The 57,671-nt window shown below is 68.6% G+C and carries 48 protein-coding genes (2 of these 48 cut by a window edge); 18 read left to right on the top strand and 30 right to left on the bottom strand.

Annotation, left to right across the window (positions count from 1 at the left end; translation table 11 throughout):
* Nucleotides 1-2,253, top strand: partial view of an FtsX-like permease family protein gene (locus BJEO58_RS03965; RefSeq protein ID WP_101587942.1) — the 3' portion only. The gene continues 306 nt to the left of window position 1, outside the view; only the last 2,253 of its 2,559 coding nucleotides appear in the window; its start codon lies beyond the left edge, outside the window; its stop codon occupies nt 2,251-2,253.
* A gap of 91 nt (nt 2,254-2,344) precedes the next feature.
* On the opposite strand, the gene BJEO58_RS03960 is transcribed toward BJEO58_RS03965, so the two are convergent.
* The 9 genes from BJEO58_RS03960 to BJEO58_RS03915 form a co-directional block, all read right to left on the bottom strand.
* Nucleotides 2,345-3,073: an enoyl-CoA hydratase/isomerase family protein gene (locus tag BJEO58_RS03960; RefSeq protein WP_101587940.1), complete on the bottom strand. Its 729-nt coding sequence runs from the start codon at nt 3,071-3,073 to the stop codon at nt 2,345-2,347.
* Nucleotides 3,074-3,368: 295 nt separating this feature from the next.
* Nucleotides 3,369-5,267, bottom strand: a complete 1,899-nt coding sequence (locus BJEO58_RS03955; RefSeq protein ID WP_144573812.1) for an HNH endonuclease signature motif containing protein — start codon at nt 5,265-5,267, stop codon at nt 3,369-3,371.
* Nucleotides 5,268-5,499: 232 nt separating this feature from the next.
* On the bottom strand, nt 5,500-7,209 hold the full coding sequence (locus BJEO58_RS03950; protein ID WP_101587936.1) for a sodium:solute symporter family protein: 1,710 nt from the start codon (nt 7,207-7,209) through the stop codon (nt 5,500-5,502).
* Entirely contained in the window at nt 7,206-7,913 is a 708-nt protein-coding gene (locus BJEO58_RS03945; RefSeq protein ID WP_101587934.1) for an OsmC family protein, read from the bottom strand. The genes BJEO58_RS03950 and BJEO58_RS03945 overlap by 4 nt, the downstream gene beginning before the upstream one ends.
* 453 nt (nt 7,914-8,366) lie before the next feature.
* Complete coding sequence (locus BJEO58_RS03935) at nt 8,367-9,671, bottom strand: GNAT family N-acetyltransferase (protein ID WP_101587931.1); 1,305 nt, start codon at nt 9,669-9,671, stop codon at nt 8,367-8,369.
* Between the two features lie 153 nt (nt 9,672-9,824).
* Complete coding sequence (locus BJEO58_RS03930) at nt 9,825-10,175, bottom strand: hypothetical protein (protein ID WP_101587929.1); 351 nt, start codon at nt 10,173-10,175, stop codon at nt 9,825-9,827.
* 242 nt (nt 10,176-10,417) lie between these two features.
* Nucleotides 10,418-11,491, bottom strand: coding sequence for a ketol-acid reductoisomerase (gene ilvC, locus BJEO58_RS03925; protein WP_257904200.1), 1,074 nt, complete (start codon nt 11,489-11,491; stop codon nt 10,418-10,420).
* A gap of 167 nt (nt 11,492-11,658) precedes the next feature.
* Complete coding sequence (ilvN, locus tag BJEO58_RS03920; RefSeq protein WP_101587925.1) at nt 11,659-12,165, bottom strand: acetolactate synthase small subunit; 507 nt, start codon at nt 12,163-12,165, stop codon at nt 11,659-11,661.
* The gene (locus BJEO58_RS03915) at nt 12,162-13,922 is read right to left on the bottom strand and encodes an acetolactate synthase large subunit (RefSeq protein WP_246076084.1); all 1,761 of its coding nucleotides are present in this window, start codon (nt 13,920-13,922) and stop codon (nt 12,162-12,164) included. The genes ilvN and BJEO58_RS03915 overlap by 4 nt, the downstream gene beginning before the upstream one ends.
* Nucleotides 13,923-14,343: 421 nt before the next feature.
* Between BJEO58_RS03915 and BJEO58_RS03910 the strand changes: the two genes are divergently transcribed.
* The 3 genes from BJEO58_RS03910 to BJEO58_RS03900 are packed head-to-tail and all read left to right on the top strand — an operon-like array spanning nt 14,344 to nt 19,621.
* Nucleotides 14,344-15,873, top strand: a complete 1,530-nt coding sequence (locus BJEO58_RS03910; RefSeq protein WP_246075959.1) for a methyltransferase domain-containing protein — start codon at nt 14,344-14,346, stop codon at nt 15,871-15,873.
* A gap of 26 nt (nt 15,874-15,899) precedes the next feature.
* Nucleotides 15,900-17,711: an ABC transporter ATP-binding protein gene (locus BJEO58_RS03905; protein ID WP_180951819.1), complete on the top strand. Its 1,812-nt coding sequence runs from the start codon at nt 15,900-15,902 to the stop codon at nt 17,709-17,711.
* Nucleotides 17,708-19,621 carry an ABC transporter ATP-binding protein gene (locus tag BJEO58_RS03900; protein ID WP_101587924.1) on the top strand — a complete coding sequence of 638 codons (1,914 nt, stop codon included), beginning with the start codon at nt 17,708-17,710 and terminating at the stop codon, nt 19,619-19,621. Before BJEO58_RS03905 ends, BJEO58_RS03900 begins: the two co-directional genes overlap by 4 nt.
* On the opposite strand, the gene BJEO58_RS03895 is transcribed toward BJEO58_RS03900, so the two are convergent.
* Entirely contained in the window at nt 19,618-20,091 is a 474-nt protein-coding gene (locus tag BJEO58_RS03895; protein WP_246075958.1) for a MarR family winged helix-turn-helix transcriptional regulator, read from the bottom strand. The genes BJEO58_RS03900 and BJEO58_RS03895 overlap by 4 nt on opposite strands.
* Nucleotides 20,092-20,303: 212 nt before the next feature.
* Between BJEO58_RS03895 and BJEO58_RS15060 the strand changes: the two genes are divergently transcribed.
* From BJEO58_RS15060 to BJEO58_RS03865, 6 genes are all read left to right on the top strand, one after another.
* Nucleotides 20,304-20,609 (top strand): hypothetical protein, encoded by a 306-nt coding sequence (locus tag BJEO58_RS15060; protein WP_219617063.1) that lies wholly within the window; start codon nt 20,304-20,306, stop codon nt 20,607-20,609.
* Nucleotides 20,610-20,750: 141 nt separating this feature from the next.
* Nucleotides 20,751-21,986 (top strand): NAD(P)/FAD-dependent oxidoreductase, encoded by a 1,236-nt coding sequence (locus BJEO58_RS03885; protein ID WP_101587922.1) that lies wholly within the window; start codon nt 20,751-20,753, stop codon nt 21,984-21,986.
* Between the two features lie 229 nt (nt 21,987-22,215).
* Entirely contained in the window at nt 22,216-23,826 is a 1,611-nt protein-coding gene (locus tag BJEO58_RS03880; protein ID WP_180951818.1) for an AMP-binding protein, read from the top strand.
* 117 nt (nt 23,827-23,943) lie between these two features.
* Entirely contained in the window at nt 23,944-25,221 is a 1,278-nt protein-coding gene (gene dctP, locus BJEO58_RS03875; protein WP_101587919.1) for a TRAP transporter substrate-binding protein DctP, read from the top strand.
* Nucleotides 25,222-25,375: 154 nt separating this feature from the next.
* The gene (locus BJEO58_RS03870) at nt 25,376-25,639 is read left to right on the top strand and encodes a helix-turn-helix transcriptional regulator (protein WP_101587918.1); all 264 of its coding nucleotides are present in this window, start codon (nt 25,376-25,378) and stop codon (nt 25,637-25,639) included.
* Nucleotides 25,636-26,190 carry a hypothetical protein gene (locus BJEO58_RS03865; RefSeq protein WP_101587916.1) on the top strand — a complete coding sequence of 185 codons (555 nt, stop codon included), beginning with the start codon at nt 25,636-25,638 and terminating at the stop codon, nt 26,188-26,190. The genes BJEO58_RS03870 and BJEO58_RS03865 overlap by 4 nt, the downstream gene beginning before the upstream one ends.
* A gap of 68 nt (nt 26,191-26,258) precedes the next feature.
* Here BJEO58_RS03865 and ilvD read toward each other — a convergent pair whose 3' ends face one another.
* The 9 genes from ilvD to BJEO58_RS15125 all read right to left on the bottom strand — a co-directional run bounded on the left by ilvD (nt 26,259) and on the right by BJEO58_RS15125 (nt 34,149).
* On the bottom strand, nt 26,259-28,004 hold the full coding sequence (gene ilvD / locus BJEO58_RS03860; RefSeq protein ID WP_101587914.1) for a dihydroxy-acid dehydratase: 1,746 nt from the start codon (nt 28,002-28,004) through the stop codon (nt 26,259-26,261).
* A gap of 160 nt (nt 28,005-28,164) precedes the next feature.
* On the bottom strand, nt 28,165-28,368 hold the full coding sequence (locus BJEO58_RS15055; protein ID WP_101587912.1) for a hypothetical protein: 204 nt from the start codon (nt 28,366-28,368) through the stop codon (nt 28,165-28,167).
* A gap of 21 nt (nt 28,369-28,389) precedes the next feature.
* Entirely contained in the window at nt 28,390-29,394 is a 1,005-nt protein-coding gene (locus BJEO58_RS03850) for a 2-hydroxyacid dehydrogenase (protein WP_101587911.1), read from the bottom strand.
* A 47-nt stretch (nt 29,395-29,441) separates the two neighbouring features.
* Complete coding sequence (locus BJEO58_RS03845; protein WP_246075957.1) at nt 29,442-30,023, bottom strand: MarR family winged helix-turn-helix transcriptional regulator; 582 nt, start codon at nt 30,021-30,023, stop codon at nt 29,442-29,444.
* Between the two features lie 5 nt (nt 30,024-30,028).
* Complete coding sequence (locus BJEO58_RS03840) at nt 30,029-30,859, bottom strand: CE1759 family FMN reductase (RefSeq protein WP_101587909.1); 831 nt, start codon at nt 30,857-30,859, stop codon at nt 30,029-30,031.
* Nucleotides 30,860-30,924: 65 nt separating this feature from the next.
* Entirely contained in the window at nt 30,925-32,106 is a 1,182-nt protein-coding gene (locus tag BJEO58_RS03835) for an LLM class flavin-dependent oxidoreductase (RefSeq protein ID WP_101587907.1), read from the bottom strand.
* A gap of 200 nt (nt 32,107-32,306) precedes the next feature.
* A complete protein-coding gene (locus BJEO58_RS03830; protein ID WP_101587906.1) occupies nt 32,307-33,725 on the bottom strand; it encodes an MBL fold metallo-hydrolase in 1,419 nt (472 codons plus the stop codon).
* 43 nt (nt 33,726-33,768) lie between these two features.
* On the bottom strand, nt 33,769-33,888 hold the full coding sequence (locus tag BJEO58_RS15430; protein ID WP_505541477.1) for a DUF8730 family Cys-rich protein: 120 nt from the start codon (nt 33,886-33,888) through the stop codon (nt 33,769-33,771).
* Nucleotides 33,889-33,963: 75 nt separating this feature from the next.
* Nucleotides 33,964-34,149, bottom strand: a complete 186-nt coding sequence (locus BJEO58_RS15125; protein ID WP_101587904.1) for a DUF8730 family Cys-rich protein — start codon at nt 34,147-34,149, stop codon at nt 33,964-33,966.
* Nucleotides 34,150-34,269: 120 nt separating this feature from the next.
* On the opposite strand from BJEO58_RS15125, the gene BJEO58_RS03820 reads away from it, so the two are divergent.
* Nucleotides 34,270-34,572 carry a metal-sensitive transcriptional regulator gene (locus BJEO58_RS03820; RefSeq protein ID WP_179207160.1) on the top strand — a complete coding sequence of 101 codons (303 nt, stop codon included), beginning with the start codon at nt 34,270-34,272 and terminating at the stop codon, nt 34,570-34,572.
* A gap of 36 nt (nt 34,573-34,608) precedes the next feature.
* On the opposite strand, the gene BJEO58_RS03815 is transcribed toward BJEO58_RS03820, so the two are convergent.
* The 4 genes from BJEO58_RS03815 to BJEO58_RS03800 all read right to left on the bottom strand — a co-directional run bounded on the left by BJEO58_RS03815 (nt 34,609) and on the right by BJEO58_RS03800 (nt 38,792).
* Entirely contained in the window at nt 34,609-35,430 is an 822-nt protein-coding gene (locus tag BJEO58_RS03815) for an ABC transporter ATP-binding protein (protein WP_101587902.1), read from the bottom strand.
* Nucleotides 35,427-36,509 (bottom strand): FecCD family ABC transporter permease, encoded by a 1,083-nt coding sequence (locus BJEO58_RS03810; protein WP_101588192.1) that lies wholly within the window; start codon nt 36,507-36,509, stop codon nt 35,427-35,429. The genes BJEO58_RS03815 and BJEO58_RS03810 overlap by 4 nt, the downstream gene beginning before the upstream one ends.
* Before the next feature lie 65 nt (nt 36,510-36,574).
* On the bottom strand, nt 36,575-37,645 hold the full coding sequence (locus BJEO58_RS03805) for a FecCD family ABC transporter permease (RefSeq protein WP_101587901.1): 1,071 nt from the start codon (nt 37,643-37,645) through the stop codon (nt 36,575-36,577).
* A 103-nt stretch (nt 37,646-37,748) separates the two neighbouring features.
* Nucleotides 37,749-38,792, bottom strand: coding sequence for an iron-siderophore ABC transporter substrate-binding protein (locus BJEO58_RS03800; RefSeq protein ID WP_101587899.1), 1,044 nt, complete (start codon nt 38,790-38,792; stop codon nt 37,749-37,751).
* A gap of 322 nt (nt 38,793-39,114) precedes the next feature.
* On the opposite strand from BJEO58_RS03800, the gene BJEO58_RS03795 reads away from it, so the two are divergent.
* Complete coding sequence (locus tag BJEO58_RS03795; RefSeq protein ID WP_101587898.1) at nt 39,115-39,948, top strand: SDR family NAD(P)-dependent oxidoreductase; 834 nt, start codon at nt 39,115-39,117, stop codon at nt 39,946-39,948.
* A 72-nt stretch (nt 39,949-40,020) separates the two neighbouring features.
* Here BJEO58_RS03795 and BJEO58_RS03790 read toward each other — a convergent pair whose 3' ends face one another.
* Nucleotides 40,021-40,986, bottom strand: coding sequence for an aldo/keto reductase (locus BJEO58_RS03790; RefSeq protein WP_246075956.1), 966 nt, complete (start codon nt 40,984-40,986; stop codon nt 40,021-40,023).
* A 138-nt stretch (nt 40,987-41,124) separates the two neighbouring features.
* Between BJEO58_RS03790 and BJEO58_RS03785 the strand changes: the two genes are divergently transcribed.
* Together BJEO58_RS03785 and BJEO58_RS03780 are read left to right on the top strand one after the other, a co-directional pair.
* Nucleotides 41,125-41,895, top strand: a complete 771-nt coding sequence (locus BJEO58_RS03785) for a helix-turn-helix domain-containing protein (RefSeq protein WP_101587895.1) — start codon at nt 41,125-41,127, stop codon at nt 41,893-41,895.
* Nucleotides 41,892-42,794, top strand: a complete 903-nt coding sequence (locus tag BJEO58_RS03780; protein ID WP_101587894.1) for a hypothetical protein — start codon at nt 41,892-41,894, stop codon at nt 42,792-42,794. The genes BJEO58_RS03785 and BJEO58_RS03780 overlap by 4 nt, the downstream gene beginning before the upstream one ends.
* 82 nt (nt 42,795-42,876) lie before the next feature.
* Here BJEO58_RS03780 and cysE read toward each other — a convergent pair whose 3' ends face one another.
* From cysE to BJEO58_RS03765, 3 genes are all read right to left on the bottom strand, one after another.
* Complete coding sequence (gene cysE / locus BJEO58_RS03775; RefSeq protein WP_101587891.1) at nt 42,877-43,539, bottom strand: serine O-acetyltransferase; 663 nt, start codon at nt 43,537-43,539, stop codon at nt 42,877-42,879.
* Complete coding sequence (cysK, locus tag BJEO58_RS03770) at nt 43,539-44,468, bottom strand: cysteine synthase A (protein ID WP_101587889.1); 930 nt, start codon at nt 44,466-44,468, stop codon at nt 43,539-43,541. The genes cysE and cysK overlap by 1 nt, the downstream gene beginning before the upstream one ends.
* 438 nt (nt 44,469-44,906) lie before the next feature.
* Entirely contained in the window at nt 44,907-45,839 is a 933-nt protein-coding gene (locus BJEO58_RS03765) for a LysE family translocator (protein WP_101587887.1), read from the bottom strand.
* An 81-nt stretch (nt 45,840-45,920) separates the two neighbouring features.
* Between BJEO58_RS03765 and BJEO58_RS03760 the strand changes: the two genes are divergently transcribed.
* From BJEO58_RS03760 to BJEO58_RS03750, 3 genes are all read left to right on the top strand, one after another.
* Nucleotides 45,921-46,370 carry an Lrp/AsnC family transcriptional regulator gene (locus BJEO58_RS03760; protein WP_101588189.1) on the top strand — a complete coding sequence of 150 codons (450 nt, stop codon included), beginning with the start codon at nt 45,921-45,923 and terminating at the stop codon, nt 46,368-46,370.
* Nucleotides 46,371-46,520: 150 nt separating this feature from the next.
* Complete coding sequence (gene def, locus BJEO58_RS03755; protein WP_101587886.1) at nt 46,521-47,117, top strand: peptide deformylase; 597 nt, start codon at nt 46,521-46,523, stop codon at nt 47,115-47,117.
* A 141-nt stretch (nt 47,118-47,258) separates the two neighbouring features.
* Entirely contained in the window at nt 47,259-49,064 is a 1,806-nt protein-coding gene (locus BJEO58_RS03750) for a BCCT family transporter (protein WP_101587884.1), read from the top strand.
* Between the two features lie 150 nt (nt 49,065-49,214).
* Here the strand turns inward: BJEO58_RS03750 and BJEO58_RS03745 are convergent, their stop codons facing one another.
* The 3 genes from BJEO58_RS03745 to BJEO58_RS15305 all read right to left on the bottom strand — a co-directional run bounded on the left by BJEO58_RS03745 (nt 49,215) and on the right by BJEO58_RS15305 (nt 56,938).
* Nucleotides 49,215-51,164: a BCCT family transporter gene (locus tag BJEO58_RS03745; RefSeq protein WP_101587883.1), complete on the bottom strand. Its 1,950-nt coding sequence runs from the start codon at nt 51,162-51,164 to the stop codon at nt 49,215-49,217.
* Between the two features lie 303 nt (nt 51,165-51,467).
* The gene (locus BJEO58_RS03740; protein ID WP_219617062.1) at nt 51,468-52,820 is read right to left on the bottom strand and encodes an MFS transporter; all 1,353 of its coding nucleotides are present in this window, start codon (nt 52,818-52,820) and stop codon (nt 51,468-51,470) included.
* 170 nt (nt 52,821-52,990) lie between these two features.
* Nucleotides 52,991-56,938 carry a phosphodiester glycosidase family protein gene (locus BJEO58_RS15305; RefSeq protein ID WP_101587881.1) on the bottom strand — a complete coding sequence of 1,316 codons (3,948 nt, stop codon included), beginning with the start codon at nt 56,936-56,938 and terminating at the stop codon, nt 52,991-52,993.
* A 342-nt stretch (nt 56,939-57,280) separates the two neighbouring features.
* Between BJEO58_RS15305 and BJEO58_RS03730 the strand changes: the two genes are divergently transcribed.
* Nucleotides 57,281-57,671: the 5' portion of an isocitrate lyase/PEP mutase family protein gene (locus tag BJEO58_RS03730; protein WP_101587879.1), read on the top strand. It continues 377 nt past the right edge of the window; the window shows 391 of its 768 coding nt (coding positions 1-391); it begins with the start codon at nt 57,281-57,283; its stop codon lies beyond the right edge, outside the window.

The raw sequence follows: 57,671 nt of genomic DNA, 5'->3' as shown, positions 1-57,671 counted from the left end.
ATGGCGAGCGCGGGTGCCTCGAGCGTCTCCGCCTCCGTCACCGGGCTGCCGACGAACAACGACGACCCCGTCGCCGGGGCGCTGCCGGAAGCCGCCGACGAGCTCTCTCTGACCGAAGCAGACGCGGAGGCTCTCGGCGTGGCGGTGGGCGACACCGTGACGCTCGACGGGCATGCAGCCGCTGCGGGGACGGAAGGGCCCGAGTACACGGTCTCCGGTCTGCTGCCGGGATCCGCGTCCCTTCAGCTGACCCTGCACCTCACCGATAACGGCCTCGAGGCCGCTCCGACGGAGGCCGTCCCGACGGCGATCCGCGTGAGCGCCGCCGACGGCGCGGATCCGGCTGCGCTGTCCACAACGATTCACGACGCAACCGGCGCCGCGCCGGTCGCGGTGTCCACCGTCGAGGAGGTCGTCGAGCAGCAGATCCAGGACCTGTCCGGATCGACGAACATGCTCGCGACCATCGGGATCGCCTTCGGGCTGCTGTCCGTCGGCGTTGCGTCGCTCGTCATCTCGAACACCTTCCAGGTGCTCGTCGCCTCCCGCTCCCGCGTGCTCGCCCTCTACCGAGCGGTGGGAGCCACGGCGCGGCAGCTGCGCGGAGCAACCCTGCTCGAGGGGCTCGTCCTGGGCGTCGTGGGTGCTGCGGCCGGCGTGGTGCTGGGACTGCTCATCGGCTGGGGCCTGTCGGGACTGGTCCGCGCGATGTGGATGCCTGATTTCGCCCAGATCGCCCCCACACCCGCAGCACTGCTGGTCGGCCCTCTCGTCGGCATCACTGTCACGGTCCTCGCCGGAATGGTCCCGGCGTTCAAGGCCGGCGGCGTCTCCCCGATCGAAGCGCTGCGGCCCGCCGATGTCAGCCCCGCGCAGGCACGCTTCCCATGGGTCCGCATGCTCGTCGGCGGACTGCTGGGGGCGGGAGGCCTCGCGCTGTGCCTCCTCGCCGTGTCCATCCAGTCCGTCGTGGTCGGCATCGCCGGCTGCTTCACACTCTTCATCGCCGTGCTCGTCGCGGCTCGCGTCTTCGTGCCACCGCTCATCGGTGTCATGGGTCGCGCACTGTCCGCCGTCACCGGTCGGTCGCCGTCCATCCTGCTGGCGGGCCGATCCGCGAGTTCCGCCCCCGGACGCACCTCGTCGACGACTGCGGCCCTCCTGATCGGCATCACACTCGTGTCGGCCGTGCTCGTGGGCGCGGCGAGTCTCCAGCGCACGATCGAGCTGTCGACGGCGGAGGACACTCCGGTCGACCTGGTGGTGGACGGGTCCGGCGATGAGGTCGCAGCAGTGCTCGACGAGTCCACTGTCGTCGACGAACGCTCCGTCATCCCCGCGGCCCACGCGGAGGCGACGATCACGGGTGCGCCGGCCGGATCCTCGGGCGCGGATTCCGACGCCGAGGGGACGGGTGCCTGGACAGGCGACCTGACTGGCGACCTCACCGTCGCGAGTGCGCAGGCCGCAGATGATCCCGTCCTCCGCAGCGACGGCTTCGACATCGGACCGGGGACGATCCGCCTGGCTCCGGGCGAGCTCGGGGCCGAGGGTGCGACGGCCGACTACGAGGGGCTCGAGACCACGGTCGCCGTGGGTGGTGAGACCTTCACGTTCACTGTTGATCCGTCGCGGAACGTCCCCGCCGGCACGGCGCTGGTGAGCGGTGAGGACGCTGCGCGGATCGCGGACGCGGCCGGCGGCGACGCGGCTGAGCAGACGTGGGTGCGGCTCGCGGATGACGCGACGATCACGCAGATCGAATCGCTGACCTCGCAGCTGTCGGCGCTGGACGTCACGGCGGATGCGAACCCGTCGCTCATGCGCGCCCAGTACGCCGACATCTTCCAGGTCGCGATCACCATCGTCCTCGGGCTGCTCGCCGCAGCCGTCGTCATCGCCGTCATCGGTGTGAGCAACACACTCACACTGTCGGTCATCGACCGGAGGAGGGAAGGCGCGCTGCTCCGTGCACTCGGGTTCAGCCGAGGTGCACTGGGTCGGATGATCACGGTCGAGTCGCTGCTCATGACGGTCATAGCGCTGGTCGTGGGCGTGGGACTGGGGACGTTCTTCGGATGGGTGGGCACCGCCTCGCTCACCGGGGAGTCGATCGAGCCCACCCTGAGCGTGCCGCCTCTGCCTCTGGCACTCATCGGGATCGCAGCGGTCGCTGCTGCGGTCCTCGCGTCCGCTCTGCCGGCACGAACCATGTCCCGTGTGGCGCCGGCGGAGGGCATGAGCGAGGAGTGACGCGAGCAGCCTCGCCGGCCCGCATCCCGCGGGCCGGCGAGGCTGCGTCAGCAGTACTGCGTCCATCCGCAGCGGCGCACCAGCGCGCCCGTCAGCTGCGGCGAGTGCGTTCCGCCTTCCGCGCGAAGGCGAGGGCGAACTCCTTCCGGCTGTCGGCGATGGCGACCTGCTCGTGGGTATTGCGCCAGGTGCGGAAGAGGCGCTTCTGCTGGGCGATGACCGCACGGTCGGATTCCATCGTGTCGCGCAGGTAGCTCAGCGCTGTGGCACGGACCTCGGCCGACTCGACCAGCGCATTGAGGAAGCCGCAGCGGTCCATGTCCTGCGCGGTGAATCTGTTGGCGGTCATGATGAGCTCCGTCGCCTTCGTCCATCCCATGATCCTCCAGAGGTTCGCAGCGTCGAGGACGGAGGGGATGCCGATGCGAACCTCCGGCATCGAGTACCACGAGTCCGTGGCCGCGACGCGGTAGTCCGCCGCCGCGGCGATCTCGAGCGCTCCTCCGATGCAGTATCCGTGGATGGCCGCGGCAACGGGGAGGTCGCAGTTCTTCACCGCGTCACACACCTCACCCAGGCGGGTGATCGTCGCGTACGCCCGTTCTGAGTCTTCGTGCTCGAACTGGGCAGTGTCCATTCCGGCGGAGAATCCCCGATCCCCTGCGGAGGTGAGGAGGACTGCTCGCAGCGACTCGTCGACGGACGCGGCATGGAACGCGTCGATCAGCTGCGTGAGCATCTCCGGATTGAGGCTGTTCGCCTTCCGCTCATTGTCGATCGCAATCGTGAGGATGCGGTCTTCGCGGGTCTGGGTGATCACAGAGGGTCCTTCCGGATAGTTCGAGGTCACCATCACGTCGGGTGTGGGCGCACAATCACCCGGTGCGTGGTCACAACCACATTGGCACAGCTTCGTGCGCTTCGCACCGCATCCTGCGGACGCGCTCATGCACGGGGCGCACCGCGGGTGCTGTCTGATCGTGGTCAGATCGCGCAGCACGGCAAGTCGCAGCACGGCAGGTTGCAGCACGGCAGGTCGCAGCATGCCGGGTGAGGGCTCCAGAAGCGTCCTGCCGTCCACGTCGTCTCGGTCAGGATCTCCCTACTTCTCCCCCTCAGAAGGGTGGTGGAACGTCACCAGGCTCATCCACCTCCCCCGCCTCATCCTTCTCGACCGCACTCGTGAGAAGTGTGCTGGGATCAGCAGTTCGGTCACCGATCGCGACCGGGGGCGCGGTCCTCATTGCGCGCACGCCCATGGGCAGGACCCAGCATGCTTCATGCGGACCGAGCTTCTCGAGCCGAATCACGCCCTCCGTCTTGAGGCCGTGATGATGCTTGCACATCGGGTGGAGGTTCTCCATGACCGTGAGTCCACCGGTCGCAGGGTTCAGCTTCGAGAACCGACAGCAGTGCTCCATCTCGCACCACTGCGCCGGCTGACTGCACCCGGGGACAGTACAGGTCCTCCACTTCTGGCGAACTGTGCGCCGCATCGCTGCGGTGGGCTCGTACGTGTGCGCGACGTGATCGGTGACGATGCTGGTCGCCGGGTCCGTCAGAACCCGGAACCAGGAGGTCGCGTGCGCGGCCGCTTCACGGCACTGTTCTGCAGCGAGCGGAGCATCTCCGTTGACCAGGCCCGGGCTGTCGTCCAGCGACAGAACCGTGCTGATCGGGACCGTGATGGTGACAGCCGCCTGCTTGCGCAGCCAGTCCCCGTCCGTCGGGCAGAACACGTCGATGAGCTCCTCCGTCGAGGACGGCCCTGCTCCGCCCGGAGCGGCAGATGCCGCCTCGGCACCTGCCGCCTCGTCATCCGTCGCCTCTGCGGTCGCCCACGCGGCATCTGCCGACTCTGCGGACGCCGACTCGGCAGCCGCGTCCTCGGCGACCGCAGCCTCGGCGGCACCGTCCGGGGCCCTGTTCGATGGCGAACTCTTCACCCGCACCTGCGTGTGCGGGCGCGAGGCAGTCAGCAGATCGAACATCAGCTGCGCGATGGTCCGTTCATCGACCGTGCCCCGTTCGACGTGACGCGAATCGAGAACCCGCCCGAATGCGTCCGACTCCAACGACTCGAGCTGATTGCGACGTATCGACCGAGCCATCGCTCGCACGCGCTGATACAGTCCTTCCACCACGAGGATCGGACCGTGCAGCTCCAGGCGCGCCGTGCCGTCGTCGAATCGCTCGTATCGCACGCAGCGCTGCTTTCGCGGAGCCTCAGGATCAGCCGGTATCGGCGTGAGCGCTCGGATCCGCCGGCGAGCGAGCTTCTCGAACTGGTCCAGGGACAACTGCGGACTCAGGTCCGCAAGGAAGCCGTCCAGCTTCCGCACCTCGACAACCGGGAGCAGAGCGTCATCGATGCGACCGTGCAGCCGTTCAACCCGTTCGAACCGCACTCGGCCGGACGCCGCGGACTCGAGCAGGCCGTGCAGTCCGATGAACGCGACGACAGCGCGTGCTGCCGCACGGCGGGCGAAGTCCAATCGTGTGTTCAGCTTCGCCGCGACGAGGATCGCATCAGCCGGATCGAGCAGCGCCCGCGCCCGAGTCGACAAGCGGTCATCCTCGACCACCTCGACAGCAGACGTGTCCGATGACCCGACCTCTTCATCGGCAGCGCCCCCAGCCGTCGTCGCCAGGAAATCGCTCAGCTCCACGCCCCCATCCGGACGCGCAAGCACACGTGCGAGGACGAAGGCCCCCAGCCGAGCGACTTCAGACGCCCGCATCCGATCCGCGGCGCGAGAATTCGCGGCCCAGTCCTCCAGCAGGTCGAACGATGGAACTGCCTCACCGTCGACCACCGCCGATCGCCGCCCGGAACCGCTCTCATCCGCACACGCGGGACTCCGATCACCAGACGCAGCGACCGCGCCGAACTCACCGCGAGCGACCCGCACGATCGCTGCACGGACGTCTTCTGGAGTCCACTGCGGTGTCGTATGACCCGGCGGATCCGGGGCGGCATCGCCCGTGGACGTCGAATCAGTCCTCTCAGTCACGTTCCACACCTCCTCTCGTGTCGAACATGTGACCTGACGGTCACATCGATCAGGCGCCATTGCCCATCGATGTTCTACACACTATTCGGAGGCACGGACACAACTCCGCGAAGCACACGGTCGACATGCTCCAGGAGCGGCGGCCCGCGCAGACTGAACCGGCCGGCCACCGGGCTGGCTGGGGAGCCTCAACCAGCACCTCGCGGGGAGCACCCGCGACCACAGCAGAGGCTCAGGCCTCAAGCCGTGCAGCCACGGTCCCGCTCTCAGCAGCTCCGGGCTCGGCTCCAGATCCCGCTTCGGCCCCGGACACCGCGACCACTGTCTCCCTCGCGCCCGATCCCTCAGGAGGCACGGCTCCACCCTCACGCGGCACCGTCACCAGCAGCACCACCGCGAACAGCGCCGCGACGACGAGGAACAGGGCCAGCCCGGTGAGCCCGTACTGAGCCGCCCACCCCCAGTTGGCGACCAGCAGCGCTGTGAGGGCGACCGCCGCGCCCGCCGCTGCTGCCCCACGCGCACGTCGCCTCGCATCGCCGGTCACTCGCCACCTGCCCTCGAGCAGGCTCACGGACACCAGCGCGACCATGTTCACGATCATCCCGACCCACACGGGGTGGGTCCCCAGGTAGAACTCCGTGGCGCTGAAGCCGGACAGCGCGTACCACCCGAACCCGGCACCGAACCCGCCCAGCAGCGACGCCATCGCACCGGAGCGCGTGGCCACCGGCCAGAAGAACGCCGCGAGCACCGGGGCGAACGTCGCGCCGTTGCGCAGGGTCCAGGCCATGATGTTCCACCACGCCGATTCCTCAGCCCGGAGGATGCTGAACCCGATCATCACGACGGTGAGGACGACGAGCGCCACCCGCGTGTAGCGGACCAGCTGCTCCTGACTCGCCTGCGGGCGCAGCGCACTGCCCAGATCGCGCCCCAGCGAGGTCGCCCCGGAGAACTGGCACGGTCCCGCCCAGCCCAGCGCGCACGCCCACATGCCCAGGAAGAAGACGGCGGCGGCCCACGGCGGCAATGTCGTGGTGATGTACTCGGAGATCGCGATGAGCGGCAGTCCGTCGCCGGGCTCGACGCTCGCGGCTGCGATGCCGACGACGACGCCCAGGATGATGAGGGGCGCGCCGATCACCGCGGCGAGGAACAGGCCCCGCTGTCCGTCCTCGGGGGTGCGCGCGGACATCGACATCTGGAACGCCGCCTGCGCGAGCGGCACGTTCACGATGAAGGTTCCGAACCAGGCGACGATGAGTGACACTCCGGCGCTCGCCGGCTCGGTCATCTGCGGGTTCGCCTCTGCGAAGTCCCGCAGCCCGTCGATCCCCGGGGACGCCAGCAGCGCCCACACACCCACGATGAACATCGCCCCGATCACGATCACGTTCATCGTCTGGCTGAAGGCGACCGACCGCATCCCGCCGAACACCAGGAACGCGAAGAGCACCACGGCGGTCAGCGTGATCGACTGCCAGAGCGACACATCGGTGATGACGGTCAGTGCGGAGGCGAAGGCGATCGCCGTGGCGAGTGAGTACATGGGGAACGTGAAGCCCGTGATGACAGCGCTGACCCCCTGCGCCGCACGGCCGAACCGGTCACCGATGATTCCCGTGACCGTCACGACCAGCTTCCGGCGCAGCGGCTTCACGAGCAGCAGGGCGATGAGGATGATCTGGACCGTCTCTGCGACGCCGTACCAGATCGCGGAGATTCCCGTCCGATAGCTCAGCTCCACGATCGCGATGTACGACGACCCGGAGAACAGGCCGGTGATGCAGAACGCCACCGTCCACGGACTGAACGTGCGGCCGCTGACGAAGAAGTTCGCACCCTTCTCCTGCCGAGCGACGACCCATCGGCCCCCGACCACCAGCCACACCGTGTAGGCCAGAGCCAGACCCAGCGTCCACAGTCCCGCCGTCGTCATGCGCGGACTCCTGCTCCGTCGGCGTTCACCACGGTGAGGAACGGCCGAGGCTCTGTCACGCCCTGCGTCGGATAGCCCCACGCGGAGTTGCTGAGCGCCTCCGCCGCCCGGTCAGACGCCTCCGCGGTGAAGGACCACACCACCTCGAGCCCGGTGTGCGCGTCGCGCAGCAGGTTGATCGCGGGGCAGATGTGCTCGGCGTTCGCAGCGAAGCCGATGAGCTCCACCTCGTCCCGCTGCTCCGTCGTCACGACGATCTGGAGCCGGGAGGAGTAGAAGTACGGCTGGACGTCGGCGGACCCTCCGAGGCCCCGCGTATCCTGTTTGGCGAGCGTGTAGGTCTGCACATCGAACACGGGGAGTGCCCGCCGCTCAGCGAGCTGATCGATGACGACCGTGATGCAGCTATTGACCGCCCCGGCGAGGTACTCCATCGGCGTGGGGCCCTGGTCACGGCCGCCGATCGACTCCGGCTCGTCGGACACGAACGTGAAGTCCCGGACACGCACCTCCGTCTGCTGCGAACCGGTGCCGATCCCTGCGGCACGCAGGGTCTTCGCCTGCGCGGGCGAGGGCGCCTCCCGGAACCGCCGGTTCACGGGACGGCCCGCGGACGAGGCGGCGGGGGCACTCTCTGACGCGGCTGCGGAAGAACCCGCGGACGTGTCACCGGACGAGGTCACGGAGGGTGTGGATGTCGACATGGGACCGAGGCTAGGCGGTGTCGCCGCCGCGATCGTAAGCTGATGTCACATTCGTTCACGGACTGACACAGATCACCCCGCTCAACGCCACATGGGAGAAGGACACCGGTGGACGGGCACCGGCCCCAGCGACTCATGAAGCCTCCGGCCGACCGGTGGGGCTGGGCAGCCGGATGATCCACTGATCAGCCTCGGCGGCGTCTGCACCTGCGTTCGCATTCCGCGGGGTTCGGCACGAGGCCGTCGGTGACCACGACGGGTACGGCGGTGCGGCAGACCTCGGTCTCTCGTGAGACCGGTGCGGAGCAGTCCGGGGTCGTGGCCCCGCGGGACTCGTGCACGCACGTGTTCATGCGGGTGGCATCCTCCCGCTGCAGCAGCGGCCACGCCCGGATGCAGCGGGCACTTGCGACGAACGATTCGAGCAGACGAGAGCGTCCCATGGCGACCGCCTCAGAAGTCGTTCGGCGCGTACGGGGCGCGCTCGAGCAAGAAGAGGGCCCGCGCGCGGATCGCGGCGTCCTCCGATCGTTTGGAGATCCGCCCTGCCCTGTTCAGCACGACGGGATCGGCACCGCCCAGGTACAGCGACCCCAGCTCCGGAACCCCGAGGCTCAGGTCGGCGGCTCTCCCCTCCGCGGAGTCCGCGGATTCGGCGAGGCGCTCCACCGTGCCGTTCTCCCCGTCGGAGGTGAGCCGGAAGACACCCTCCGCATAGTCCATGTCGTCGTGGACTGCGAGGGTGATCGACCCCTCCACGGAGTACGGCCTGGCCTCCAGCGACTTCTTCACGTCGAGGATCCGGAGCCACATGCCGTCGCTCTGAGCCAGTACCCGCACACGCCGCGGATCGGTCAGCAGCCACGGCAGCGGCGACTGCTGCGAGGCGTATCCGAACTGCACGCGTTCCACGAGGTCGACTGCGCCGAGGAACGCCCACAGTGAGGAGTACGCCGCATCGCTCGCCGCGATGAGGTCGAGCACCTCCACGGTCGCGGGCTTCACGTCCCAGCCGGCGAACCGGTAGCTCACATACCCGTCAGGCTGGCCGTCTTCGTCGTAGTGGAGCGCCGCGCGCGTCGCGAGGTCCTCCTCGTCCGTCGACAGGTTCAGGTCGCCGGATGCGACATCGACGTACACGCGCTGCCTGCCGGAGGCGCCGGGCGTCATCTGCTGGAAGCGATCGTAGAGCTCCGGGCCCAGTTCCCGCAGCACGTGCGGGTCGACCATCTCGACGCGGCGATCCGGCTCCACCGCCATCTGGAAGCCTGCACGAGTGTCGACCTCGACCTCGTTGTACCAGGTGGCGGCACCGAAGCCGAAGCGCCGGTAGATGCTGCCCTCTGTCACAGTGAGAGCGGCGAACGGGTACCCGATCTCTGCGGCACGGGCCAGATTGCCCGTCATCATGCTCCGCAGCAGTCCGCGCCGACGATGAGTGGGCCGCACGGTCACCCAGGTGATGAGGTGCGCGGGGACCAGACGTCCTCCGCCCACGTTCACGGTCTTCTCGAAGTGGGCGAACGTCGCCACGGGGATCTCCGGCGGCAGCGCCAGCTGCGGCGCATTGTCCGCATAGACGGATGTGAACACCCGCTCATCCGTGATCGCCCGTTCGGTTCTGCGGCGGAGCTTCTCGCCCTCGACGCGCTTGTCGTGGAACCCCGCGCGTACTGCCTGCATGTACGCCGTCGTACGCGCATCAGGAGCGCCGTTCTCCAGGGCCGGTTCAAATGTCTCGAAGCGGTATTCGGTCACACGTCAACCCTATAGCACTCGACTGCCACCGCCGGGGGACCCGACACCGGGAACGTCCAGGCGCCCGTCCCACGATCACCCGGGCACCCACTCCGGAGGCGCCCGGGTGCCCGCTTCGGGATCGTCCGAGATTCCGGATCGGGCCGCGAGCGGCTAGCGCGCCGCGCGGTCCTCGCGCCTGCGCCGCCGCATCCAGCGAGGTGCCCACGGTGCGGGGATCGGCACCCCCAGCGTCCCCAGGATGCCCACCAGCAGGACGACGAAGAGCACGACGGCGAGCGGATCGAACAGCTCTCCCGGCATTGGGACACCCAGCGCGCCGAGCATCGACTGGACCGCCACGAGCAGGCAGAGGAACGCGAACGAGGGTATGAGATAGAGGAAGACGCGCGAGGCCACGGTGCCGTACCAGCTCTCCCCCACCCAGCGCGCCGGGTAGAACCAGGACCACCACACGGCGGCGACCGCGGCACAGCAGCCGATCGCACCTGGCACCGCATCCATGTGAACCCTCTCCCTGTGAAGAACTCCCGGTGAAGAACTCCCTGTGAAGAGCCTTCTTCGACGAACCCGCGGACACGAGAGGGCGGGGAGAGGGCATGTGGTCCTCTCCCCGCCCTGCTCAGCGCCTCCGCGCCTCAGCTGGCTCAGCGCCTCAGGTGACGCGTCGCCCAGGTGCCACGTCGCGTCAGCTGACGCATCGCCTCAGCTGGCCCGACCCTTCAGCCGGCTCGACGCCTCGGTGATCAGCGTGCTGCGGTGCCCTCGACGTAGTCGTCGTTCGAGTCCTTGAGCCATGCGAACATCTGTCGCAGCTCACGGCCGGTGGCCTCGATCGGGTGCTTCTCCTCCTTCGCACGCAGCTCCTTGAACTCCGGAGCGCCCGCGGCCTGGTCATCCATGAAGCGCTTCGCGAACGCACCGTTCTGGATGTCATCCAGGACAGCCTTCATGTTCTCCTTGACCTCCGGCGTGATCACGCGGGGGCCGGAGACGTAGTCGCCGTACTCGGCTGTGTCGGAGCAGGACCAGCGCTGCTTGGCGATGCCGCCCTCGACCATGAGGTCGACGATCAGCTTGAGCTCGTGCAGGACCTCGAAGTACGCGATCTCCGGCTGGTAGCCGGCTTCCGTCAGGACCTCGAAGCCGTACTGCACGAGGTGCGAAGCGCCGCCGCACAGGACCGTCTGCTCACCGAACAGGTCGGTCTCGGTCTCCTCCGTGAAGGTCGTCTTGATGCCGCCGGCACGCAGGCCGCCGATCGCCTTCGCGTAGGCCAGAGCCGTGGACCACGCCGAACCGGAAGCGTCCACCTCGACCGCGACGAGCACCGGCACACCGCGGCCGTCGACGTACTCACGACGCACGACGTGGCCCGGGCCCTTGGGCGCGACCATGACGACGTCCACGCCCTCCGGCGCCTGGATGTAGTCGTAGCGGATGTTGAAGCCGTGGATGAAGACGAGCGTCTTGCCCTCGGCCAGGTTGTCCTTGACGGACTCGTTGAAGATCTGCGCCTGGACCTGGTCCGGAGCGGCGATCGTGATGACGTCGGCCCATGCGGCGACCTCGGCCGGCGTGCCGACCGTCAGGCCCTCTGCCTCGGCCTTGTCGCGGCTCGACGAGCCCTCCTTGAGGCCGATGCGGACCTCGACACCGGAATCGCGCAGGCTCAGCGAGTGCGCGTGGCCCTGCGAGCCGTAGCCGATGACGGCGACCTTCTTGCCCTGGAGGACGGACAGGTCTGCGTCATCGTCGTAGAAGCGCTCTGCTGCCATGGGATTACTCCTTCTCGAAAGGTGGGATGCGGATGCCCGCAGCCCAGCGTAGTACGGGCCGAAGCGACCCGGAACTCTGTCTCAGTTCTGCTGCCCGCCGCCGGAACCGGAGGTCCCGAGGACGGCGGCCCGCCGCCGCCCGCAAGGGTGGTGCCGGTGACCGGTCGTGGCGACCGGGACCTCGGCGGCGGGACGGGTGTGTCGGTGGTTCAGCGGCCGGCGCGGTCAGTCATCGACTTCGACCCGCGACCGATCGCGAGCGTCCCGGACTGGACGATCTCCTTGATGCCGAACGGCTCGAGCACCCGGTGGAGTGCGTCGACCTTGTCCTGCTCGCCGGTCGCCTCGACGCTCACCGCATCGACGGCGACGTCCACGATGCGGGCGTCGAACATCTCGACGACGGCCGCAACCTGCACGCGGACCGCGGCATCAGCCCGGACCTTGAAGATCATGTGGGCGCGGCGGACCGAGGTCTCCGGTTCCAGCTCCACGATCTTGATGACGTTGACGAGCTTGTTGAGCTGCTTCGTCACCTGTTCCAGCGGTGTGTCGTCGACATCCACGACGACCGTGATCCGCGACAGCCCGTCGAGCTCCGTGGTGCCCACGGCGAGCGAGTGGATGTTGAACCCGCGGCGGGCGATGAGGCCGGTGAAGCGTGTCAGCACACCGGGCTTGTCCTCGACGAGGACGGACAGCGTATGGCGGCTCATGCCTCTTCACCTTCTTCGGATTCGCCGGAGAAGTCCGGGCGGATGTCACGGGCGTACTGGATGTGGTCGTTGCTCACACCGGCGGGCACCATCGGCCAGACCATCGCGTCCGCGGGGACCACGAAGTCGATGACGACCGGGCGGTCGTTGATGTCCAGCGCGCGCTGGACCGCTTCGTCGACATCCTCATTGCGGGTGACGCGGATGCCTTCGCAGCCGTACGCCTCCGCGAGCTTGACGAAGTCCGGCACCCGCACGGACTCGTGGCCCGTGTTGAGATCCGAGTGCGAGTAGCGGCCGTCGTAGAACAGCGTCTGCCACTGGCGGACCATCCCCAGCGACGAGTTGTTGATGATCGCCACCTTGATCGGGATGTTGTTGATGACGCAGGTCGCAAGCTCCTGGTTGGTCATCTGGAAGCATCCGTCGCCGTCGATCGCCCAGACCTGGCGGTCCGGCTCGCCGACCTTCGCACCCATCGCGGCGGGCACGGAGTACCCCATGGTGCCCAGGCCCCCGGAGTTCAGCCACGCCTTGGGCCGCTCGTACTCGACGAACTGCGCGGCCCACATCTGGTGCTGGCCGACGCCCGCGGCGTAGACGCCCTCGGGCCCGGTGAGCGAGGAGATGCGCTGGATGACGTGCTGCGGATCGCACAGCCCGTCGTCGTTCTTCTCGAATCCCAGCGGGAAGCTCTGCTTCCAGCCGTTGGCCAGCCCCCACCACGAGGACCGGTCGTCGGCGAGCGCGGCGGAATGGTTCGCCCGCAGCTCGGTCAGCAGCGCGTCGAGCACTTCTGCGGCGTCGCCCACGATCGGCACCTCCGCGATGCGGTTCTTGCCGATCTCCGCCGGGTCGATGTCCGCATGGATGACCCGGGCCCCGGGTGCGAAGCTCTCGAGCTCACCGGTGACCCGATCGTCGAAGCGGGAGCCGATCGCGATGAGCACGTCGGACTTCTGGATGGCGGCGACCGCGGGCACCGAGCCGTGCATGCCGGGCATTCCCAGGTGCTGCGGGTGGGAGTCCGGGAAGGCGCCGCGGGCCATGAGTGTCGTGGTGACGGGGATGTTCGTCGCCTCTGCGAGTGCGAGGAGCTCCTTGTGGGCGCCCGAGCGGATCACGCCGCCGCCCACGTAGAACACCGGACGCCGAGCCTCCGCCATGAGCACTGCCGCTTCACGGATCTGCTTGGCGTGCGGACGGTTCACCGGACGGTAGCCCGGCAGATCGAGCTCGTCGTCCCAGAAGTACTCGAGCTCCGCCTGCTGGGCGTCCTTCGTGACGTCGACCAGGACCGGGCCGGGTCGGCCGGTGCTCGCGATGTGGTGCGCAGAGCGGATCGCCTGCGGGATGTCCTGGGCGCTGGTCACGAGGAACGAGTGCTTCGTCACGGGCATCGTCATCCCGACGATGTCCGCTTCCTGGAAGGCGTCCGTTCCCAGCAGCTTGGACGACTGCTGGCCCGTGATCGCGAGCAGCGGCACGGAATCCATGTGCGCATCCGCGATCGGGGTGACGAGGTTCGTCGCGCCCGGACCGGAGGTCGCCATGCAGACGCCCACCCGGCCCGTCGCCGCCGCATAGCCGGTCGCCGCGTGCCCGGCGCCCTGCTCGTGGCGGACCAGCACGTGGTTGATCTGCTCCGAGTCGAGCAGTGGATCGTATGTGGGGAGGATCGTGCCGCCGGGGAGGCCGAAGACGGTGTCGACGCCCAGCTGCTCGAGGGTGCGGATGATCGCCTGAGCGCCGGTCATCACCTCCGGCTGCGAGCGCGAGCCGCGGACTGCGGCCCCGCCCGGAGCGGGCACGGGACTGGGAGTGGGGGTGGCGCGGGGTGTCTGCGCCGGTGCTGGGCCTGCCACGATGGGCTCCTTCGTGTGATCGATTCCCTGATGGACGCCTTGAGCGGCGCCCTCATGCCCCGCTTCCTCTTCACGCTCGGAGCCCCGGGGCGGAGCACCTCGCACAAAAAAACGCCCTTCCGTTCTGGAAAGGGCGCGCGGGACGTCGTCAGTCGACAGCTACGGGGTCACCGCGCGCTGGGTAATGACGACGAGAAGGACGTTCATGTGTGAGAGATTACAAGGTCGACCCTGCCTGTGTCGAATCGCGGCTCGGAGGGTCTCGCACGTCGAGACGGAGGTGTCTCGCTCGTCCCGCGTATCCTGGAGTGCGATGGTCACCCACCCTGCCGATCGCGCTGACGATCACGCTGCCAAGCACGCCGTCGATCACGCTGCCGATCATGCTGTCGCCGCTGATCCGCCCCCGCTCCCCTGCGCGCACTTCAATGCGGGCCGGTGCCGCTCGTGCACCCTGCTGCCTGTGCCCACCCTGCGGCGCCTCGACGACATGCAGAGCGAGATCGCCGCACTCCTCGATCCGCACGCGGCCCAGTCGAGTCCGGCTCGCACCGGTGCCGCACGCTCAGTGCTCCCCACCTACTGGCAGCCGCCGGTCCGCAGCCCCGAGGCCGGGTTCCGGAACAAGGCGAAGATGGTGGCGGGCGGCACCGCCGAGGCCCCGACGCTGGGGCTCATCGACGTCGAGGGCCACGGCGTGGATCTCTCCGACTGCCCCCTCTATCCGCCCGCGATCCATTCGGCCCTGGCCGCACTCCCCGCACTCATCCGCAGAGCCCAGGTCTCGCCCTATGACGTCGCCCGTCGCCGAGGCGAACTCAAGCACGTCCTCGTCACCGCCTCCCCTGATGGCGAGCTCATGGTCCGCTTCGTCCTGCGCACCTCACATCCGGCACCTCGCCTGCGGGAGCACCTCGCCCTGCTCACGGACCCGGTCGCCGCAGACGGCTACCGGGTGCGGGTCGTCACCGCGAACATCCAGCCCGAGCACGCCGCGCTCCTCGAGGGCCCCGAGGAGATCCACCTCCACGGGGACGAAGCGCTCACCGTCCGACAGGGCCGCGTCCCCCTGCACGTGCGTCCGCAGTCCTTCCTCCAGACCAACACCCACGTCGCCTCCCAGCTGTACGAACAGGTCGCGGCCTGGGTGGACGATCTCGCAGCCGAGTCGTCGGGCGCGCCTCGGCCGGACCCACCGATGACGGCTGGTCCCGACGGCACCTCCGCCGAGGCGGCCACCGCCTCCCAGCCCCGCACCCCGTTCGTCGTGTGGGACCTCTTCTGCGGCGTGGGCGGCTTCGCACTGCACTGCGCGAAGCCCGTCGGCGACACCTCCCGGAGGGTGATCGGGGTCGAGGTCTCCGAACACGCCATCGAATCCGCGACCCGCACGGCACAGGACCTGGGCCTCGACGTCGAGTTCACAACCGCCGATGCCGCACTGTTCGCCGCCGAGGGCACAGGGTCCGCTGGGGGCACAGGGTCCGCTGGGGGCACAGGTACTGCCGCAGATACAGGTACCGCCGCGGACACACGTACCGCTGGCAGCGCAGATTGCGGCAGCGCAGATCGCGGCAGCAGCGCAGCTTCCGCCGACGACGCACCGGCGCGGCACCCCGACCTGCTCATCGTGAATCCGCCGCGAAGGGGCCTCGGCGATGACCTCGCAGCCTGGATCGAGGACTCCGGCATCCGCGACGTCGTCTACTCCAGCTGCAACCCGACGACGCTCGCGGACGATCTGCGGACGATGACGTCGTACCGCGTCACCGCCGCGCGGCTGCTCGACATGTTCCCGCACACCGCGCACGCGGAGGTCGTCGTCCGCCTCAGACGCAGGTGACGGACCCGGCATAGGATTGAGACATCATGCGTGATCTCAGCAGATTCTGGCCGGACATCCGTCCCCGCGCATGGCGCTATGCGGTGAGCATCCTGCTCGCGCTCTTCTCCACGGGGATCGGGCTCGTCATCCCCGTCCTCACCGGTCGCGCCGTCGACGGGCCGATCGCCGAGCACGACCACCGCGGCCTCGTCGTCATCGTCCTCCTGGTCGTCGCCGTCGGCGTCGCGGAGTCACTCGCCCAGCTGATCCGCCGCATGATCACCGCCGGCATGACCGCCGACTGGGAAGTGCTGTGGCGCAGGCGCCTCTTCTCCCATCTGCAGCGTCTCGACATCACCCATCACGATGCGTGGGATTCGGGCCAGATGCTGTCCCGTGCCACCAACGACCTCACGCAGCTGCGCCGCTTCACCGCGTTCGGCCTGCCGTTCCTCGTGATCACACCGTTCCTGGTGGTCATCGGCGGCCTGATCCTGTCGTTCATCCAGCCGGTGTTCGTCGTCCTCCTCGTCGTCATGGCGCTGCCGACGATGGTGGGCGTCGCGTGGTTCAACTCCCGCTACAAGATCGCCGCGCGCGCTGCCCAGGACACGATGGGCGAGGTCTCCACGTCCGTCGAGGAATCGGTCCAGGGCATCCGCGTCCTGCTGGCGTTCGGGCGCAGCACCTGGGCCGCGCAGCGATTCCGGCTCATCGTCGAGCGCCTGCGCGGCCACGAGCTGGAGAAGGTCCGGCTCGATGCGTGGCTGTTCGGTGCGATCATGCTGCTGCCGCAGCTGGCCCTGGTCGCCTTCGCCGCCGTCGGCGCATGGGGCGTCGTCGTCGGCTGGGCGACGATCGGCCAGACGGTCGCCGCCATCACCCTCATGATGTACCTCCGCATGCCGATCGAGATGTTCGGGTTCCTCCTGGCCGATGCGCTCATGGCCGCCACTGCCGCCACCCGCTACTGGGAACTGATGGACCTCCAGCCCCGGATCACCGATCCCGAGGCGGCAGAGGCTCCCCGCACCGAGGAGGCCGCCGGAGCACCCGCCCGCCAGACTCCGGCGACCGGCATCCCGACCCCCGCGTCATCGTTCGACCCCGCTGACGGCGTGCTCGAGTTCGACCGCGTCGTCTTCCAGCACGAGGATGCGGAGGCGCCCCTGCTCGCAGGGGTGAACCTGCGGATCGCTCCCGGCGAGACACTCGCCCTCGTCGGCACGACCGGCACCGGGAAGACTGCGATGACGGCGCTCGTGCCCCGGCTCTTCGACGTGACGGCCGGTGCCGTGCGCGTCGACGGCTCTGACGTCCGGGACCTGGCGCTCGCGGACCTGCGCTCCCGCATGGGCGTCGCGTTCGAAGAGCCCATCCTGTTCTCCGCGTCCGTCCGGGAGAACGTCGCGATGGGCACGCAGTCCGTCGAGGGCGGCACCGCGATCGACGATGACGGCGTGTGGGAGGCGCTCGAGATCGCCCAGGCGGCCGACTTCGTCCGCGCACTGCCGGACGGCCTCGGCACCGAGGTGGGTGAGCAGGGCCTGTCGCTCTCCGGCGGGCAGCGACAGCGGATCGCGCTCGCACGTGCTGTCGCGGGACGCCCACGGTTCCTCGTCCTCGACGATCCCCTGTCCGCCGTCGACGTCGACACCGAGGACCGCGTCCAGGAGCGCCTGCGCACTGTGCTCGCGACGACCACCGCCCTCATCGTCGCCCACCGGCCCTCCACCGCGGCGCTGGCCGACCGCGTCGCCGTCATGGACGACGGACGGGTCCTCGCGGTGGGCGGCCACGAGGAGCTGCTGGGGACCTCGGCGGTCTACCGGAACCTCATGGGGGTGACCGCATGAGCGAGCATGCCCAGCAGCCCCAGCCCCAGCCCCAGCAGGACCAGCCGCAGCCGAACGCTGCTCAGCAGGACCAGCCCGAGCCCACCCGTTCCGGCTCGTCACAGAACCGTCGTGGCGCGCGCCGAAGCCCGCACGAACCGGACACCCTGCCGCCGGACATCGCACAGCGCGCCCGCAGGCTGCTGGTCGACCTCGCGCGGCCGGAGCTCACGGGCTACCTCGTGCTCGTCGCGATCCTGCTGGTGTTCGGGATCGGCAATGCGATCGGGCCGGCCTTCATCGCACAGGCGATGGACCACGGGATCCCCGCGGCGATCGCGGGCGACACGACGGCGCTGGTCATCCCGCTCGCCGCGTTCCTGCTGGTCACCCTGGCCACGGGAGTCGCAGACTTCTTCGGCACGAGGCTGACCGGTGCACTCGCGCAGCGGCTCATGGTCGCGCTGCGCCGGCGCCTGTTCGATCACGTCCAGCGCCTGGGCATCGCCTACCACGAACGGTCGACGTCCGGCAGGCTCGTGTCCCGCCAGACGTCCGACATGGAGAACATCCAGGTGTTCCTCACGGGCTCGCTGCAGGAGACGGTGATCGGACTGGTCGCGATGGGAGCCGTCGCGGTGATGCTCGTCGTCATGGACTGGCGGATGGCGATCATCGTGTTCCTGGGCTTCATCCCGCTGCTGTGGGTGTCGATCGTGGCGAACCGCGCGCAGCGCCGCAATCAGCGGCGCACCCGCACGGCCATCGCCAAGGTCATCGTCCACATCGTGGAGACGCTCGGCGGCATCCGCGCCGTCCAGTCGTTCCGCCGGGAGGACGTCAACGACCGCCGCATCGTCGCCGAGGACCAGGAGTTCCGCGATGCCACCGCCGCCAGCCTCCGCAACACCGCCTGGTTCGCGGCCGGCACTCGGCTCATCGGCAGCCTGTCGACGGCGGCCGTGCTGCTGGTCGGCGGCTGGCTGGTCATCGGCGACGCGCTGCAGATCGGCGTGCTCACCGCGTTCCTGCTCTACGTGCGCCGGTTCTACGGGCCGCTCGACCAGCTGGTCCAGGCTTTCACGATGTACCAGTCCGCGTCTGCCGCACTGGAGAAGGTCACCGCCGTCGTCGACGCCGCCCCCGAGGTCGTCGAGCCCACCAGCCCCGCACCGCTGCCGGTGGGGCCGGGAGACGGCCGGCGGGTGCGGTTCGACGAGGTCGCGTTCTCCTACAGCGACGGTGTGCCCGTGCTGCCGCAGTTCGACCTCGAGATCCCGGCGGGACAGACCATCGCGCTCGTCGGCAAGACCGGTGCTGGGAAGTCGACGCTCGTGAAGCTGCTGACCCGGTTCTACGACCCGACGCAGGGCGATGTCCGGATGGACGGCGTGAACCTGCGAGAGGTCGCGGACGCGGACCTTCGCGCAGCCGTCGTCATGGTGACGCAGGAGTCGTACCAGTTCGGCGGAACGGTCGCGGACAACATCCGCATCGGCAGGCCTGATGCGACGGATCAGCAGGTCAGGGACGCGGCAGACGCCGTGGGGCTCACTCCGTTCATCCGGCGGATGCCGGACGGCTTCGACACGGACGTGCGCAAGCGCGGCGGCCGACTGTCTTCAGGACAGCGGCAGCTGGTGAGCTTCGCGCGCGCGTTCCTCGCGGACCCGGACGTCCTGGTGCTCGATGAGGCCACCGCTCACCTCGACATCCCATCGGAGCGGCAGGTGCAGGAGGCGCTGGCGACAGTGCTGGAGGGACGGACCGCGGTGATCATCGCCCACCGACTCTCCACCGTGGAGATCGCGGACCGGGTCCTCGTCATGGACGACGGCCGCATCGTGGAGGATGACACTCCCGCCGCCCTCATCGCGTCCGGTGGGCGGTTCGCGGCGCTGCACGGGGCGTGGGAGGAGTCGCGGGCCTAGGCGCGTTCGTCGCCGGCCTTCTCCGCACGGACGATGAGTTCGCTGAGGCTGTCGCGCAGTGATGCCAGCTCGTCGATGTCCATGTCGAGGTCCGCGAGGATCGCTGCCGGTATCGCCTCCGCCTGCTTCCTGGCGGCACGTCCTTCCTCGGTGAGTCCGACCAGGCGGACGCGAGCATCCCCTGACGACGAGACCCGCTGGATGTAGCCGATCTTCTCCAGCCGGGTGAGCAGCGGCGACAGAGTCGCCGGTTCCAGACGCACCGTCCGTGCGAGCTCGCCCTGGTGCCGAGGGGCCTCCTCCCACAGCGCGAGCATGACGAGGTACTGCGGATGGGTGATGCCCAGCGGGGCCAGGTGCGGACCGTACATGGCCACCACCGTGCGAGACGCGACGGCGAGGGCGAAGCAGACCTGCTCGTCCAGGCGCAGCAGGTCGCGTTCGGCGGTGGGTCCCGGATCAGTGGTCACGCGTCGAGGCTACACCGCTGTGCTGCGGACCGGCAGGGGGCACGCGCCTGATATTATTAGCACACGAAGAATCATTGCTGCGACACCATTCCCACCCGGTAGCGGACAGCCCTGCTCGGCACAGCGAACACACGGCGCTCGCACGTCAGGCGGCGCACGCAGCCTCTCCGGACCGGGTCGCACTCGACGATCCACAGAGGAGATGCCACCCCATGCCAGACGACAAGCGTCCGCCCCTCAGCTCGAGCGCGACGAATGGCGGCAGCCCCGCAGAACCCTCAGCAGTGCATGACCCCGAAGGCACTCCTGAGCCCGAGACCCCGATGCAGAAGCCGCGCGGCGATGATGGATTCGGCCTCTGGTACCGCTTCTTCTTCCGGTTCCAGTACACGCTCCTCCACGTCATCGGCCCGCCGCGCTTGACCGCCAGCATGGACCCGCGCACGCGGCTCAAGCAGGACTACGACCGCCGGAAGGCGCTGAACCGTCAGTGGAAGGCCGCGAAGGCGAAGAGCTGAGCAGCCACTCCCCCGAGGCGGGCCGTCGATGGACCCGCACCACCGCTGGGATGATCACCACTCCCCGGGGTGTTCTCTCCTGAGACCGTGTGCCCACGATGCACCGTCGGCGGGCACACGCTCGGAAGGAGTGTGGTCACGATGGACAGCACGGGCACGGGTGCACACAGCGCATTCGACTACGTGATCGTCGGCGCGGGAGTCGCAGCGGCCTCGGCGGCGACGGCGATCCGGGCGCACGACGCGGACGGCACGCTGGCGATCCTCGGACGCGAACCGGACGGCCCCTACTATCGCCCCGACCTCTCGAAGACGCTGTGGCTGGATGACACAGCGCAGCTCGACGACGGATGGCTGCTCGACGGCGAAGCCGGCGCAGAGCTGCGGACCGGGGCATCGGTGACGGCGATCGATACGACCGCCCAGACTCTCACGCTGGCGGACACCTCCACGATCGGCTACGGGCACCTGCTGCTGGCAACGGGCTCACAGCCTCGGGAACTGGACCTGCCCGCCTCCGACCGCATCGTCTACCTCCGCACGGTCGAGGACTACCGCCACCTGCGGGACCGGGCGAAGCCCGGCAGCCGGGCCGTCGTCGTGGGCGGCGGGTACATCGGCGCGGAGATCGCCTCCGCACTCGCGCAGAACGACGTGGCGGTGACCATGCTCATGCGCGGGGCGGCGGTGCAGGGACACATGTTCCCCGCACGTCTGGCCGACGCCGTGACGCAGACGTACCGCGACCGCGGTGTCACGGTGGTGGGCGAATCCACCGCCTACGGAGTGAGCGATCACGATGACCACCTCATCGTCGCCGACGCCGCCGGAGACACCCACACCGCCGAGGTCGTGGTGGTCGGCGTCGGTGTCGCGCCGAACGATCAGGTCGCGCGGCAGGCAGGGATCACCGTCGATGACGGGATCATCGTCGACCGGAGGCTCGCGACGAATGCACCGCACGTGTGGGCGGCCGGCGACGTCGCCCGCTACGAGGACGCCCTGCTGGGCGACCGGCGGGTCGAGCACGTCGACAACGCCGAGCACATGGGCGCCGTGGCCGGACGGAACATGGCCGTCGCCCGCACCCGGACGGGCGATGCGGAGAGCTATACGTACACGCCGATCTTCTGGTCCGACCTCTTCGATCACGGCTACGAGGCGGTGGGCGAGCTCGACGCCGCGCTCGAGACGGTCGAGGACTTCACCGACGACGGCGGCGCCGGCGTGGTCTACTATCTCGATGCCGGCCAGGTGCGCGGCGTGCTGCTGTGGAACGTGTGGGACTCGACGGACACGGCGAAGCAGGTCATCGAGCAGTCGACCGCAGAGCCGCTGGACGCGGCGGAGCTGCAGGGACGGATCAGCCTGGGGTGAGTGGAACAGACAGGGCTGAGAGGAGCAGCCCGGGGACGTGCCGCCCAGCCAGGACCGGGCGGAACAGCCTGGACTGACGCTCGTGACTGACGCTCGTGGACAGCAGCCCGGCTCACCAGGTGAACACAGACGTGCGGTCAGGAGTGACCGGATTATGGTGTGCTGAGTCACACGTCGTGTCTGCGCCCGCTCCGGTTCGCAGCCCGCCATGGTCCACGAAAGGTCGCCCGTGTTCACCACCCCGGCAGAGATCTACGAGCACTCGTTCCGCATCCACAGCGCACTCACCGCGGTCCGAGAGGACGATCGTGAGTTCACCTACAGGGACCTGTGGCTGTGGTCGGACGCCGTCATGGAGCAGCTGCGCCAGCACAGCGCCTCCGCCGGTGATGTCGTCGGCATGTTCGCCGGCAACCGCGCCGAGTGGCTCGTCGTCGAATCGGCCGTCGCCCGCATGGGCCTCGTGCGCACGCCGGCGAACCACATGTCGGCCCTGGAGACGGTCGCGTACCAGTTGGCATATGCCGAGGCCGCGTTCCTGGTCACCGATTACGACCTCGGATCCGCACTCCTGGCCCACCTCGACCCGGAGGACCAGCCAGTCCTCCTGCAGCTGGAGGACCCCGCCGGCAGGACTCTTCCCGACGCGATACCCCTCGCGCCCCTGCCGCCTCCCGGCACGGATCCCGACCGCACGGAGCACAGTGTCGACCCGGAGTCGCGCGCAGGGATCTACTTCACCGGTGGGACGACAGGACGACCGAAGGCGGTCTCTCACTCCGCCCGATCGGTCGCCGCAGCCCTGTACATCCAGATGGTCGAGGCGGAGATCCGCCCCGGCGAGCGCATGCTCATCATGACGCCGCTCGCCCATGCCGGCGGTTCGCTCGCGGCAGCGGGGATCGGTCGCGGAGCGAACGTGCGCGTCGTCGACAGCTTCGACGCCCACCGCACCGTCGACCTGCTCCTCCATGATCGGACCACCTGGACGTTCATGGTCCCGACCATGATCTATCGCGTGCTCGACCTCCTCGACGCGCGTGCAGCTGACGGAGCGGCTCGCTCGGACGGACCGGGATCGGCTGCTGTGGACCTGGCGCTGAACACGATCGTCTACGGCGCGGCGCCGATGTCACCGACCCGGCTGGTCGATGGGCTCCGCCTCCTGGGCCCTGTGTTCATCCAGCTCTTCGGGCAGACAGAAGCACCCCAGTTCTGCACGCGCCTCTCCAAGCTGGACCACGATCCGAATCGCCCCGAACTGCTGGCCTCGTGTGGGAACGCCACGCTCTTCACCGACATCGCGGTCACCGACGACGCGGGGACGCACCTGCCCCCGGGAGAGTTCGGTGAGATCACGGTGCGGACACCCTTCGCGCTCACCGAATACATCGGCAATCCGGAGGCGACGGCAGAGAAGTTCTGGGACGGCTGGGTCCGCACCGGCGACATGGGGATCGTGGACGACGCCGGCTACGTCTACCTCAAGGACCGGAAGAACGACATGATCATCTCCGGCGGCTTCAACGTCTACTCACGCGAAGTCGAGGACGCGCTCTCGTCGCATCCGCTCGTCGCGCAGGTCGCAGTGATCGGCGTCCCGCACCACGACTGGGGCGAGGCGGTCCACGCGGTCGTGGTGAAGCGCAGCGCCGGCACGGACGGCGACGAACTCACGGACGAAGCCCTCAGGACGCATGCCTCCAGCGGACTCGCCCGGTATGCGCGCCCCAAGAGCATCGAGTTCACCGACTCGCTTCCGCAGACGCCGTTCGGGAAGGTCGACAAGAAGTCGCTCCGCGCACCGCACTGGGAGGGCGCCACCCGCCAGATCGGGTGAACCGCCCTCCTGCGCCCCGGGAGGCACCGACCTCCCTTCCACCTCGAACCGCTGACAGACGTTCAGCGGCTTCGTGCGACGCCGCACGACAGAACGTCCCACAACAAGGAGTCACTGATGACATCTGCTCGACCACTTCCCCTGGCAGCGGTGGCCGTCTGCGCCGCACTCACGCTGTCGTCATGCGCCGGTTCCGCGGGAGCCGGAGGATCCTCTGGCAGCGGAGCCGGAGAAGGCTTCGACTACGACGCAGACCAGTCAGCGGTCGACCAGGCACTCGCTGACCTGGAACCCGTCACCCTCACCTATCAGCCCGCAGCTGCTTCACCGGAATCGATCATGGCACCCGCTGCATACGCGTATCAGGAGTACATCGAAGAGCGGTCGGGAGGGAAGATCACACTGGAGCTCGTCTGGGGCCAGGCGATCGCGGGCTACTCGGAGGTCGATGACGCCCTGGCGGACGGTCGCCTCGACCTCTCCTACTCGCTGCCCATCTACAACCCGACCGACTACCCGTCGTTCGACGCGACCGCCTCCGCCCTGTCCGCACTGCCGATCTCCCCCGTGCGCGGCGAAGCGATCTACAACGCGGTCGCCGGCGAGATCGGATGGCAGAGCGAGACCCTCCTCGACGAGTACGAGGCGAAGGGCGTCACGCCGCTGACTCCGATGGTCGCCTCCGGCGGGTACTACCCGATCTGCAGCGCGGAGGGGAACGAACCGGACGACTGGCAGGGACGCCAGATCCGCGTCGCGAGCACCTCACACCTGAACGCGACACAGGAGCTGGGTGCGTCCCCCGTATCGATGGAGTACGTCGAGGTCTTCGAAGCCCTGCAGCGCGGCACCGTCGACTGCACGTTCGCGCAGCTCCTCCCCTCTGCGGAGAGCCAGCTGTTCGACGTGGCTCCCCACCTGTCGTACAGCACGGACGAGGCCAGCATGGCCTCACGGGCCGTGGGCGCAGAGCTCGCGGGCAGTTCGTTCGAGACGCTGCCCCTGGCGTACCAGCAGATCATCTTCGATGCGGCCCAGGCATCATACGCGGGATTCGTCCGCATCGTGGCGGACGGCAACGCGGAGAGCGTCCGCCAGGTGAAGGAGGCGGACGGCACGATCGAGCAGATCGACGAGGAGACGGAGTCCATCATCAGCGACGCGAACACCGCAGAGCTGGACCGGATCCTCGACGAGGGACTGCTTCGCGACGATGTGGACGCGAGGATCGACGACTCCACGGAGAAGTGGGCGGCTGCCGCAGATGAGCTGGGGATCGAGGACCAGGGCGACTTCGAATCCCTCGACGAGTGGTGGGAAGAAGGAGTCCTGGACTTCGCCCCGATGGGCAAGCGCGTCTACGAGGAGACCGGGCTCGCCCATCGTCCATCCTGAACCTCCTGCAGGGCTCCGGACAGGGACCCGGACAGGGAACCTGCCAGAGAGACGGCCAGTGACCCGGACAGGCGATGTTCAGTCTCCTTGACATTCACGTGTTAACCCTGCTTAACATGTGGATGTCAAGGAAACTGAACATCAGGGGGTGGAAATGCCGAACACAGCCCCGCCCGGAAGCGTCACCCACGACACCTCCGGACCACCAGAGCGCAGCGCATCGCCCATCCGCGCACTGCGCAGAGCCGCTGGGCTCACCCAGGGTGAGCTCGGCAAGCACGTCGGCGTGACTCGCCAGACGATCGCTGCGATGGAGAAGGGCGACTATGCGCCCAGCGTCTATCTCGCCCTGCGCATCAGCCGCTGCTTGGGCTCGACCGTCGAGGCCCTCTTCCCACTGGACAAGGAGCCGTTATGACGACACCCGACTCACGCCGCTTCACCGCCCTCGCCGACAGGCTCGCAGGCATCTCCGACCCGTCCATGGGGGACGAACGCGAGCGCGACATCGCCCTGCGAGCCGGAACCGCCGCGATGGTGGTCTCGATCTTCACCATCCAGCTGATCGGCGTCGCCCTCGCAGTGATCGGCGCGGGACTGGGGTCCGTCCTCGTCATCCTCGCCGCGCTGATACCCAGCGGCGTCTACAGCTGGTACTGCCGGAGCGCCGGGCTCGACATGACCCGCGTCTACTCGAAGGTCGCCCCGCGACGCAGGCGACTGGCGCTGCTCGCCGGCCTCGCAGTCGCCTGCGCGTGGATCACCGCAGTCGCCGTCCACGTGACGACGGGGGCGCCGCTCATCGACGTGGGCCTCGGCAGCACGGTCACCCCGGACGGCAGCACGGCGGCGGGCCTCATCACCGGCGGGATCGTGGGCGGCACGGTCGGTGCGATCGCCCTCCGCCTATCAGCGAAGCGAGGACGCAGGCGCGTGGTCGCTGACGAAGAAGCGGCCGACGAGGAGTGACATCGTGCGGGGGCGTGAGCGGATGCGCCCACGCCCCCGCACGATTCACACTCAGATGCGATTCACACTCAGACTGTCGTCGCGCCCACTGCGGCAGACTTCACGAGCTTCGCGTACTTGCCGAGGACGCCTGTCAGGCGGTGGTTCTCCGGAATCGCCCACTCCTTGGAACGCTCCTCGAGCTCCGCCTCCGACACGTCGAGCTCGATCGTCCGCGCTGCGATGTCGATGCTGATCCTGTCGCCGTCCTTCACGAACGCGATCGGTCCGCCGTCCACGGCCTCCGGCGCCACATGGCCGATGCACAGACCCGTCGAACCGCCGGAGAACCGGCCGTCCGTGATGAGCAGCACGTCCTTGCCGATGCCCGCGCCCTTGATCGCACCGGTGATCGCGAGCATCTCACGCATGCCCGGTCCGCCCTTGGGCCCTTCGTAGCGGATGACGACGACGTCGCCGGCTCGCAGCTCACCGTTCAGCACGGCGTCCATCGCGGGCTGTTCGCGGTCGAACACGCGTGCGGTCCCCTCGAAGACGTCCGCGTCGAAGCCTGCTGACTTCACGACCGCGCCCTCCGGGGCGAGCGAGCCCTTGAGCACCGTCAGGCCGCCCGTCGGGTGGATCGGATCGTTCAGCGCACGGAGGATCTTCCCATCCGGGTCCGGCGGATTGATCTTCTCGAGGTTCTCCGCGACCGTCTTGCCGGTGACCGTCATGCAGTCCCCGTGCAGCAGGCCCGCATCCAGCAGCGCGCGCATGACGACCGGCACGCCGCCGATCTTGAAGACATCGTTCATGACGTACTCGCCGAACGGCTTCACGTTGCCCAGATGGGGCACCTGGTCGCCGATCCGGTTGAAGTCGTCGAGCCTCAGGTCCACGCCTGCCTCGTGTGCGATCGCCATCATGTGCAGGACCGCGTTGGTCGACCCGCCGAACGCCATCGTCACGGCGATCGCGTTCTCCAGCGACTCCTTCGTGATGATGTCCTTCGTCGTGATGCCGCGACGCAGCAGGTTCACGACCGCGTCGCCGGACATGCGGGCGAACACGTTGCGGTTGCGGTGGATCGCCGGTGGGGCCGCGGAGCCGGGCAGGGACATGCCCATGGCCTCGGCGGCAGACGCCATCGTGTTCGCGGTGTACATGCCTCCGCACGCACCTTCACCGGGGCAGACGGCACGTTCGATCGCGTCGACGTCCGCCTCTGTCATCTTCCCGGCGCGGCAGGCGCCCACGGCCTCGAAGGCGTCGATGAGCGTGACTTCCTTCTCCGTGCCGTCGGAGAGCTTCGCGGTGCCCGGCATGATCGAGCCGTTGTAGAGGAAGACGCTGGAGAGCTCCAGGCGGGCCGCCGCCATGAGCATGCCCGGGATCGACTTGTCACAGCCGGCCAGCAGGACGGAGCCGTCCAGGCGCTCGCCGCCGAACACCGTCTCCACCGAGTCCGCGATGACCTCGCGGGACACGAGCGAGTAGTGCATGCCCTCGTGGCCCATGGAGATGCCGTCGGACACGGAGATCGTGCCGAACTCCAGCGGGTAGCCGCCGGCCGCGTGGACGCCCTCCTTGGCGAACCCGGCCAGGCGCTGGAGCGACAGGTTGCACGGCGTGATCTCGTTCCACGACGAGGCGACGCCGACCTGCGGCTTCTGCCAGTCGCCGTCGCCCATGCCGACCGCACGGAGCATTCCGCGGGCGGCCGCGCGCTCGATGCCGTCGGTGACGTCGCGCGACCGCGGCTTGATGTCGACGCCCGCATCGGGCTGGGCTGCTGACGAGGCGACTGCTGGACCGGGTTCCGTGATGCTCATGTCCCGCATCTTAGGACCGACGTCACACGGTGCCGCCACCGGCCCACATGGCGGACCGGACCACCGCGGCCGAGGTCCCCACCACCCGTGCGGCCGGACGGCACCTCGGCCGCGGTGCAGTCGAGATTCCAGCGTGCTCACCTGCACAGATGACGCGCGTCTAACCAGGTGGCTGCGCCCAGAATGCCGCACGCCACGGGAGTCCGCCCTCACCGCTCGTCTCATCAGCGAAGACGCGGGTGCCGCCGAGCCCAATACCGAATGCTTGTGTGCGCATAGTCGGGCCCTCCTGCCACAGCGGCAGCAGCAACAGCCCCAGCGTCACCAGCGTCGCCAACGGCAGCAGCGTCACCAGCAGCAGCACTCACGTGTCACTGCACGTGCGTCACTCCTGCGGCACGTCGACGACGTTCAGCAGCCCCTTGCCCACCTGCAGGCGGTGGAGCTGCTCGACGAGCAGCCGCTCGATGCGCGGGTGGAAGGCCGATGCGTCTCCGCCGACATGCGGGGTGAGCAGCGTGTTCGGGGCCTCCCACAGCGGATGCTTCGCAGGCAGCGGCTCCGGGTCGACGACGTCGAGAGCAGCGTGGATCCGACCGGTCTGCAGTTCAGCGAGCAGAGCGTCGGTGTCGACCACTCCCCCGCGCGCCACGTTCACGACGAGCGCCCCGTCCGGCAGCGCGGCGAGGAAGTCCTTGTCGACGAGCTTCGCCGTGCGATCGGTGAGCGGGGTGATGAGGACGACGATCTCGGCATCGGGAAGCAGCGAGGGCAGCTCGTCGATCGCGTGGATGTGGCCCCGATCGTCATCGCGCGCGGTCGTGGCGACACGCGTCTGCTCGACCTCGAACGGCGCGAAGCGGTCGAAGATCGCGTTGCCGATCCCGCCGGCACCCACGATGAGGATCTTCCGGTCCGCGAGCGACGGCAGCTGCTGGTGGTCCCACGTCTGGTGCGTCATGTCACGGGCTGCGACGTCGATGCCGCGCAGGCGGGCGAGCGTGAGTGCCACGGCGAGCTCCGCTGTCGCCGCCGCGTGCACACCCGAGGCCGTCGCCACCTGCACCTCCGGGCCGACCTTCCCGATCAGCGCGTCGTATCCGGTGGTCTGCAGCTGGACGAACCGGAGGTTCGGCAGCTCGTGGAGCCGGACGATCGTCGGGCCGTGGTCGGGATACGGGAGGATCACCGCGTCGATGTCGGACTTCCTGAGTCCGCGCGACTCCTCTTCCGCCGACCACACGACGAACTCCACACGGGACTGCTGGTGGTCCACGATGCGGGAGTCGACCTTCGACCGCAGTGCGTCGGTGGGGAATGCGACGGTCTTCACGAGTCCGGCCGGGGGCGTCTGGGCACCCGCAGTGCCCGTGCGTGCTTCTTCGCTCATGCGTCTAGTCTGGCACGCGTCGCACACGCGCGTCGGAGGCGCTCGCCTCAGCCCACGACCGCGGCCCTCATCCTGCCCATGATGCGAACCAGGTTGTCGATGTCGTCGGCGTCCAGCTGCGCGTCGAACACAGCACGGATCTGGGCGCGATGGTCGCGGCCGGCCGCGATCAGCGCGGCGGCCCCGGCCTCGGTGAGGGTGACGTTGTGGGCACGACGGTCCTCCGCGCACACTTCTTTCAGCACCCATCCGCGATCGACCAGCACTCCGATGCGATAGCTGAGCCGCGGGACCGAGAAGACGATCCTCTCTGCGAGCACCGTCATCCTCAGCGTGCGCTGGGGCGCTTCCGCGAGCACCATGAGGAGGTTGTAGTCCGCGAAGTCCATCCCCGCATCGTCCTTGAGGGCAGCCCCCAGCTGGGCCATCACCCGCTGCGAGGTCTCGAAGTAGAGGCGCCAGGCCTCCATCGTGCGGGTCTCGCCCAGCAGATCACGGCGCGACCCGCCGCCCAGGAGGTCGCGGCGGGACCCCGCAGCCGTCTCGTCGGCCGGCACGGCGCACGGCTGGTCGGGCAGCGACTGGTCGCCGCCCGGCCCGTCTGCCGGGAGACCCTGCACGTCGGCCATGCTGCTCACCCTCCCAGGAGGGCGGAGAACGGGGTCACCGATGCGGGGTCGAACTCGTCCCGGCCGCGCTCCTCACGCGCTCGGTCGCCCAGGCCGCGCGGCGTGATCGCCGACCGGCCCGACTCCTCCGCGGGCCCCGCGTACGGGATGTCGCGGGCGTAGGCGTCGGAGTCGGTCGCCGAGGCTTCGACGGCCGAGCCCTCCGCCTGCGGGGCACCGGTCGCCGAGGTTCCGGTCAGCCGGGCGCCGGAGGCGGCCTCGGCGACGGTGTCCTGCTGCGTGCCGACCGCGGCCGGGTTGAGCGCGAGCGCGAGCTCCGCCAGCTCGTCCGTCGCCTGGGTGATGCGGCGATCGAGGCCGGCCTGCTCGCCACCGCCCCAATCGTCGGTGGCCGCGAAGACGGAGGTGGGCAGCGCGTACCCCTTGAGGTAGGCGATCATCGGTCGCAGCGTGGACTCCGCGGCGAGCGAGTGGCGTGGCGTGCCGCCGGTCCCGCCCAGCAGCACCGGCGTGCCGGCCAGCGACGCATCGTCGATGAGCTGCCAGAACAGCGTGTGGATGCCGGCCGGCGCCGCCTTGTAGACGGGCGCCACCGTGATGACGGCAGAGGCGCGCTTGACCGCGGCGAACGCCTCCTCCAGCTCGCGGGCGGGGAAGCCGGACACCGTGAGGTCGACGAGCGCCTTCGCCAGGGTCCGCACGTTGATGTGGGTGGTCGTCACCTCTGCCCCACGGGCTGCGAACGCGCCCTCTGTGGAGGCCAGCATGCGCTGGGCCAGCCGCGTGGTGGTGGAGTCCTCGCTGAGGCCGGTCGACACTGCAACGATCTCGATCATGGTGGAATCCTCTCTGGAACGATGGGGAGCGGCGGGTCGATCACGCGGATGATCCGCGGCCGCGATCACGCGGTGCCGGGGTCGGCCTTCGCGCGCTCTGCCTCCTCTGCCGCGAGACGGTCCTCGTGCGCGCGGGATCCGGGTGCACCGCCGGGGACCGGAGCGCTGCCGTCACGCTGGCGGGCGACGAGCCATTCATGCGTGGGCGCGTCGGGGATGTCCGCCGGGCGCCCGGCCGCGAACTCCTTGCGGAGCTCGGGAACCACCTGCTCGCCGAGCATGTCGATCTGCTCGAGCACCGTCTTGAGCGGCAGACCCGCGTGGTCGACGAGGAACAGCTGACGCTGGTAGTCGCCGGCCCAGTCGCGGAAGCCCGCGTAGCGCTCGATGACCTCCTGGGGCGAGCCGACCGTGAGGGGCGTCTGCTCCGTGAAGTCCTCCATGCTGGGTCCGTGGCCGTAGACGGGGGCGTTGTCGAAGTAGGGGCGGAACCGGCGCTTCGCCTCCTGGGAATCCTTGTCCATGAAGACCTGACCGCCCAGACCGACGAACGCCTGGTCGGCGCGACCGTGGCCGTAGTACTCGTAGCGCTGGCGGTAGAGGTTCACCATGCGCGCGGTGTGGCTGGTGGGCCAGAAGATGTTGTTGTGGAAGAACCCGTCGCCGTAGTAGGCGGCCTGCTCCGCGATCTCCGGGCTGCGGATCGAGCCGTGCCACACGAACGGCGGCACCTCGTCCAGGGGCCACGGCGTGACGGTGAAGGAGTTGAGCGGTGCGCGGAAGTTTCCGTCCCAGTCGAGGTTCTTCTCGCGCCACAGGCGGTAGAGCAGGTTGTAGTTCTCCACTGCGAGCGGGATGCCCTGGCGGATGTCCTTGCCGAACCACGGGTAGACGGGGCCGGTGTTGCCGCGGCCCATCGTGAGGTCGACGCGTCCGCCGGCCAGGTGCTGCAGGTAGGAGTAGTCCTCCGCGATGCGCACGGGGTCCGTCGTCGTGATGAGCGTCGTGGCGGTCGAGAGCTGGATGCGCTCCGTCTGCGCCGCGATGTTCGCCAGCAGCACCGGCGGGTTCGCGGGTGCGACGAACGGCGGGTTGTGGTGCTGGCCGGTGGCGAAGACGTCGAGTCCCGCCTCCTCCGCGTGCTTGGCGATCGTGACGGTCGCCTTGATGCGCTCGGCCTCTGTGGGGGTGGTGCCGTTGGTCGGGTCGGTCGTGACGTCACCGATCGTGAAGATGCCGAATTCCATCGCTGCCTCCTGGCTCATGCTCCAGTCAAGTTGTTCAGTCCTCAACTACTTACTGAAAACTTTAACCTATAGGAGGCGAGTTTTGTTCCCGGGGGTGCGTGCGGTGGGTCACCGAGGACGTCGGCGAAGGTGTCGGCGAAGACGCCCACGGCCGTCCGTCCCTGTCGGAATCGGACGGCCGCGGGCCGTGTCTCTGAGAACTAGGCCTCTGCGACGACCGGTTCGTTGCCCGCGATCGCGGTCCATCCCAGGTAGCTGCCATCGAGCTCTGCGATGTCATACCCCTGCCGGCGCAGCGCGCTCGCCGCCACGCTGCTGCGGACCCCGCTCTGGCAGTAGGTGACGATCGTGCCGTCCTGCGGGAGTGCATCCATGTGCCACAGGACGCGACCGCCCGACAGCTGCTGCGCACCCGGAAGGTGTCCTGACGCGTACTCCGTCTTGTTCCGCACGTCGAGCAGCATGACCCGCTCGAGATCGTCCAGGTCCTGCGGCGCGACGAGGCGCGGCGGCACCAGATCCAGCCCCTCAAGCGAGCCGATCCACCCCTGGACCGTGTCGATGCCGACCCGCACAAGATGATCGCGCATGCGCTCGGCGCCCTCCGCCGAATCTGCCAGCAGCACGAGCGCCCGTGTCTCGGCCTCCGGGTTGTAGGCCCAGGCACCGAAGCTCGCGGTCTTCGCGGCACCCGGGATGTTGAGCGATCCGGGCACGGTGCCTTCGTGCACGAGGCTGTTGTGCCGGGTGTCGACCAGGATCATCCGGTCGGCCTCCAGCTCTGGTCGCAGGTCGTCGGCGGAGTACTCGACGAGGTCCGGTACGGCACCCAGCACTGCCGGCCCCTCCCGGTTCTGCCGCTTCATGCGACCGAAATACGCGTGCGCGTCCGGCTGTCCGTCCAGCAGTTCGTCGAGGAACCCCTGCTCGTCGTCCTCGCGGAGGTACGGCGCCCACCAGGCGAAGGTCCGCTCGTACCCGACGGTCGTCGTCGGGATCGCACCCAGCGCCTTGCCGCACGCGCTGCCCGCACCGTGGGCCGGGAGCACCTGCACGTAGTCCGGCAGGGCGAGGAAGCGGTCGCGCAGGCTGGCGAAGAGCTGCTTCCCGCCCCCGAAGCGTGTGTCCACTCCCCCGGCAGCCTCATCCAGGAGGTCAGGCCGGCCCAGGTCGCCGACGAAGACGAAGTCGCCCGTGAGCATGAAGCCCGGCGCATCGGCCTGCGCACCGTCCGTCACCAGCAGGGACATATGCTCCGGTGTGTGCCCGGGAGTGTGCACGGCCCGCACGGTGATCTTGCCGAACCGGATCTCGTGGCCGTCCTTCATCCGCACCGCGCCATCGAAATCGGACCCGTACGTCCAGTCCGGGCCGCCCTCGTCCGACACGTACACCGTCGCCCCGGTCGCCGCGGCGAGCTCACGGGTGCCGGAGAGATAGTCGGCGTGGATGTGCGTCTCCGTGACGCCGACGATCCGCATGCCGTTCGCCTCTGCGATGCGGAGGTAGTCGCCGAGGTCCCGGCGAGGATCGATGACGAGCGCCTCGCCTTCCGCCTGGCAGCCGATGATGTAGCTCGCGTGCGCGAGGTCTTCGTCGTAGATGCGTTCCAAGAGCATGGGAGTCTCCCTGAGATCGGCGGTACGAGTTCAGTCTCGGTGTTCAGTCGCGGCAGTGGCAGCGGTCCGCCTGCGGCACCCCGGCGAGCGCGTCTTCGATGTGGTCTCCGCATCCCATCCAGGTGGGCTTCTCACACGTGCGGCAGGTGACTCGTCGGCACATAGTTTCTCCTCTTCTCCTATTCCTCTACCCAGTGTGACCGCCGGACACCCCGTGGTCACCTCACAGCGACGACTGTCAGCGATTGAAGAGGCGCGCGAAGAACCCGCCCCGCTCCGCTCGTGCCGCGGACATCTCTGCGGGCGAATGCTTCCCGCCGCACCATTCGGCCGTCGGGACGACCTTCTTGACTTGGGCAACGTGCTGTCCGCACCCCGCCCACGTCGTCTTTCCGCAGGTGCGACACTTCGCAGCTCGGCACATCACGACACCTCTTCTCTCCGCATGACACATACCCTCACGGGTATCCAGCTGGAAGCACTATACCCCCACAGGTATGCTGAGAGCTACCCCCGACCCCTCCAACGAGCATAAGGACACAGGATGACTGCAGCCCGCGAGAACATGGCATTGCCAGAATCGATCGCTCACGATCCGGAGGCGAAGAAGAAGATTCTCAACCGCCTCAAGCGCGCGCAGGGTCAGCTGGCCGCGGTGATCGATTCGGTCGAAGACGATTCCCACTGCCGCGAAGTCGTCCAGCAGCTGTCCGCAGTGTCGAAGGCGCTCGATCGGGCAGGGTTCCTCGTGATCTCACACGCGATGCGGCAGTGCATGACGGACCCCGACGGAGACGGCGCAGAAAGCCCGGAGGAGCTCGAGAAGCTGTTCCTCTCCCTCGCCTGATCCAGCCTCACGCACGCCAACCGGATCCTCATGCCGTTACCAGCCGGCGCCTGCGTCCGGCGAGGAATGGTGCCGTCCCACCGGCAGCACGAGCGGCTTGCCCGAGACCGGGTCCTCGATGACCCGGGACGTGAGGCCGAAGACCCTCTGCACCGTCTCCTCGGTCAGCACGTCCTCCGGCAGACCGCGTGCGAACACTCCACCGTCGTGCACGGCGACAAGCCGGTCCGCATACCGGGCCGCCATGTTCAGATCGTGCAGCACCATCGCGATCGTCGTGCCCGACCTGCGGTTCAGATCCGTGAGGAGGTCGAGCACCTCGACCTGGTTCGCGACGTCGAGGAACGTGGTGGGCTCGTCGAGCAGCAGCAGATCGGCCCGCTGCGCGAGCACCATCGCGATCCACACGCGCTGGCGCTGCCCGCCGGACAGCTCGTCGACCGGACGCTCCGCCAGGTTCGCCGTGTTCGTCACCATGAGCGCCTCTGCGACCGCTCGGTCGTCGTCGCCGGACCAGCGGGCGAACATCCCCTGATGCGGGTGCCGGCCCCGGCCCACGAGGTCGGCCACGATGATGCCCTCCGGCGCGATCGGCGACTGCGCGAGCAGACCCAGCACCCGCGCGACCTCCTTCGTCGGCATCGAGTGGATGTCCTTGCCGTCGAGCACGACGCGTCCCGCCTGCGGAGTGAGCAGGCGCGCCATCGCCTTGAGCAGCGTCGACTTCCCGCAGCCGTTCGAGCCCACGATCGCGGTGATCTCCCCGGGCACCAGCTCGATGTCGAGGTCCTGGATGACGGCCCTGTCGCCGTATCCGAGCGAGACGTCCTGGGCTGAGAGCTGATGAGCGGTGGTCACTGCGCGCCTCCAGAACGGGTCGAGCGGACGAGGAGATAGATGAGGTACGGAGCGCCGAGCACCCCTGTGATGACCCCGACCGGGTAGCGGGTGCCGAACGCGAACTGGCCGACGAAGTCCGCCACGAGGATGAGGAGTGCACCCACCAGCGCCGCGGGGATGAGCGGCGACCCGGCGGATCCCGCCCTGCCCAGCAGCCGCAGCGAGATGGGGCCGGAGAGGAACGCGACGAACGCCACCGGTCCGGCCGCCGCCGTCGCGAACGCCAGGAGCGTGACGGCGAAGAGGATGAGGAGCAGCCGCGTGCGCTCGACGCTCACGCCCAGCGCGGCCGATGTCTCCTCCCCCAGGCGCAGCGTGTCGAGGCCCTTAGACAGCATCGTGAGGACGACCGCCCCGATGGCCACCACCACGATGAGAGGTGCGGCCTGCTCCATCGTCGCGCCGTTGAGGTTGCCGTTGAGCCACCGCATCGCGACCTGCAGGTCCCACTGCGCGGCCCGCGAGATGACGTACGAGACGACGGACTGGAGCATCGCGGCGATGCCGATGCCGATGAGGATCAGGCGCGTGCCCGACAGTCCGCCCTTGAAGGACAGGAGGTAGATGACCCCCGCGGTCACGAGCGCTGCGATCGTCGCGATGATCGACACGGCCGTCTCCGACAGCGACAGCATGACGATGCCGAACACCGCTGCCGCCGATGCCCCGGAACTGATCCCGATGATGTCCGGGCTGGCCAGGGGGTTGCGCAGCATGGTCTGGAAGGTGATGCCTGCCATGCCGAACGCGATGCCGGCCAGCAGGCCCACCAGCGCTCGCGGCAGGCGCAGCACGCCCACTGTGAACGACGCGCCGGACACCTGTTCGCCCAGGAGCACCCGGACCACGTCGCCGGGGCCGTAGAACTGACGACCGAACATGAGCGAGACGGCGAGCATCGCGAGGACGAGGACCGTGAGCGCAGCGCACACGACGAGGTAGCGGCGCCGGCGCGACCGCCGGCCTGCGGCGACGCGATCGACGACCGACCGGACCTCGGCGCCGGGGCCGGCCTCGACCTCGGCGGCGGTGCGGATCTGCCCGGCGGCAGCCCCGGCAGCGGTCTGCCCGGCCGAGCCCCACCCGTCCGACGCGGCGTGCTTCACAGTGCGCGCACCTTCATGCGACGGACGATGAGGATGAAGAAGGGGGCGCCGACGAGCGCGGTGACGATGCCGACCTCGAGCTCCTCCGGCCGGGCGATGACCCGACCGATGACGTCCGAAGCCGTGAGCAGCACCGCGCCGGCGCACGCCGACAGCGGGAGCAGCCAGCGGTGATCGGGACCGAAGAGCATGCGGCACACGTGAGGGACGACGAGGCCGATGAAGGCGATGGGGCCGGCCACCGCCGTCGCGCCGCCGCACAGCAGGACGGCCCCCACGCCGGCGACGATGCGCGTGCGCTCGACGTGGACGCCCAGCCCTCGTGCCATCTCATCGCCGAGCGCCAGTGAGTTGAGCCCGCGCGCACTCACGAGCGCCAGCACGAAGCCTGCGATGAGGAACGGCGCCACCCGTGCGATCGTGTCGAACGCTGCCCCGCCGACTCCGCCGATCTGCCAGAAGCGGAACGAGTCCATGACCTCGACGCGCGGGAGGATGACCGCGGAGACGAGCGAGCTCAGTGCGATCGACGTCGCGGCACCGGCGAGGGCGAGCTTGAGCGGGGTCGCTCCCCCGCGGCCCAGGGAGCCGACCAGGTAGACGAAGACCGCGGTCACGGCTGCTCCGGCCAGCGCGACCCAGATGAAGGAGTACTGGTTCGTCATGTTGAAGAACGTCATGCCGATGACGACGAAGAGCGCGGCACCGTTGTTGATGCCGAAGATGCCCGGGTCGGCCAGCGGATTGCGGCTGACGCCCTGCATCAGCGCCCCGGAGACTCCGAGAGCCGCGCCGACGACCAGGGCGAGCAGGGTGCGGGGGACGCGCTGGGAGACGGCGGCCTCGGCGAGGCTCTCCTGCGAACCGGAGACACCGGCCACGATGTCCGCCCAGGTCACCCCGCGAGCGCCGAAGGCGACGGAGGCGACGGCGACGAGCATCAGAGCGGCTGCGAGCGCGACGAGCGCGACCGCGCGCACCGACCACGACCGCTTCCGCCCGGTCAGGGCAGGAGGGGCCGGGGCGACGGCGGGCGGGGCGATCGGCGGTGCTGTGAGTGAGCTCATGAGGCGTCCGTAGGGGACTGTGCGTCCGTCGGGGACTCGAGGCTGCGGAGCCCGCCACCGGGTCGTCGCGCTGAGCGGCGACCCGACGGGCGGGGCGGCCGCCTCAGTCCTGCGCGGCCTTCGCGGCGGCCGCGTCGAGTGTCTCGAGGTAGCTGTCCATGTATTCGGTGTCGATGTTGAGCGGCGACGGGTTGGATGCGGCCGCCTCGGGGGCGTTCTCCGGCAGCCACGCGACGGAGTCGCGTGCGACCGCGGGGATCCTCGACAGCAGCGGGTCGTCCTGAAGGGTCGCCTTCTGGTCGTTGTCCTCGGCGACGATGAGGACGTCGGCGTCTGCGAACGTCTCTGCAGCGGTCTCCGAGCTCTCCGAGCCCATGAACGCCTCGTTGCCCTCGGAAGCCGTCGTCACGGACTCCGGGATCTCCATGCCGATCTCCGGGAGGAACTGCACGCGGGGGTCGCTGACCGTGAAGAAGCCGAAGCTGCTGGCATCCTGGGGATCCGCATACCCCCACATCGCCGAGGTCCCGGCGAGGTTCTCGTACTCCGCGACCTTCTCTGCGAGGACGGCTTCGTTCTCCTCGATGAGCGCCTGCCCCTCCGCTTCGAGGCCGAGGCCCTTCGCATCCTGCGTGATGGTGTCCTGCCAGGTGGAGCCCCACGGGGTCTCCGGGTAGGCGACGACGGGTGCGATCTGGGACAGCGTGTCGTACTCGTCCTGGGTCAGCCCCGAATAGCCGGCGAGGATGACGTCCGGCTCCGAGTCCGCGATCGCCTCGAAGTCGATGCCGTCGGTGAAGTCGTAGGTGGCGGGCAGCTCCTCGCCCATCTCCTCGACCTTGTCCTCGACCCACGGCAGGACGCCGTTTCCGTCGTCATCGCCGTAGGTGGCCTGCTCCATGATGACGGGCACGACGCCCAGCGCGAGAGCGGCCTCGTGGTTGCCCCATGCGACGGCGGCGACGCGCTCCGGCTTCTGCTCGATGACCGTTTCACCAAACGCGTGCTCGACGGTGATGGGGAAGGATCCGTCGCCGGATCCGCCTGAATCTGCGGCGGAGTCGGTATCGCCGCCTCCGCCGCAGGCGGAGAGGACGAGGGCGGCGGTGGCCGTGACGGCGGCGAGCGCAGAGCGCGTTGTGCGCATGGGCGGTGACTCCTCATGGACGGAATGCGGATGTGAGGACGGCCCGGATGCCCGGCCCGTCAGGGATCGGCGCGTGCTCGCGCACGCTCGACTCCGGAAGCATACCGCAATGAGATAGGAAGTCCTTACCTAATTCAGGTGATGCTGACCTGACATCGAGGGAAGCCGGCGGTCACCGCATACCGGCGTCGCGCAGCAGCCTCGACTCGCTGATGACGATGCGGTCGATCCGGTGGATCCACCGCGCGCGGGCCGGATCGCCTCAGTGGGGCGAGGTCAGCGACCGGTACTCTGGCGAACAGCACCGAGGAACGGAGCCTGCATGACACCCACAGTCGTCCTCACAGGAGGCAGCGACGGGATCGGCGCCGCAGCCGCGCGGATTCTCTCGACCCGGGCCGTGGACCTGGTGCTCGTCGGCAGGTCGGCGGACAAGACCCGGGCCGTCGCAGAGGAGACCGGCGCCGACTTCCACATCGCTGATTTCGCCCGTCTGGCGGACGTGGACCGGATCGCCACTCAGATCGCCGCAGACCACGGGCGCATCGATGTACTCGCGAACAATGCCGGCGGGCTCTTCCCCGGCCCCCGGATCACGGAGGACGGCTTCGAGAAGACGTTCCAGGTCGACCACCTCGCGCCGTTCCTCCTCACCCACCGGCTCCTGGATCCGCTCCTGGAGGGTGGAGGTGCCGTCGTGAACACTGCGAGCATCGGCGCAAGGATCTTCGGTCGCTTGGACCTGGAGGACATCCAGACGCTCACGACGTTCTCCGCCAACCGGGCGTACGGGAACGCGAAGCTGGCGAACATCCTCTTCACGAAGGGCTTGCACGAGCGGTTCGGAGCGCAGGGCCTCTCGTCCGTCGCGTTCCACCCGGGAGTCGTCGCGACGAGCTTCGCGTCTGACAGCGGCACCGTGATGAACCGCCTCTATCAGGGTGCGGCGAAGCGCCTGCTGACGTCGTCGCAGCAGGGCGGCGGCACACTGACGCACTTCATCTCCGGCACTCCGGGCAGGGAGTGGACGTCCGGCGAGTACTACTCCGACCGGCTGAAGGTCGCGCGCACGAACAGTGCCGCCTACGACCCGGAGGTCGTGAGGCGGCACTGGGAGCTCAGCGAGGAGCTGCTGCGTCGCAGAGGATGGCTGTGACGGGCATGCGGCCGAGCACTGCGCTCGGCCACATGCGTGCTTCTGCCCGCCGATATCAGTGGGCGAGGAGTCTCACCGGAAGCCCGCCGACGCGTCATCGAGCGCTGCCACCTCGTCAGCGGACAACGTCAGCTCGGCAGCCGCGAAGAGCTGGTCGAGCTGGGCGGTGCTGGTGGCGGCGGCGAGCGGTGCGGTGATCTTCCCATCCGCCATCGACCAGGCGAGAGCGACGGAGGCTGCGTCCGTGCTGTGCGCCGAAGCGACCACGTCCAGCGCGGAGACGACTGCCAGCCCTTCCGGGTTGAGGTAGCGTTCGACGGCACCGGCGCGCGCTCGACCGGCCAGGTCCGCCTCCGTCCGGTATTTGCCGGTGAGGAAGCCACCGGCCAGCACCTGGTACGGGAAGACGGACATGCCGTGTCTACGGGCCGCAGCCGCCATCTCGCCCTCATACTCCCGGGCGACCAGCGAGTACCGCGGCTGCAGGGCGACCGGCAGCGCGAAGCCGTTCTCCTCCGACACGCGGAACCACTCATCGATCGCCGCCGGAGTGAAGTTGGACAGCGCGATCGAGCGCACTGTGCCGGCCTGCACGAGGTCATTGAACGCCGCGGCGCTCTCGACGATCGGGGTCGCGTCGTCCTGGTAGTGCGCGTAGTACAGATCGATGCAGTCGGTCTGCAGGCGCTGGAGCGATTCGTCCGCGGCGAGCGCGATGTTCTGCGGAGACAGTCCCTCGCGTCCCGGCTTCGCAGCGACCTTCGTCGCGACAATGATGTCTTCGCGGTTCCCACGCGAGGCGAACCATTGACCGATGACCGATTCGGACTCACCGCCGGAGTTTCCGTCGACCCAGAACGAGTACATGTCCGCGGTGTCGAGGAAGTTCCCGCCGCGCTCGACGAAGCCATCGAGCACTCGGTGGAACTCTTGGGGCGAGCTGGGGTCGTTGAACGTGTTGGTGCCCAGCCCCAGGGGGTGGACGCGCAGGTCGGAGGACCCGATGGGCACGGATGTGCTGTTCGCGCTCGATGTCACGAAGAATCCCTTCTCAGTATCGGATGTGCCTGCGCCCCAGCGTAGTCCGAGCCCGCTGCGTCGCCCCCGGATCGCGCAGCCATCACTCGCCGGACTGCCTCTTGACGTTGTCGCGACGTCAAGGTGTTGGATGAAGGCATGAGGATCGGAGAAGTCGCCCGGCTGCTGGATGTCACGACACGGACCGTGCGCCACTACCACCGCAGTGGAGTGGTCCCTGAGCCTGCCAGGCGGGACAACGGATACCGCGACTACGGACTGCGCGATGTCGTCCTCCTCATGCGGGCGGTCAGGCTCGCAGCGGTGGGGCTCTCGCTCGACGAGGTGGCGGAGGCCGTGCGAGACGATGACATGTGCGACCTTCCAGACATGCTGCAGGAGCTCGAAGCGGATCTGGGCAGGCAGGAGCGGGATGTGCGCGCCAAGCGTGATGCGCTGCGGAACCTCCGTGAACGACTCCAGTCGTCGATCGGCGATGACAGCGCCGCCGGTGCATACCTCCCCGACGAAGCGCGCGCACTCTTCGCCTCGCTCCGGACGCACGGTGCAGAAGGGCAGAGCCTCGACGTCGACCGCCGGGCCATGAGTGCGCTGCCGGCGGAGTCGGTGCACGTGTGGGCGGAGACGATGTCAGACGTCGCGTCCGATCCGGCCGCGTCCGCACGACTGGCGGAGATCTACCGACGGTTCGACGACCTCGGGCGTGGGGACGCGGCCACGCGGACGGACGATCCGGGGCTCCCGCGTCTCGCACATGATCTGCTCGCGGTCATCCCGGAGCCGCTCCGCAGGCAGTTCCTCGACGCACCGGTCGACGAGATCCCGTTCCTGGATGCCGTCACGGACGACCTCTCCGCTGCGCAAGCAGCTGTGATCCGACACCTCCTCACGCTGAGGAGTCCGGAGTGATCACGGCACGGTGGACCTCACGCGCGGCGAGGGCCTCCGCGCCGGTCTCGCGAGGCCGCGCTACCGCGATCGTCCACGCAGCGCTCCTCGTCCTCGCCCCGATCGAGATCGCCACCGCCGTCCTGATCGCCACTGGAGTGCCACTGGCTGTGTGGATCCCGATCGTCGTCGGCGTCCTCCTCGTCGCGACGGTGGCCGCCGAGGTCGTGCTCGCCGCACGCGTCTACCTCCGGTCTCGCCGGGCCGGCTCATCGAGGAGGGATGCGGTCAGGCAGCTCGTCCGCGAATCGGTGCCGGCGCCGGTCGTGCGCTTCGCTCGGTTCGAGATCCTGCTGTGGGTCAGCGCGGGGCGGTGGGTGGCACGGCGGCCGTTGGTCCCGGCGGATGGACGGGGCGTCACCTTCCACCGCCACGAGATGCCGGTCCTCCTCGCCTTCGCCGGCCTGGGTGTCGTCGAGATCGTCGTGGCCCACTGGCTGCTTCCGTGGCCGGTCGCGCGCATCGCAGCCCTGCTGCTGGGCGTCATGGGGGTGCTCTGGGTTCTGGGGTTCATCGCGTCTCTGTCGACGCGGCCCCACTGGGTGACCGACAGGGTGCTCGGCGTCCGCGTGGACTCCGACACGATGATCCGCGTGGACCTGTCATCGATCGCCGTCGTGACTGTCGCGATGCACCACAGCGCCGAGAACGGGGTGCAGGTCGTGCCGTCCCCCTCGGGCAGGGGCGAGGCTGTCTCGGTCGCCCGGCACGGTCAGACGAACATCAGCGTCTCACTGGAGCACGGCACGGCGCTCGACGTGCCTGGCCACGGCGTCGTGGAGGTCACGAGACTCTCGTTCTGGGTCGATGAGCCCGAATCGCTGCTGGAGCTCCTGCCGCAGGGGCCGCGCGCCGCGTGACGGTGACGCACGAAGCGCCCGTGGGATTCCACAGGCGCTTCGTGCACTATGCTGCTCGACGGTTCAGACCACAGCAGTCACGTCAGATCCACAGTGCCGGATCCGTCAGCACACCATCCGGTGTCGGGTGACCTTCCGCGTCCAGCGGACGCGACTTCGGGAACTTCACCGTGGCGGGCACACCGACCGCGGTCCCGCCGGCGGCCACGTCCTTGACGACGACGGCGTTGGCCCCGACGGCGGCGTTCTCGCCGACTTCCACCGGCCCGATCAGCTTCGCGCCCGTGCCGACCACCACGTTGTCGCGCAGCGTCGGGTGGCGCTTCTCCTGCGCCATCGATCGACCGCCCAGTGTCACCTGGTGGTAGAGCATGACGTCGTCGCCGATCTCCGACGTCTCACCGATGACCACACCGTTCGCATGATCGATGAAGAAGCGCTTGCCGATCTGCGCCCCCGGGTGGATCTCCACACCGGTGAGCGTCCGCACCGCCTGCGACAGCAGACGGGCGGGCGCTTTCCCCACGTCGTACTGATTCAGCTTGTACAGACCCCGATGCGCCCAGATCGCGTGCAGACCGGGATACGACAGTGCGATCACCAGATCATTGCGAGCCGCAGGATCACGGCGACGAGCGGTATCGAGGTCTTCTCGCAGGGTGGCGCGCACGATCGGACGCGTCAGCCCGTAGGCCGCCGCGCCGACCGCGGCGGCTGCTCCGATCAGTCCGAGACGTCCGCGCATCAGGAATCCATGTACTCCGAGAACAGCGGTGTGGTGAGGTAGCGCTCTCCGAAGTCGGGAAGGATGACGACCACACGCTTGCCCTGGTTCTCCGGGCGGGAGGCCACGGCCTCGGCCGCGGAGATGGCAGCGCCGGAGGAGATGCCCACGAGCAGGCCCTCATCCTTGGCGACCTGGCGGGCGACGTCGAAGGCGACCTCGTTCTCCACCGTCTGGACCTCGTCGTAGACGTCGCGGTCCAGGACCTCCGGGATGAAGTTCGCACCCAGCCCCTGGATCATGTGCGGCCCGGCCTCGCCGGTGGACAGGATGGGCGACGCGGACGGCTCGACGGCGACGATCGTCGCCTCAACGCCCTCCTTCTTGAAAGCACGGCCCACTCCGGTGATGGTGCCACCGGTGCCGATGCCGGACACGAACACGTCGACCTTGCCGTCCGTGTCACGGATGATCTCTGGGCCGGTCGTCGACTCGTGGATCGCCGCGTTGGCCTCATTGGCGAACTGGCGGACGAGCACTGCGCCCTTGTCTGCGAGCGATTCCGCCTTCTCCACGGCGCCGCGCATGCCGTCGGCCTTGGGGGTGAGCTCGAGCGTCGCACCGAACGCGCGCAGCAGTGCACGGCGTTCCTTCGACATGGATTCCGGCATCGTGAGGACGACCTTGTAGCCGCGCGCAGCACCCACCATCGCGAGTGCGATGCCGGTGTTGCCGGACGTCGCCTCCACGACCGTGCCGCCGGGCTTCAGCTGGCCGGACTTCTCAGCAGCCTCGATCATCGCGACGCCGATCCGGTCCTTGACCGAGTTCGCGGGGTTCGCACCTTCGAGCTTCGCGACGATCTCTGCGCCGCTGCGCTCGCTCGCCTTGTTGAGGCGCACCAGCGGGGTGCCGCCGACGATCTTCGTGACATCGGAGTGAATGGTCATGTGTGCCCTTTCCGTTCCTGCTCGGGGAATCCGGCCTACGGTTCCGGGTCGATCGTTCGACGCCCCGAGCAACATTCTGCGGTTTGAACTGCGAGGAACGGTCAGCATCAGGCGTCGAGCTCCTCGCTCACACACCAGCCAATGGCTTCAGCTGCTGATTCGTTGCGGTATCAACGATCCTAACCGGGCTGAGGACCGGTTTTGTTCCCGCTGTCCGGAAGACGGACGTGTTGGGTGCGGGGGCACGAGCGCAGGGCCGCGGTCGACGAGGATGGTTGCCCGTGAGGGACGGGCCGCTGGTTCGACGGACAGGCGCGTACACCTGTCCGTCGACCTCTCCGCCCGCCCCTCACGATCAGAGTTCGCGCGTCACGCTCAGAGCTCGCGCCACGCGATCAGGGCTCGCGCTGCGCTCCGCCGATCAGGTCGCTGCAGACGTCACAGCATCACGTCGAGGATCACGACCACTCCCAGCACGCTCATGACGACGCCGGACACTCCCGTGACGACGGTGGCCGCGCGCGGTCGCGAGATGAGAATCGCGCCTGCGCCGAGTGACACCGCGAGGTAGATGATCCCGCAGGTGATGACATGCACGACCCCCAGCACGATCAGCTGCATCGCGTCAGACATCGGTGCTGCGTCCGAGACGAACTGCGGCACCAGCGCCAGGAACATGAGATACACCTTGGGGTTCAGCAGACTGACGCTCATCCCCTGCAGCGTGACAGTGCGCTTCGACGGCAGTGCGCGCACACGGGGCTTCACCGCCACTGCCGCCTCGCCGTCACTCCTTGCGCCGTCACTCCTTGCACCGCCTCCCACGTCGCCGCCGGGCGCCACCACCGGGTCGCCGTCGCACAGCACACCCGGACCGCTGACCTTCTGGCGCGGGCCCTCATCGTTGTGGCCGCGCTGCCTGTCACGGCTGCGCGACCTGCCATGGCTGCGCGGCCCTGAGCACCCGCGCGGCCCTGAGCACCCGCGCGGCTCTGAGCCGCCCCGCGACCCTGAGCAGCCGCACGGCACCTCGTCGACGCGATCGTCGCGATGGCCGCGATCGCCGCTGGGCACCGTCGCAGCCCTGCGCTCCCGCAGGAGACTCTGCAGGGCCGAGGTCCCCAGCCAGAGGAGGTAGAGGCCACCCACCACACTGATGACAGTGAGCATCCAGGCGTGCGTGGACACGACAGCCGCCAGCCCCAGCGCCACGGCCAGCGCGATCACACAATGTCCGACGACCATTCCGGAGACGGCCTGGACACCGCGACCACGGAGTCCCGCGGAGACCAGATAGGCCCAGTCGGCACCCGGGGTGCAGATCAGCAGAGCGGCGAGGCCCCAGAAGGCGAGGAGAAGCGAATAGTCCATGAGGGAAGACTATTGAGGACGTTTCCGAATGTGCTTCGCGATCTCTTGCCTTCCGCGAGGTCAATCGGGAGACTTATCGCCATGGATGCGATTGACCGGGAGATTCTTTCACTGCTGCACGATGACGGACGCGCGACGATGACGCAGGTAGCGGGGAAGGTGGGGCTGAGCCTCTCCGCGTGCCACAGACGCTTCCGCGATCTGGAGACCAGCGGAGTCATCCAGGGGTTCCGCGCCGAACTGGATTTCGAGAAGCTCGGCAAGCCGTTCGAGGCCCTGGTGTTCGTCACAATGGAGGCCGGCAATCACGCTGCGATGACGGCTTTCGAAGAGGCCGCCATGCAGGTCCCCCAGATCGTCCAGGCGCAGCGTCTGTTCGGAGCTCCGGATTACCAGCTCTATGTGGCGACCGCTTCGAAGCAGACGTACCAGGAGCTCTACGACTCCACACTCTTGCAGCTGCCGGGTGTACGACGCATGACCTCGACTCTCATCATGAAGACCGTGGTCGCCCACCGCGCACCGCTGTAGAACTGCCGCAGTCGTGCCTCAGGCGTGCCGCAGAGCTGCAAGGCCGCAGTCGGGCCGCAGTGCCGCTGATGCACCGCAGTCGTGCCTGCGTAACGGGCCTCACCTCGCCGCGTAGGCCGTTCGCAGTCCGGCCCCGATAGGATTCTGCCCATGACCATTCACCCCATCGTCGTCTATGGAGAGCCCGTCCTGCACCGCGCTGCGGACAGGGTGACGGAGTTCGACGACGAGCTGCGCACGCTCGTCGCTGACATGTTCGACACTCTTGCCGCATCCAACGGCGTGGGGCTGGCCGCCCCGCAGATCGGCGTCGGCAAGCAGATCTTCGTGTACGACGCGGAGGACGATGTCGCACAGGTGCGGCGCCGCGGCGTGTTCATCAACCCGGTGCTTGTGGGCTCCAAGGTGTCCGACGGCCGCCCGGACCCCGATGCCGAATCGGAAGGCTGCCTGTCCGTGCCGACGCTGGACTTCCCGCTCAAGCGCAGCGAGAAGGTGACGATCAACGGCAAGGACGAGAACGGGGAGACGATCTCACTGGTCGTCGAGGGCTGGTTCGCCCGGATCATGCAGCACGAGTACGACCACCTGCAGGGCACCCTCTACGTCGATCGCCTGCAGGACAAGTGGAAGCGCCGCTGGAAGCGCGAGCAGAAGGCGGAGGGCTACAACGTGCCGGGCGTCTCATGGCTTCCCGGCACGGATCCGGACCCGTTCGGCCATGGCGAGGACGACGAGGAAGACTGACAGGCGCCCCGCGCCAGCCTCCGAATACCCCCGCCACCTGCACTGTCTCCTGCTAGGCTCAGCGAACCGAGCCACTAGCCACGAGGCAGGGAGCGCTGTACGGGTTTCTTGTCTCACACCTGACTGCGGAAGGTGCGGAACATGTTGAACCGCCTCCATGACAGCCTGCGGCTGAGGACGACTCCGGTCATCTTCTTCGGTGCCGCGGGCATCATCCTCCTCTTCGTCATAGCGACGATCCTCTTCACCGATCCGCTCTCCTCGGCGACCGGTGTCGCTTCCCAATGGCTCATGGAGAACCTCGGCTGGTTCTACATCCTGGGAGTGACGCTCTTCCTGGTGTTCCTCATCTATATCGCCGCCAGCCGTTTCGGCCGCGTGAAGCTGGGGCCGGATGACGAGAAGCCGGAGCACTCCAACCTGACATGGTTCGGCATGCTCTTCGCTGCGGGCATCGGGACCATCCTCATGTTCTGGGGCGTGGCGGAACCCGTCAGCCACTTCGGTGCCCCACCGCGCGGTGAAGCACTGGGGATCCAGGCGGAGACCCAGGCTGCGGCGATGGAGGCCATCAACTTCTCCCTTTACCACTTCACCTTCCACACCTGGGCGATCTTCACCCTTCCGGCCCTGGGCTTCGCATACTTCATCCACAAGCGGAACCTGCCGCCGCGCGTCTCGTCGATCTTCCAGCCGATCCTGGGCCGTCGCATCCACGGACCGATCGGTAAGTTCATCGACATCGTCGCCATCATCGGCACGGTCTTCGGCGTGGCCGTCTCGATCGGCCTGGGCGTGCTGCAGATCAATGGCGGTCTGGAGCAGCTGGTCGGCATCCCGCAGAACGCCGGCTGGCAGCTCATCATCATCGGCGTCGTCACCGGCATCGCGATGATCTCCGTGGGCCTCGGCCTGGAGAAGGGGATCAAGGTCCTCGCCAACGTCAACATCATCTCCGCGATCGCGCTGATGCTCTTCGTGCTCGTCGCCGGCGGAGCGACGGTGTTCATGCTCAAGGGGACGATCGAGTCGTTCGGCTCCTACGTGATGAACCTGCCTGAGCTGGCACTGTGGAACGACACCTTCGCCGATACCGGCTGGCAGAACACCTGGACCGTCTTCTACTGGGCATGGACCATCACGTGGTCCCCGTTCGTGGGCATCTTCATCGCCCGCATCTCACGCGGCCGCACGATCCGCCAGTTCGTCGTGGGCGTGCTCGCCGTGCCGTCGCTGTTCTCCGTCGTGTGGTTCGGCATCTTCGGCTACGCCTCCATGGACATCGAGCTCAATGGTGACGGTGGACTGGTCGAACGGGTCGTGGACGATGGCGACATCCCCGGCGCCCTCTTCGAACTGCTGTCCCACTACCCCGCGGCATGGATCGTCTCCGTCTTCGCGATCGTGATCGTCATCATCTTCTTCATCACCTCGCTCGACTCCGCCGCGCTCGTGATCGACACGATGGCCAACGGCCACGAGGACTTCAACCCTCTGGGTCAGCGCCTGTTCTGGGCTCTGGCGGTGGGCCTCATCACCGCGACGCTGCTCGTGTTCTCGGGCGAGGGAGGCCTGGGCGCCCTCCAGTCCATCAGCATCCTCATCGGTCTGCCGTTCTTCATCATCGCGTTCTTCCAGATGTACGCGCTGCATCGCGCACTCAAGGAAGACGCCGGCGAGATGCCCGCCATGCGCACTCGTGAATGGCGCAAGGTGCTCACGCCGGAGGAGACGGTCCGCCGTATGCGGATCGAGGACGACAAGTACGACTACGAGGACCCTGTCAGCACGACGACTCGACCGCAGCCCGCGACCGAGGTCCCGGTCATGCAGGATCCTTACATCCGTCCCCCGACGGGTCGGGATGTCCGCCGCCACCGGCGCGATTCCACCCTGGCAGGCCGCACGGGCAGCCGGAAGCTGCCGAAGCCGAACGTCGACGGCTGAAGCGCGCTGAGCGCGACTCAGCCGGCCGACGGCTGACTGAGTCCTGAGTCCGAGCCGGTCCAAGATGGAGACCGGTCCGGACAGCCAGTGGCCGGGGCACCTCCTGCGAGGGGCCCCGGCCACTGGCTTATCTGACGGCTGGTCAGCACATCACGGCCTGGCGGGATCGGGCGGCTCATCCGGCGACTCACCGGAACCCTTCTCTGATGCCTGGTCGACCGCTCCTCCCATGTCGACGTACTCCTGCGAGGTCTGGAACTCCTCCGTGTCGAAGACTTCGCCTCCCAACGGGTCGGGTCCGCTGTCCGCGAGCACTGGTCGTCCGGTAGCGGGATCGAACTCGAGCATGTTCGACGGCACGGGACGATACGAGACGATGTCGGGATCGACCGTGCTCTCCTGGCCTTCACGGTTCCGCGGAAGCCCGCCCAACGATGCAGAGACCCCGCGCAGACCGTGCACCTCGCGGCGGAACCGTGCAGACAGCGGTTCCGCAGACTCCTCGGACTCAGCAGGCGTGAGCACCTGGATGTGCTCCGGCATCGTCGCCACGTCGTGACGGAACGCCCGGTACAGCGCGACACAGGCCAGGACGAGGATGACGGAGAAGGGCGCCGCGGTGGACACGGCGACCGTCTGCAGCGCGGTGAGGGCCGCATCGCCCCCGACCACCAGCAGGACTGCCGCGACGGCGCCTTCGAGGATCGCCCAGAACACGCGGGTGGACTTCGGCGTCTCGACCTTGCCGCCGCAGGCGAGCATGTCGATGACGAGCGATCCGGAGTCCGACGACGTGACGAAGAAGAACACCACGACGATGATCGCGACGACACTGAGGACCGCGCCGATGGGGAACAGGTCGAAGAACTGGAACAGCGACGCTGTGCTGTCGACTCCCTCACTGACATCGAGCTGACCGGCGTTCGCGTAGAACATCGAGCCGGATCCGAAGATCGTGAACCAGACGAGGCTCGCTGCCGTGGGGGCGATGAGCACTCCCAGCACGAACTCACGGATGGTGCGGCCACGCGAGATGCGCGCGATGAACATGCCGACGAAGGGTGCCCAGCTCGTCCACCAGCCCCAGTAGCCGATCGTCCATGCGGCCTCCCAGCCGTCCGTCGACCAGGCACCGGTGTGCAGCGCGTTGATCGGCAGCTGGCTCAGGTACGAACCTGCATTGAGCGGAATCGCCTGCAGCAGGAAGATCGTCGGCCCGATGAGGAAGACCACCAGCGCCAGCAGCGCCGCCAACGACATGTTGAAGTTCGACAGCCACTTCAGTCCCTTGTGCACACCGGAGAGCACCGACCAGAGCGCCACGGCCGTGACGACGGCGATCACGCCGACGATCAGACCCGAAGAGCTCTCCGCGATCCCCAGGAATTCCAGCCCGGCCATGATCTGGGTGACGCCGAAGCCGAACGACGTCGCGATGCCGAACAGCGTCCCGACGATCGCCACGGCGTCGATGGTGTGGCCCATCCATCCCTCGACGCGCTTGCGACCGATCAGCGGCTCGAGCAGCCACCGCACGGCCAGAGGACGGCCGCGGCGGAACGACATGTAGGCGATGCCCAGGCCCACCACCGCGTAGATCCCCCAGGGGTGAAGCCCCCACTGCAGCATCATGAGACCCACGGAGTCCTGCGCTGCTCCGATGGACATCGGAGCGTTCTCATGCGCTTCCGGAGGCAGCACGTAGTTGCTGAGCGGCTCTGCGACGCCGAAGAACACCAGACCGATGCCCATCCCGGCGCTGAAGAGCATCATGAACCAGGAGATCACGCTGAACTCCGGGCGCTCGTCGTCGCGCCCCAGGCGGATCCGACCGATCTTGGTGAACGCGCAGAACAGCACGAACACCAGGAAGACGTTGACGGCGATGACGTACCACCAGCCCACGCCGTCGGTGATCGCCTCGTTGAGCACGGCGGTGAGTTCCTCCGTCTGCTCGCGGAAGAGCAGGACGAGCGCGATCAGGGAGACGATCACGATCGCAGCCGGGATGAAGACCGGTCTGAGGATCGCCGAGCGGGCGGACAGCTCGGCCTCCGCCGCCTCATCCGTGGTGCCCGGGAGCTTCGCGTCGGCTGTCATGGTCCTCTGCTTTCATCAGAACTGGCCGGGCATGGTCCCACACCGCGGCGTCATCGGCGTCTGCGCAGATCACTCGGCGTCTGCGCAGCTGAACTGCGACATCCAGACAGTGTTGCACATCACCGCTCAGCAGTGTCGCAGATCACGGGCCTGCCCTGCGGGGTCCCGCCGTTCCGCGCTCCGCCTCACCGACCGCACGCAGACGCGGCTGCACACGACGAACACCGCCGCCGAGGCCGCTGCTGGGTCCCAGCTGCGGCCTCGGCGGCGGTGTTCGTGTGACGAGGAGGTGCGGCCCCTGCGTCAGTCACCCAGTGTGGCGGTCGAGGACCTCTGCACCTGCTTGGCGGTGATGAGCAGGCCGATCGCGGACAGTGCGCCGCCGATCGCGATGTAGAGGGAGATGCCGGCGCTGCCGTCGAAGGTGCCCAGCAGCGCCGTCGCGATCGTCGGGGAGAGTCCGCCGCCCAGCACGGCACCCAGGTTGTACGAGAGGGCGACGCCGGAGTAGCGGTACTCGGGCTTGAAGAGACTCACGTAGAAGGCGGCCATGGGTCCGAACACGAAGCTCAGACCGATGTAGGCGACGATCACCGCGAGGTAGATGAGGCCGACGCTGCGGCTGTCGAAGAGCCAGAAGTAGGGGAACGCCCAGAGGATCTGGAAGACGGCACCGGCCATCATGATGCGCAGCAGTCCGTACTTGTCCGCCAGCCAACCGGCTACGAACACGGCGATGAGCATGCCCACGGATCCGGCCATGCCGCTCAGCAGGATGACGCTGCGGTCCATCCCCAGCTGCTCCGTGCCGTAGGACATGCTGAACGAGTTGATGATGAAGATGAAGAGGTTGAAGCCCAGATTCACCAGCACGCCGCCGATGATCAGCGGCATCGCCGTGGCGATCACTCCCGCCAGCGGCAGGCGCGACACCTGGGGGCCGTCGGCCATCGTCTTGAAGACGGGGCTCTCCGAGATCCCCAGGCGCACGTAGATGCCGACGGCGATGAGGACGGCGGAGGCGAGGAACGGCACGCGCCAGCCCCAGTCGGTGAAGGCGGGGCCGGTGGCGACGGCCACGATGTTGAAGACGCCGATGCCCAGGATGCTGCCGATGGGCGAGCCTGCGGTGACGAAGGCGCCGAAGAACGACTTGCGGCCGCGCGGTGCGTGCTCGGTGACCATGAGGAACGCGCCGGACTGTTCACCACCCATGAAGAAGCCCTGCAGCACGCGCAGTGCGACGAGCAGGATCGGCGCGAGGACGCCGACCGCGGCATAGGTGGGGAGCAGACCCATCGCGACCGTGCAGGCGCCCGTGGCGACCAGCGAGATGACGAGCATCGTCTTGCGCGAGAACCGGTCGCCGAAGTGGCCGAACACGATGCCGCCCAGCGGCCGGGACAGGAAGCCCGCACCGAACGTCATGAACGACAGGAGTGAACCGATGAGGGGGTCCGACTCCGGGAAGAACAGCTGCGGGAACACGAGGCCCGCGGCGAGGCCGAAGATCAGGAAGTCATAGAGTTCGATGCCGGTGCCGATGGCGCTGGCCCCTGCGACGCGTCGCATCTCCTTCGGGGAGGTGGGCGCGCCCGGCCGGGCGGTCGCGGGAGTGGATGCGGGTTCGGGGGAACCTGCAGTCATCGCAGTCATGGAGTCTCCTCTGGTGATCGCCGGGTGCGGTCGGCGCCCGGGAATTCTCTCAGGGAGCGTTAAGAATCACCAGCATGTTCTCTTGGTGAGACGGGGAGCGGCCCCGGATGCGCGGAGTTCCCGCGCTTCCGGGGCCACTGCACCGACGTCACGTGCGGTGGGACGAAGGGTCAGACCTCCCTGCGCGCCAGCCTCGTCACCACGAGGCCCGCCACGATGAGAATGCTGCCCAGCGCGAGGGCGAGACCCACCTGTGTGCCCGTGCGAGGCAGGGTGCCGTCGTCCCCGCGGTCCGCGTTCTCGTCGTCATCGGACCCGTCGCGCGGGTCGTCCGACTCGTCGGGACGCGGGGCGTCCGGGGATTCGGAGTCCGTCGGCTCCGGGCTGCCCGGTTCGGTGGGCTCGCCCGTCGGATCGCCGGTCGGCTCGCCCGTCGGATCGCCCGTGGGATCGCTCGTCGGCTCCTGGGTCGGGTCGCCCGTGGGCTCACCCGTGGGCTCTCCCGTGGGATCGCTCGTGGGATCACTCGTCGGCTCCTGGGTCGGGTCGCCCGTGGGCTCATCTGTCGGCTCTCCCGTGGGGCCACCCGTCGGGTCACCCGTCGGCTCACCCGTCGGGTCGCCTGTCGGGTCAGGCCCGGGCTCCTCATCGCCGGCCACGACGACGGTGGTCTCCGCCGTCTGCCCGTTCACCGTGACGCTCACGGTCGCCGTTCCCGGCTGCACCGCGGTGATCTCTCCGGTGCGCGGGTTCACGCGGACGACGTCGGCGCCCGCCTCGAGCGCCTCGGCACCGCCGGCTGCGGCCCCCGCGGCGGGATCACCCTCAGCACCACCAGCCTGCGCATCCCGCGCGACAGCCGCTGCGGATGATCCGCCCACTGCCTGGTCGCCACCATCCACGATGACTCCATCGCCACCCCACTGCGAGGTGACCGGCCAGCCCACGGGCACGGTGCGGTCGTCCTGTGTGAACTCAGCAGAGACCTCGGCGGTCTGGCCCGGGTTCATCGCCTCCGGCGCATCGACGCTGATCTCGTCGACCCACGGACGCGTCTCCGCAGCCAGCCACGCGACACGGTCCGTCGTCGAGGGATTGCCGCCCACGGCGCCGAGGCCCGGGTCCACACCCAGCATCGTCCACCCGGTGAACCCACCGTTCGCAGCCGTCCCCGACGGGTTCTTGCCGGAGTTGCCGGTGATCATGTAGCTGACCCCGTCGACCGCGGAGCCGTGGAAGACGCCCACGTGCCCATTCACGACAGCGGCGGACTTGCCGCTGTCCTCGCGGAAGTCGCCCAGCAGCTCCTCGAGCTCCTCCGCCTCGCGACGGTCCGAGAGCTGGCTGGACTTCGACGGCAGCGGATCCTGCGGCGGGTGGTGGAAGAACACGGCGGCACCGGTGAGGTGATCGCTCTCCCCCACCTCCTCGAGCGCCTCTTCGAGCATCTGCAGCTGATCCGTGTCTCCGTCGCGCAGCGAGCCGGATGCGGTGTTCAGCGTGATCGCCTTCGTCCGTCCCAGTGAGCGGTCCGTCGCGGTCTGCCCGAACGCGTCCTCGAAGTTCGAGATCTCCCCGCCCATCACCTCGTGGTTGCCGGGCACGTAGACGTAGGGGATGTCCTCGGTCCACTCCTCGTCGAGGATCCGCTGGGCGAGCGCGAAGTCCTCCGCAGACGCCTCGTCGACGAAGTCGCCGTTGATGACGAGCATGTCCGGTCCGGCCTCCTGGATCTCGCGCAGCGTCCTCCGCGCACCGTCGACCGCCTCGCTGTCCGGGTTCGCCGCCACGAACTGGGCGTCGCTCATGACCGCGATGTTCTGCGGCCGATCCGCGACGCTGCCGGTGGCCAGCAGGGCCGGGTCGTGCACCGGCGTCTCCTCGGAGGGTGCGGCCTCGGGCGTGGAGACGGCCTGCAGCCCCGCCACGGCGATGTCACCCGAGTACTGCTCGCCCGGCCGGGTCTCCATGATGCGGATCCGTTCGAAGGTCAGCGGCTGCGCGAGCCCCGTCGGCACCTCGAAGCGGACCTTCTGCCAGCCCTCGAAGTCGAGGTGGTCGCCGTCCAGGTTCGTGACGACACCGTCCGCGCCGCGCACCTGCAGGCGCGGCCAGGCGCCCGTCCCGTCGCCGCGGACCATCATCTCGAAGGCCAGCGTGTTGCCGTCGACCTGAGCGGGCTCGTTGCTGATGAGGTAGTAGCCGCGAGTGGCCGACGACTGGGAGAAGTCGTACTCCATCGCGATGGACGGCTGCCCGTCCTCAGTCGGTTCGCCCGCAGAGAACGACCCGGTGGCGCGCGCTGTGCCGTCGGAGAACGCGCCGAGGTCACCGAAGTCCACGACATCCGTCACCTCCGTGCCGACGGTGACCGCGACCGAGGTCGTCGCGTCGCCCGCGCGGAACGTCACCGTGCCGCCTGCAGTCTCATCCGTCGCGGTGACGACGTAGTTCCCGAGCGCGTCGACGCTCACGTCGATGCCGTCGCTCGCCTCGACCTCCAGGTCGCGGGATTCGATTCGGGCGGAGCGGCCGTCGGAATCGAAGCCGTCGACCGTGAGCTCTGCGGTCTCACCGACCTCTGCGAGGTTGAGGGCACGGGAGCTGGTGCGCAGGCCGATCGCCTCGCCCAGCACGCGCAGGTCCTTCCGCGCGGTATGGCCCTCTGCGGAGTAGGACACGCGGGACGTGCCGGTCTCGTCACCGCGGACGGCTGCGGAGGAGCCGTCGGCCTCGGCGAGGGTGAGCCCGCCGTCGGCCTCGTAGGTGCCGGACACCTCGATCGGGTCGAGGTTCTCCCCCAGCCCGGTCCCGTCGAACGTGCGGTGCATGCCGCGCAGCACGGTGTCCTCACCCTCCAATGCGGTCTCCAGCTGGACGTCGCTCAGCTGTTCGGCCGGCGCGTCGGAGTAGAAGACGAGTGCGTTGGCGACGGTCCGCTGGTTACCGTCGGACGGCGAGTTCTGCACGGTGGGTGCATTGGCGCCGGCGGGGCGGGCGACCATCGTCGTGGACCCGCCGCCGTCCAGGTTCACCGCGTTGTGCGCGCCCAGGTCCTGGAAGAACTCGCCCATCTCCGGAAGGGTCATCCCGCGGGAGGCGCCGCTGCGGCCGTCGATCGTGGTGACGAACAGCTCCGAGCCGTCTTTGCTCATGCCGACTGCGGTGCGGGGGTGGACACCGGTGGCGAGGCTGCCGCTCATGTCCGGCACCTCGCCGTCGGTGAGGATCTGGTTGCTGCCCGCGATCGCGGCATCGACGTCCTGGGAGGGACCGATCTCCACGTCGACCTCGTCGCCCACGTCCAGCTCCGCCAGGGCGAGCGCGCCGTCCTCGCGGCCCAGCAGCACCTGGCCGCCTTCGGGAACCGCGGGGTCGCCCGCTTCCTCGACGAGGCCCGATGCGTCGACGACTTCCCCATCGACGACGGTCACGCGGGCGATGTCAGAAGCGAGCGCGTCCGGTCCGCCCACGGGCCGATCCAGCGAGTAGTCGCCCCATGCGGCGGTGTATACCCCGATCGTGTCGTCGGACAGCCGCGGGTTGTTGAGCCCGCCCAGCTCGTGCTGCTCGCCGTCCGCGGTGAGCGTGCCGGCCGCGGACAGCATCTGCACCGCCGCCTGCTGGCCGGCGATCGTGAGGCTGGGCATGGGCGTCTGCGTGCCGACGCGCAGCTCGCCCTGGGCCACGGAGCTGTAGATGGGGGCGTCGGAGTAGTTGATGTCGAAGAACGTGCCGTTCACGGCGGCGACGGCTTGACCGCCGTGCTCGCCGGAGGCCATCACTTCACTGGTCGTGGCGCTGCCGGCCACGACGCCGGTGTCCGCGACGTCGACGGAGAGGCTGTCCTCCGTGAGGTCCGCGGTCAGCACATTGCCGTTGTTCCAGCCGCCGTCCTCCATGCGGGAGAAGTTCGTCAGTTCGAGGCCGGGGGCCACGCGGCTGGTCTCCGAGGAGCGGAGGACGGAGCCGTCCGCGCCCAGCTGACCGTCCGTGGGGGCGGCCTGTGCCGGCGCCGAGGTCCCGGGCAGTCCCGGGACGAGCACAGCTCCCGGCGCCACGAGCGCGGTCGCCAGGGCCACCGTCGTGAGGAGTGAGCGTGTGGGTGAGGGTGACATGTTCTCTTTCCAGGACGTCGTGTGCAGGCTGAGGGTGGCGGGAACCACCTCGGAGACTGTGTCATCCCTGATCAGCAGTTGTGCGAACGCCGGGTAACCCTGGGTGAACCCTGACCGAAGGGGACGTGTCCGCAGCATCGAGGACGGATGCCTGGTGGCGGAACCGCAGGTCTCACACCCCCGCGGACCACGCACGGTCGGCCGCATTCCACGAAGCGCGCGAGCAGCGGCGGTGGTGGGGAGCGGGCACGACCGTGGAGGCGCGCCCGCATACCGCAGCCGCATACCGTAGGGGGCACGACGCACGAAACGGTTCGTGCGCTCACACCGATGGAGGCAGGTATGGCAGACATCAAGGACACCGCCCGCACGTTCGCCGAGGCGCATGAATCGGGAGATCTGCTCGTGCTCCCCACGGTGTGGGATGCGTGGTCGGCGCGGTTGGCCGAGTCCGCGGGATTCCCGGGCCTGACGATCGGCAGTCACCCGGTGGGCGACGCGCTGGGGCCGGGCGACGGCGAGGCGATGGACTTCGCCGACTACATGGAGGCCACGCGCCGCATCGTCGCCTCCGTGGAGGTCCCCGTCAGCGTCGACGTCGAATCCGGATACGGACTCACACCTGAGGCGCTGGTGGAGCAGGTGCTGGACGCCGGTGCGGTCGGCATCAACGTGGAGGACACCGTCCGGCGTGAGAACGGGCGGCTGCGTGAGCGCGCCGAGCACGCCGACT

Origin of the sequence: Brevibacterium jeotgali, assembly GCF_900169175.1 — a bacterium.
In the GTDB taxonomy this organism is placed as follows: Bacteria; Actinomycetota; Actinomycetes; order Actinomycetales; family Brevibacteriaceae; genus Brevibacterium; species Brevibacterium jeotgali.
Note: the sequence above shows the minus strand (reverse complement) of the source record. Positions and strands in the feature narration are given on the sequence as shown.

Excerpts from the sequence above, each read along its gene's own strand:
- BJEO58_RS15125 (WP_101587904.1), bottom strand. The coding sequence starts at position 34,149 with ATGTGCCGAGCTGCGAAGTGTCGCACCTGCGGAAAGACGACGTGGGCG.
- BJEO58_RS03795 (WP_101587898.1), top strand. The coding sequence starts at position 39,115 with ATGACACCCACAGTCGTCCTCACAGGAGGCAGCGACGGGATCGGCGCC.
- BJEO58_RS03740 (WP_219617062.1), bottom strand. The coding sequence starts at position 52,820 with ATGACTGCGATGACTGCAGGTTCCCCCGAACCCGCATCCACTCCCGCG.
- BJEO58_RS03745 (WP_101587883.1), bottom strand. The coding sequence starts at position 51,164 with ATGACAGCCGACGCGAAGCTCCCGGGCACCACGGATGAGGCGGCGGAG.
- BJEO58_RS03910 (WP_246075959.1), top strand. The coding sequence starts at position 14,344 with ATGGTCACCCACCCTGCCGATCGCGCTGACGATCACGCTGCCAAGCAC.
- BJEO58_RS03900 (WP_101587924.1), top strand. The coding sequence starts at position 17,708 with ATGAGCGAGCATGCCCAGCAGCCCCAGCCCCAGCCCCAGCAGGACCAG.
- BJEO58_RS03905 (WP_180951819.1), top strand. The coding sequence starts at position 15,900 with ATGCGTGATCTCAGCAGATTCTGGCCGGACATCCGTCCCCGCGCATGG.
- BJEO58_RS03830 (WP_101587906.1), bottom strand. The coding sequence starts at position 33,725 with ATGCTCTTGGAACGCATCTACGACGAAGACCTCGCGCACGCGAGCTAC.
- BJEO58_RS03840 (WP_101587909.1), bottom strand. The coding sequence starts at position 30,859 with ATGATCGAGATCGTTGCAGTGTCGACCGGCCTCAGCGAGGACTCCACC.
- BJEO58_RS03760 (WP_101588189.1), top strand. The coding sequence starts at position 45,921 with ATGGATGCGATTGACCGGGAGATTCTTTCACTGCTGCACGATGACGGA.
- BJEO58_RS03820 (WP_179207160.1), top strand. The coding sequence starts at position 34,270 with ATGACTGCAGCCCGCGAGAACATGGCATTGCCAGAATCGATCGCTCAC.
- cysK (WP_101587889.1), bottom strand. The coding sequence starts at position 44,468 with ATGACCATTCACTCCGATGTCACGAAGATCGTCGGCGGCACCCCGCTG.
- ilvN (WP_101587925.1), bottom strand. The coding sequence starts at position 12,165 with ATGAGCCGCCATACGCTGTCCGTCCTCGTCGAGGACAAGCCCGGTGTG.
- BJEO58_RS03845 (WP_246075957.1), bottom strand. The coding sequence starts at position 30,023 with ATGGCCGACGTGCAGGGTCTCCCGGCAGACGGGCCGGGCGGCGACCAG.
- BJEO58_RS15430 (WP_505541477.1), bottom strand. The coding sequence starts at position 33,888 with ATGTGCCGACGAGTCACCTGCCGCACGTGTGAGAAGCCCACCTGGATG.
- BJEO58_RS03765 (WP_101587887.1), bottom strand. The coding sequence starts at position 45,839 with ATGGACTATTCGCTTCTCCTCGCCTTCTGGGGCCTCGCCGCTCTGCTG.
- BJEO58_RS03865 (WP_101587916.1), top strand. The coding sequence starts at position 25,636 with ATGACGACACCCGACTCACGCCGCTTCACCGCCCTCGCCGACAGGCTC.
- BJEO58_RS03930 (WP_101587929.1), bottom strand. The coding sequence starts at position 10,175 with ATGGATGCGGTGCCAGGTGCGATCGGCTGCTGTGCCGCGGTCGCCGCC.
- BJEO58_RS03945 (WP_101587934.1), bottom strand. The coding sequence starts at position 7,913 with ATGTCGACATCCACACCCTCCGTGACCTCGTCCGGTGACACGTCCGCG.
- BJEO58_RS03750 (WP_101587884.1), top strand. The coding sequence starts at position 47,259 with ATGTTGAACCGCCTCCATGACAGCCTGCGGCTGAGGACGACTCCGGTC.
- BJEO58_RS03800 (WP_101587899.1), bottom strand. The coding sequence starts at position 38,792 with ATGCGCACAACGCGCTCTGCGCTCGCCGCCGTCACGGCCACCGCCGCC.
- BJEO58_RS15060 (WP_219617063.1), top strand. The coding sequence starts at position 20,304 with ATGCCAGACGACAAGCGTCCGCCCCTCAGCTCGAGCGCGACGAATGGC.
- cysE (WP_101587891.1), bottom strand. The coding sequence starts at position 43,539 with ATGCGCGGACGTCTCGGACTGATCGGAGCAGCCGCCGCGGTCGGCGCG.
- BJEO58_RS03950 (WP_101587936.1), bottom strand. The coding sequence starts at position 7,209 with ATGACGACGGCGGGACTGTGGACGCTGGGTCTGGCTCTGGCCTACACG.
- BJEO58_RS03850 (WP_101587911.1), bottom strand. The coding sequence starts at position 29,394 with ATGAGCGAAGAAGCACGCACGGGCACTGCGGGTGCCCAGACGCCCCCG.
- BJEO58_RS15305 (WP_101587881.1), bottom strand. The coding sequence starts at position 56,938 with ATGTCACCCTCACCCACACGCTCACTCCTCACGACGGTGGCCCTGGCG.
- BJEO58_RS03805 (WP_101587901.1), bottom strand. The coding sequence starts at position 37,645 with ATGAGCTCACTCACAGCACCGCCGATCGCCCCGCCCGCCGTCGCCCCG.
- BJEO58_RS03885 (WP_101587922.1), top strand. The coding sequence starts at position 20,751 with ATGGACAGCACGGGCACGGGTGCACACAGCGCATTCGACTACGTGATC.
- BJEO58_RS03835 (WP_101587907.1), bottom strand. The coding sequence starts at position 32,106 with ATGGAATTCGGCATCTTCACGATCGGTGACGTCACGACCGACCCGACC.
- BJEO58_RS03915 (WP_246076084.1), bottom strand. The coding sequence starts at position 13,922 with ATGACCGGCGCTCAGGCGATCATCCGCACCCTCGAGCAGCTGGGCGTC.
- BJEO58_RS03870 (WP_101587918.1), top strand. The coding sequence starts at position 25,376 with ATGCCGAACACAGCCCCGCCCGGAAGCGTCACCCACGACACCTCCGGA.
- ilvD (WP_101587914.1), bottom strand. The coding sequence starts at position 28,004 with ATGAGCATCACGGAACCCGGTCCAGCAGTCGCCTCGTCAGCAGCCCAG.
- def (WP_101587886.1), top strand. The coding sequence starts at position 46,521 with ATGACCATTCACCCCATCGTCGTCTATGGAGAGCCCGTCCTGCACCGC.
- BJEO58_RS03785 (WP_101587895.1), top strand. The coding sequence starts at position 41,125 with ATGAGGATCGGAGAAGTCGCCCGGCTGCTGGATGTCACGACACGGACC.
- dctP (WP_101587919.1), top strand. The coding sequence starts at position 23,944 with ATGACATCTGCTCGACCACTTCCCCTGGCAGCGGTGGCCGTCTGCGCC.